46 protein-coding genes and 2 tRNA genes (1 of these 48 running past the window's edge) are annotated in these 57671 nt (G+C 35.4%); 24 read left to right on the plus strand and 24 right to left on the minus strand.

Translation table 11 applies throughout. From position 1 onward, the window contains the following. The first annotated feature begins 41 nt into the window (after window positions 1-41). Window positions 42-167 (plus strand): hypothetical protein, encoded by a 126-nt coding sequence (locus J2Y60_RS19690; RefSeq protein WP_309994731.1) that lies wholly within the window; start codon window positions 42-44, stop codon window positions 165-167. 28 nt (window positions 168-195) lie between these two features. Here the strand turns inward: J2Y60_RS19690 and J2Y60_RS19695 are convergent, their stop codons facing one another. The 4 genes from J2Y60_RS19695 to J2Y60_RS19710 all read right to left on the minus strand — a co-directional run bounded on the left by J2Y60_RS19695 (window position 196) and on the right by J2Y60_RS19710 (window position 3692). Continuing rightward, window positions 196-534, minus strand: a complete 339-nt coding sequence (locus J2Y60_RS19695; protein WP_309922879.1) for a hypothetical protein — start codon at window positions 532-534, stop codon at window positions 196-198. Window positions 535-536: 2 nt separating this feature from the next. Further along, the gene (locus tag J2Y60_RS19700; RefSeq protein WP_309922881.1) at window positions 537-1490 is read right to left on the minus strand and encodes a hypothetical protein; all 954 of its coding nucleotides are present in this window, start codon (window positions 1488-1490) and stop codon (window positions 537-539) included. Between the two features lie 329 nt (window positions 1491-1819). Further along, window positions 1820-3028 (minus strand): NADH-quinone oxidoreductase subunit D, encoded by a 1209-nt coding sequence (locus J2Y60_RS19705; RefSeq protein ID WP_309922883.1) that lies wholly within the window; start codon window positions 3026-3028, stop codon window positions 1820-1822. Window positions 3029-3137: 109 nt separating this feature from the next. Beyond that, window positions 3138-3692 (minus strand): DUF4833 domain-containing protein, encoded by a 555-nt coding sequence (locus J2Y60_RS19710; RefSeq protein WP_309922884.1) that lies wholly within the window; start codon window positions 3690-3692, stop codon window positions 3138-3140. A gap of 390 nt (window positions 3693-4082) precedes the next feature. On the opposite strand from J2Y60_RS19710, the gene J2Y60_RS19715 reads away from it, so the two are divergent. The 7 genes from J2Y60_RS19715 (at window position 4083) to J2Y60_RS19745 (ending at window position 13544) form a co-directional block, all read left to right on the plus strand. Then, window positions 4083-4763, plus strand: a complete 681-nt coding sequence (locus tag J2Y60_RS19715; RefSeq protein WP_309922886.1) for a response regulator transcription factor — start codon at window positions 4083-4085, stop codon at window positions 4761-4763. Then, on the plus strand, window positions 4760-6127 hold the full coding sequence (locus J2Y60_RS19720) for an ATP-binding protein (protein WP_309922888.1): 1368 nt from the start codon (window positions 4760-4762) through the stop codon (window positions 6125-6127). Before J2Y60_RS19715 ends, J2Y60_RS19720 begins: the two co-directional genes overlap by 4 nt. 181 nt (window positions 6128-6308) lie before the next feature. Then, window positions 6309-7568 (plus strand): TolC family protein, encoded by a 1260-nt coding sequence (locus J2Y60_RS19725; RefSeq protein ID WP_309922890.1) that lies wholly within the window; start codon window positions 6309-6311, stop codon window positions 7566-7568. Window positions 7569-7572: 4 nt separating this feature from the next. Continuing rightward, the gene (locus J2Y60_RS19730) at window positions 7573-8622 is read left to right on the plus strand and encodes an efflux RND transporter periplasmic adaptor subunit (RefSeq protein ID WP_309922892.1); all 1050 of its coding nucleotides are present in this window, start codon (window positions 7573-7575) and stop codon (window positions 8620-8622) included. A gap of 96 nt (window positions 8623-8718) precedes the next feature. After that, window positions 8719-10092: a magnesium transporter gene (gene mgtE / locus J2Y60_RS19735; RefSeq protein ID WP_309922894.1), complete on the plus strand. Its 1374-nt coding sequence runs from the start codon at window positions 8719-8721 to the stop codon at window positions 10090-10092. An 11-nt stretch (window positions 10093-10103) separates the two neighbouring features. Next, window positions 10104-10406 (plus strand): DUF190 domain-containing protein, encoded by a 303-nt coding sequence (locus J2Y60_RS19740; protein ID WP_309922896.1) that lies wholly within the window; start codon window positions 10104-10106, stop codon window positions 10404-10406. Beyond that, complete coding sequence (locus tag J2Y60_RS19745; RefSeq protein WP_309922898.1) at window positions 10407-13544, plus strand: CusA/CzcA family heavy metal efflux RND transporter; 3138 nt, start codon at window positions 10407-10409, stop codon at window positions 13542-13544. Between the two features lie 447 nt (window positions 13545-13991). Here J2Y60_RS19745 and J2Y60_RS19750 read toward each other — a convergent pair. Beyond that, a tRNA-Ile gene (locus J2Y60_RS19750) sits at window positions 13992-14065 on the minus strand. 139 nt (window positions 14066-14204) lie between these two features. Between J2Y60_RS19750 and J2Y60_RS19755 the strand changes: the two genes are divergently transcribed. From J2Y60_RS19755 to J2Y60_RS19780, 6 genes are all read left to right on the plus strand, one after another. Then, entirely contained in the window at window positions 14205-14618 is a 414-nt protein-coding gene (locus J2Y60_RS19755; RefSeq protein WP_309922901.1) for a hypothetical protein, read from the plus strand. Between the two features lie 373 nt (window positions 14619-14991). Next, window positions 14992-16224 (plus strand): HD domain-containing protein, encoded by a 1233-nt coding sequence (locus J2Y60_RS19760; protein WP_309922903.1) that lies wholly within the window; start codon window positions 14992-14994, stop codon window positions 16222-16224. A 53-nt stretch (window positions 16225-16277) separates the two neighbouring features. Then, on the plus strand, window positions 16278-17312 hold the full coding sequence (gene lpxD, locus J2Y60_RS19765) for a UDP-3-O-(3-hydroxymyristoyl)glucosamine N-acyltransferase (RefSeq protein WP_309923079.1): 1035 nt from the start codon (window positions 16278-16280) through the stop codon (window positions 17310-17312). Then, window positions 17305-18699 carry a bifunctional UDP-3-O-[3-hydroxymyristoyl] N-acetylglucosamine deacetylase/3-hydroxyacyl-ACP dehydratase gene (locus J2Y60_RS19770; protein WP_309922906.1) on the plus strand — a complete coding sequence of 465 codons (1395 nt, stop codon included), beginning with the start codon at window positions 17305-17307 and terminating at the stop codon, window positions 18697-18699. The genes lpxD and J2Y60_RS19770 overlap by 8 nt, the downstream gene beginning before the upstream one ends. A gap of 38 nt (window positions 18700-18737) precedes the next feature. Next, window positions 18738-19514, plus strand: coding sequence for an acyl-ACP--UDP-N-acetylglucosamine O-acyltransferase (gene lpxA, locus J2Y60_RS19775; protein WP_309922908.1), 777 nt, complete (start codon window positions 18738-18740; stop codon window positions 19512-19514). Between the two features lie 75 nt (window positions 19515-19589). Further along, on the plus strand, window positions 19590-20210 hold the full coding sequence (locus tag J2Y60_RS19780) for an ABC transporter ATP-binding protein (protein ID WP_309922910.1): 621 nt from the start codon (window positions 19590-19592) through the stop codon (window positions 20208-20210). Window positions 20211-20614: 404 nt separating this feature from the next. Here J2Y60_RS19780 and J2Y60_RS19785 read toward each other — a convergent pair whose 3' ends face one another. From J2Y60_RS19785 to J2Y60_RS19810, 6 genes are all read right to left on the minus strand, one after another. Continuing rightward, window positions 20615-21652: a PfkB family carbohydrate kinase gene (locus J2Y60_RS19785; RefSeq protein WP_309922912.1), complete on the minus strand. Its 1038-nt coding sequence runs from the start codon at window positions 21650-21652 to the stop codon at window positions 20615-20617. A 13-nt stretch (window positions 21653-21665) separates the two neighbouring features. Then, window positions 21666-22796 carry a hypothetical protein gene (locus tag J2Y60_RS19790; protein WP_309922914.1) on the minus strand — a complete coding sequence of 377 codons (1131 nt, stop codon included), beginning with the start codon at window positions 22794-22796 and terminating at the stop codon, window positions 21666-21668. Between the two features lie 8 nt (window positions 22797-22804). Further along, window positions 22805-24745, minus strand: a complete 1941-nt coding sequence (locus J2Y60_RS19795) for a hypothetical protein (protein WP_309922916.1) — start codon at window positions 24743-24745, stop codon at window positions 22805-22807. Next, window positions 24742-25878 carry a hypothetical protein gene (locus J2Y60_RS19800; RefSeq protein WP_309922918.1) on the minus strand — a complete coding sequence of 379 codons (1137 nt, stop codon included), beginning with the start codon at window positions 25876-25878 and terminating at the stop codon, window positions 24742-24744. The genes J2Y60_RS19795 and J2Y60_RS19800 overlap by 4 nt, the downstream gene beginning before the upstream one ends. Then, complete coding sequence (locus J2Y60_RS19805) at window positions 25875-27758, minus strand: HAD-IIB family hydrolase (RefSeq protein WP_309922920.1); 1884 nt, start codon at window positions 27756-27758, stop codon at window positions 25875-25877. Before J2Y60_RS19805 ends, J2Y60_RS19800 begins: the two co-directional genes overlap by 4 nt. A gap of 166 nt (window positions 27759-27924) precedes the next feature. Next, on the minus strand, window positions 27925-28182 hold the full coding sequence (locus J2Y60_RS19810; RefSeq protein WP_309922921.1) for a hypothetical protein: 258 nt from the start codon (window positions 28180-28182) through the stop codon (window positions 27925-27927). A 702-nt stretch (window positions 28183-28884) separates the two neighbouring features. On the opposite strand from J2Y60_RS19810, the gene J2Y60_RS19815 reads away from it, so the two are divergent. After that, window positions 28885-29274, plus strand: coding sequence for a hypothetical protein (locus J2Y60_RS19815; RefSeq protein ID WP_309922922.1), 390 nt, complete (start codon window positions 28885-28887; stop codon window positions 29272-29274). 291 nt (window positions 29275-29565) lie between these two features. On the opposite strand, the gene J2Y60_RS19820 is transcribed toward J2Y60_RS19815, so the two are convergent. From J2Y60_RS19820 to J2Y60_RS19850, 7 genes are all read right to left on the minus strand, one after another. Next, window positions 29566-29637, minus strand: a tRNA-Arg gene (locus J2Y60_RS19820). Between the two features lie 28 nt (window positions 29638-29665). Further along, entirely contained in the window at window positions 29666-30385 is a 720-nt protein-coding gene (locus J2Y60_RS19825; protein WP_309922923.1) for an RluA family pseudouridine synthase, read from the minus strand. A 53-nt stretch (window positions 30386-30438) separates the two neighbouring features. Further along, window positions 30439-31323 (minus strand): PPK2 family polyphosphate kinase, encoded by an 885-nt coding sequence (locus J2Y60_RS19830; protein ID WP_309922924.1) that lies wholly within the window; start codon window positions 31321-31323, stop codon window positions 30439-30441. Between the two features lie 121 nt (window positions 31324-31444). Beyond that, window positions 31445-34282, minus strand: a complete 2838-nt coding sequence (gene uvrA / locus J2Y60_RS19835) for an excinuclease ABC subunit UvrA (RefSeq protein WP_309922925.1) — start codon at window positions 34280-34282, stop codon at window positions 31445-31447. 128 nt (window positions 34283-34410) lie between these two features. Further along, window positions 34411-35037, minus strand: coding sequence for a hypothetical protein (locus tag J2Y60_RS19840; RefSeq protein ID WP_309922926.1), 627 nt, complete (start codon window positions 35035-35037; stop codon window positions 34411-34413). Between the two features lie 50 nt (window positions 35038-35087). After that, the gene (locus tag J2Y60_RS19845) at window positions 35088-36365 is read right to left on the minus strand and encodes a hemolysin family protein (protein WP_309922927.1); all 1278 of its coding nucleotides are present in this window, start codon (window positions 36363-36365) and stop codon (window positions 35088-35090) included. A 162-nt stretch (window positions 36366-36527) separates the two neighbouring features. Then, entirely contained in the window at window positions 36528-36866 is a 339-nt protein-coding gene (locus J2Y60_RS19850) for a helix-turn-helix domain-containing protein (RefSeq protein ID WP_309922928.1), read from the minus strand. A 145-nt stretch (window positions 36867-37011) separates the two neighbouring features. Between J2Y60_RS19850 and J2Y60_RS19855 the strand changes: the two genes are divergently transcribed. Next, entirely contained in the window at window positions 37012-37386 is a 375-nt protein-coding gene (locus J2Y60_RS19855; protein ID WP_309922929.1) for a DoxX family protein, read from the plus strand. 142 nt (window positions 37387-37528) lie between these two features. Here J2Y60_RS19855 and J2Y60_RS19860 read toward each other — a convergent pair whose 3' ends face one another. Together J2Y60_RS19860 and J2Y60_RS19865 are read right to left on the minus strand one after the other, a co-directional pair. Continuing rightward, window positions 37529-38215: a response regulator transcription factor gene (locus J2Y60_RS19860; RefSeq protein ID WP_309922930.1), complete on the minus strand. Its 687-nt coding sequence runs from the start codon at window positions 38213-38215 to the stop codon at window positions 37529-37531. Continuing rightward, entirely contained in the window at window positions 38181-39560 is a 1380-nt protein-coding gene (locus J2Y60_RS19865) for an ATP-binding protein (protein WP_309922931.1), read from the minus strand. Before J2Y60_RS19865 ends, J2Y60_RS19860 begins: the two co-directional genes overlap by 35 nt. A 129-nt stretch (window positions 39561-39689) precedes the next feature. On the opposite strand from J2Y60_RS19865, the gene J2Y60_RS19870 reads away from it, so the two are divergent. After that, window positions 39690-41324, plus strand: coding sequence for a hypothetical protein (locus tag J2Y60_RS19870; RefSeq protein ID WP_309922932.1), 1635 nt, complete (start codon window positions 39690-39692; stop codon window positions 41322-41324). Between the two features lie 60 nt (window positions 41325-41384). Here J2Y60_RS19870 and J2Y60_RS19875 read toward each other — a convergent pair whose 3' ends face one another. The 3 genes from J2Y60_RS19875 to J2Y60_RS19885 form a co-directional block, all read right to left on the minus strand. After that, complete coding sequence (locus J2Y60_RS19875) at window positions 41385-42710, minus strand: HAMP domain-containing sensor histidine kinase (RefSeq protein ID WP_309922933.1); 1326 nt, start codon at window positions 42708-42710, stop codon at window positions 41385-41387. A gap of 132 nt (window positions 42711-42842) precedes the next feature. Further along, window positions 42843-44210, minus strand: coding sequence for a sigma-54 dependent transcriptional regulator (locus J2Y60_RS19880; protein ID WP_309922934.1), 1368 nt, complete (start codon window positions 44208-44210; stop codon window positions 42843-42845). Between the two features lie 258 nt (window positions 44211-44468). Beyond that, window positions 44469-45668, minus strand: a complete 1200-nt coding sequence (locus tag J2Y60_RS19885) for an MFS transporter (RefSeq protein WP_309922935.1) — start codon at window positions 45666-45668, stop codon at window positions 44469-44471. A gap of 234 nt (window positions 45669-45902) precedes the next feature. On the opposite strand from J2Y60_RS19885, the gene J2Y60_RS19890 reads away from it, so the two are divergent. Continuing rightward, window positions 45903-46115, plus strand: a complete 213-nt coding sequence (locus J2Y60_RS19890) for a hypothetical protein (protein ID WP_309922936.1) — start codon at window positions 45903-45905, stop codon at window positions 46113-46115. Window positions 46116-46151: 36 nt separating this feature from the next. Here the strand turns inward: J2Y60_RS19890 and uvrA (J2Y60_RS19895) are convergent, their stop codons facing one another. Next, the gene (gene uvrA / locus J2Y60_RS19895; RefSeq protein WP_309922937.1) at window positions 46152-49040 is read right to left on the minus strand and encodes an excinuclease ABC subunit UvrA; all 2889 of its coding nucleotides are present in this window, start codon (window positions 49038-49040) and stop codon (window positions 46152-46154) included. 200 nt (window positions 49041-49240) lie between these two features. Between uvrA (J2Y60_RS19895) and J2Y60_RS19900 the strand changes: the two genes are divergently transcribed. The 6 genes from J2Y60_RS19900 to J2Y60_RS19925 all read left to right on the plus strand — a co-directional run. Next, window positions 49241-49807 (plus strand): hypothetical protein, encoded by a 567-nt coding sequence (locus J2Y60_RS19900; RefSeq protein WP_309922939.1) that lies wholly within the window; start codon window positions 49241-49243, stop codon window positions 49805-49807. A 61-nt stretch (window positions 49808-49868) separates the two neighbouring features. Beyond that, window positions 49869-50114: a hypothetical protein gene (locus tag J2Y60_RS19905; protein WP_309922941.1), complete on the plus strand. Its 246-nt coding sequence runs from the start codon at window positions 49869-49871 to the stop codon at window positions 50112-50114. Window positions 50115-50473: 359 nt separating this feature from the next. Beyond that, a complete protein-coding gene (locus J2Y60_RS19910; RefSeq protein ID WP_309922943.1) occupies window positions 50474-51676 on the plus strand; it encodes an anhydro-N-acetylmuramic acid kinase in 1203 nt (400 codons plus the stop codon). Window positions 51677-51890: 214 nt separating this feature from the next. After that, on the plus strand, window positions 51891-52598 hold the full coding sequence (locus tag J2Y60_RS19915) for a head GIN domain-containing protein (RefSeq protein ID WP_309922945.1): 708 nt from the start codon (window positions 51891-51893) through the stop codon (window positions 52596-52598). A gap of 175 nt (window positions 52599-52773) precedes the next feature. Continuing rightward, complete coding sequence (locus J2Y60_RS19920; RefSeq protein WP_309922947.1) at window positions 52774-55245, plus strand: bifunctional YncE family protein/alkaline phosphatase family protein; 2472 nt, start codon at window positions 52774-52776, stop codon at window positions 55243-55245. 395 nt (window positions 55246-55640) lie between these two features. After that, window positions 55641-57671 carry the 5' portion of a glycoside hydrolase family 3 N-terminal domain-containing protein gene (locus J2Y60_RS19925; protein WP_309922949.1) on the plus strand. 1011 nt of this gene lie beyond the right edge of the window, so the window shows 2031 of its 3042 coding nt (coding positions 1-2031); the start codon lies at window positions 55641-55643; the stop codon falls past the right edge of the window.

The following is a 57671-nucleotide window of genomic DNA, read 5'->3' on the forward strand; positions in this document are numbered from 1 at the left end:
AAATAAATCACCTTAGGTGAAATGAAAAATCCACCCAGAATATGAGTGGATTTTATTCTAAATCAATATCTAAAAATAATTTTCAAGGAAAGCCTAAGAAGATTAAACGATTAGTAGCGGTAGCCCTTGCGGTTACCGTTTTTTTGTTTTCAGACAAAATAGCGTAACCGCAAGAGATTTCCTAAAGTAGCAATACTATCCTAACTCATTTTCTTTCATTCCGACTAACATTTCTGTTAAACCTCTGAGTTTTGAATGACTAGCAGGAATACATAATTTAAAAACAATTAGTTTTTTGTAGAGAATTTCTCTGTATAAATCTGTATCATTTTCATACTCCCTCAGCGATGTTATATAAGTAAGACTAACTAACTCTTTGAATAAATCTATTCCTAAGTCCAATTCTTGCGCTGTTTCTACGCCATTAGGATATGATTCAATAAACATGTCTGCCGCAGCAAGCATTATTTTGTAATGATGGATATCATTAAGCTTTTTATAATTCTCTATGCTTTTTCTTATTTCAGAAACCATTATTAATTGTCTATTTGAGGTAAACATTTTGGATTTATTTGCTCTTTCGGAGTACTAGATTTTAACCAAAGGTCACTTTTAGTATTATTGATGATTAAAGACTGTATTTTCCCTCCAGGGGTATTATAAACTGTATTGGGAGTAGCATTAGCAAATTGTTTAGTTGGAGCTATGAAAGATTGAAAAATGACATTGTCGTCAACAAGGGATTTAATTGTAAACACATCGTATTCTGCACTAACACTACTTAAAGGTAATCCTAATTTTTGTTCTAATTGCGATGGATTTGCCTTTATCCAATTGTATTCTGATTCCGATAGATAGTACGGAGACGGAGAATTTATGTTACCTCCCTTATAAACAATTTTATAGAGAATTTCATTTTTGGCTACTGTTACTTTTACAGGATCAGAATTTTCAGCACCTGAATTTATTACACCCGGTAAATAGTTGTTAGCATCAGCAAGGGTATTATACATTGCTTTCATTTCACTATCCAATATAGGGTTAGTTTGTTTAAAATCATTATAATTACGTCCAATTGTTTGAAATGTTGTATTACTCCAATTCTTTGCTGGAAAACATTTATCAATCCAACTATTCCAAAAATCTGTTCGTTGTGCAACCCAATTGACAGTATCAGAACTTTCTTTGGCTCCCAGATAATTATTCTGTTTAGAGTACTTATCATTTCGTGCTTCTACACGAGCAATATCTTTATAATTTCTTTTTGCCTTCTTTGAAGATTTATTTGAATCATCATCATCAATTGTAGCATCAATAACAGATTTTGTAGTAGTAGCATGATTAATAATTGCTTCAGCTATTCCCAAAAAGTTAGTATTCCCAATCGTTTTTCCTGATTTTTCGAAAAGAGCTACATCTGCTTTACTAGGCATTGCTAATGCCAAAATGGTTGAGCAGAAAAAGAGAATTTTGGTAAGAGTCATTTTCATATTCTTAGTGTTTACGGTTTAAAAAATTGATTTATAGATTAGGCTGTGTGATACTAGCCTTAATTTTCAGTATAGATTTTTCTAGTGATTTGAGGCTCCCCAGCAAATAGAGGATACATCCTTCATATTATTTTAAACAATTCATTCAAATTTCACTCAATATTCAATTTTCTTTATAAAAACCCAAAATTCATCAATAAAACATTTTCTTTTTTTATTATACGGTATATTGCAAACAAAAAATCTCCTCTTCGTAGCTGTTTTACACAAACTACAAAGAGGAGATTAACGTCTTTAAACCTTACATCACATATTTTACTACTCCGTTTTTATCTATCCACTTCACCCATTACTAAATCCATTGAGCCAATGATAGCTACTAAGTCTGCAAGCATTGCTCCACGGCTGATTTCTGGAATGATAGATAAGTTATGCAACGAACAAGCCCTTGCTTTCAAGCGAACAGGAATATCCGAACGTCCGTCAGTACGAAAAAAGAAGCCTAATTCACCCTTTGGATTTTCGGCACGAGTATATAAATCCATCGCTTGCGGACGAATCTTTTTAGGTACTAAGGCTTGTGGATTAAACTCAGTAGTGCGTTTATGGTCATTAGTAAGTTGAATCAAACATTGCTCAATAATCTTGATAGACTCATCACATTCCAATACCCTTACATAGTTCCTATCCCAGCAGTCGCCCACAGTTCCCATTTCTCCTTTGCCTACAGGAATATCAAAATCAAGTTCTGGATATACCGAATAGCCATCTACTTTACGTAAATCTACTTTCAGCCCCGACCCTCTTAATACAGGCCCTGTACATCCATAATTGATGGCCAAAGCCATTGGTAATACACCTACATTGGCTGTTCGTTGGATAAAGATTTTGTTTTCGATAATCAACTCCCGTAGCTCAACCATTTTAGGTTTCAGGTAATTGACAAACTCTAAACAACGTTCTTCAAAGCCTACTGGTAAATCATAAAACAACCCTCCTACCCAAATATAATTATAGAGCATCCTTGCCCCTGTTATCCATTCTAACAATCGTTGAATATGCTCGCGGTCGCGCATTACCCATAAAAAAGCCGTGTATGCTCCGATATCTAATCCATAAGTACCCACAGCTACAAAGTGTGAGGCTAGTCGATTGAGTTCGGCTACCAATACACGAATATATTCGATGCGTTTAGGGAGTTTACCTTCTAACTCCAAGAGTTTCTCTACGCCCATTACATAGGCGTGTTCTGAATTCATGGCGGCCAGATAGTCCATTCTATCCACATAAGGAATGATTTGATTGAATGGCAACGACTCTGCGTGTTTTTCAAAACAACGATGCAAATACCCTAAATGTGGCACAACATCTACGACAAGCTCACCATCAGAAACCACTTCCATCCTCAAAACCCCGTGTGTAGATGGGTGCTGAGGACCAAGCGATAAAATCATCTCTTCCGACTTCAAATCCTTTAATTGGTGTTTGTTTGAATCAGAAAGGCGAAAATTTTCGGGCTTGTATTGATACTGTACCATATTAAGTGTTGTGTTGTGAGTTTAGAGTGAGGAGTTTTGAATTGTGAGTGGTGAGTGAATTTTACAATATCACTCCTCATTCATCACTCAAAATTCATCACTCAAAAAGTTATGGCTTAAATTTTTCGTATATTTCTTTGCCAGTGGCTACGTCTTTACCCCAAAGTTCGATATAAACCACAGAAGGCATCATGCCACTTTCATCTACTTTAACAAATACTTTTTTAAGAATTTGCATTTTACCATTAATCGGGAATAATGCTACAGGCTCTCCTTCTGGGGTAAGTTTCACAACAAACCTTCTTTTACGATAAGCCAAAAAGTGTCCGTCATAACTTTCCTTTTCAGTAGCTACTTCTTTGGTATGTAATCCATAAGCAAGCGTACGCTGAATAGATGTCAGCTCTTGTTTATGTCCGCCTTCGGCATATTTTATCCAATAAGTATGAACTGGATTTTTAGGATTCAATTTTTTATCCGCCATCAAGTTAGCATCATATACTACCGTGTTGGCATTAGAACTTCGTTGAATATAAAACAAACGAATATCTGAATCTGGAGGAGTCGGGAATACATCGTTTGAAGCAACCGTCTTATTTTTTTGTGCTAAACTATTGAATACAAATAGAATAGAAATGAGGATAATTGTTTTTGAAAATCGCATTGTTAATGTTATTGTTTTCCCCAATTTTCATGTTGAAAAAACCAGAGAACAAGCAGTTAAGATATCTTATTGATTGCTTCAAGCCAATTTAATATTCTTAAAAAGAACATTTGTAAATTGGGAGGCTCAAAGGTAACAAAGCTTCTCAAGATTTTTGTTCCATAAAAAGTAATTTGCTTAATTTTCTACGAAAGAATTTCAATTTTGTTGTTTGAAAAATGTATAAATGAGTAAACGGTAATTTATTAGTCATGAGATTGAAAAAAGATTTAAACGACAAAGGAAATTTGTATTTTTAGGAGATTAGGCTTCTAATACGATTCTCATTCAATAATTCATCTAAATTTGTATTATTCCCGACATAATAAATAATACAGTAAATAATAAAGCATGAACATTCTCATTATTGAAGATGATGAAAGAATAGCCTCTTTGGTAAAACGAGGATTGGAAGAAAACGATTATACCGTAACGATTGCGTATGATGGTATGATGGGTAAGAAACTGGCTTTACAAAACGACTATGATTTAATCATTACTGATATTATTCTCCCCAAACTTAATGGCCTTGAGCTTTGTAAAGATATTCGTGCTGCCAAACCCAACACATTAATTATTATGCTGACGGCTTTGGGAACTACTGATGATAAAGTAGAGGGCTTTGATGCTGGAGCAGACGATTATCTGGTAAAACCTTTTGACTTCCGAGAACTTCATGTCCGAATCAGGGCTTTGACCAAACGCCAAAGTAGTAAAACGGGTCATCAAGGTTTTATCTTAAAATATACTAATTTGGAATTGAATAATCAGACCAAAACCGTGAATCGTTCAGGAATAGACATTGCCCTTACGCCCAAAGAGTTTAAACTGCTGGAATATATGATGCGAAATGCGGAGAGGATTTTGAGCAGAACCGAAATTGCCGAAAAAGTTTGGGATACACATTTTGATACAGGTACTAATTTTATCGATGTATATATTAACTATTTACGCAAAAAGATTGACAAAGACTTTGAACCCAAGCTTATTCATACAAAATCTGGAATGGGCTTTATCTTTAAGGAAGAATGAAAATCAGAGAGAGGCTTAGTTTACTTTTTACGTTGCTCACAGCGGCAATAATATTGGTTTTTGCGGCTTTAGTATATTATGCTGCTTATCAAAACCGAGAAACTGAGTTTTATAATCGCCTCAAAAAAGAAGGCATTACAAAGGCTAATCTTTTCTTTACTGCTAAAGTAGACACAGCAACATTACAAAAAATCTATAAAAACAACCGCGAAACCATTAATGAAGTAGAAGTAGCGATTTATGATACTACTTTCCAACTACGCTACCATGATGCGTTGGATATTGACTTTGTCAAAGAAACAGAACAAATGATAGATGAAATTCGTAAGAAAAAAGAAGTACGTTTTTATCAAAAGGAATGGCAGGTAATCGGGCTACTTTTTCATGTAGACCAAAAGGATTACATTATTATGGCAGCTGCTTACGACCAGTTTGGTTATAAAAAGTTGCAGAATCTTCGAAATACCATCCTCATTATCTTTATCTGTTCTATCATCTTCATTTATGCCACAGGGCGTTTTTTCTCTAAAAAAGCGTTGTCGCCCGTTACCGAAATTGTCTATAAAGTAAAAAGTATTACAGCCTCTAATCTAGATTTACGGCTGAACAATAGTATAGGCAAAGATGAACTGGCTGAGCTCTCTAGCACTTTTAATGAAATGCTCGACCGCCTGGAAAAATCATTTGATGCCCAGAAACAATTTGTTTCTAATATTTCACACGAGCTCCGAACGCCTCTGGCCTCGATGATTACTGAATTAGAGCTTTCGACTCACAAAGAAAGAAGCATTGCTGATTATCAGATTGTTATAGAGAATGTCTTGACGGATGCTCAGAAATTAGCGAGACTTTCAACCAGTTTATTAGATTTTGCCAAAGCGAGTTATGACCCTTCGGAGATTTCATTTAAAGAAATTCGCTTAGACGAAATTTTATTGGATGCACGCCAACAAGTACAGCGAAAAAATCCTTGCTATCTGATTGACATTTTGTATGAAAATGAAGTAGAAAATGACGACGAGATTTCTATCAATGGCAACGAATACTTATTGAAAGTAGCTTTTGCAAACCTTTTTGAAAATGCTTGTAAGTTTTCAGCAAATAAAAAAAGTATCGTGTCTATTTCGGTGCAAAATGAAAAAGTGGTGCTACACTTTTCAGACGAAGGTATCGGTATTGATGAAAAAGAACTCTCTCAAATTTTTACGCCTTTCTATAGAGGAAGTAATAAGAAATATAGTGAAGGGCATGGCATAGGACTATCGCTTACTCAAAAGATTGTAAAGCTGCATGATGGTGAGATTGCTGTTAGCTCTGAAGTAGGCAAAGGCACAAAATTCACACTTGAATTTCCGCATCTTTAATATCGGTAGGGGCGTATTGCATACGTCCTTTTCTTGAAAATGTGAAATACTTGGATAACTACAAATACCATTAGTCCCTACCTTAATTTTCTAATGATTTTCTAATAATTTTCTAAAAGACCTCTAACTAACATTGTCCATTAAATAACCCAATTTTACCGCACAATCAAAGATTAATAAGATGATGCGGCTTCGAGAAATTCCCATAATTATTTGTCTTCTTGTACTAGTAGGCTTTTCATCCATAGCACAAGAAATTTATACTTTACAAAAAGCCTTGCAAACAGCAAAAGCAAACAATCCTGTTCTGAACACTCAACAGCTCAATGTTGGTATTGCAGAATCAGACATTATTACGTCAAAGCTTCGTCCTAATCCAAACTTGAACAATCAGACGCTGGTTTTAACTCGCCCGTCTTTGTATCCTGCCAATACAGATTTGGTAAGTCCACAAAACCGACAAGTGTGGTGGCAATTGACTAAAGTAATTCAGTTACCTGCACAACGACAAGCCAAAATAGACTTTGCTGAGAAAAAAACTATTCTTTCTCAGAAAGCTTTTGCAGAAACTGAACGCAATGTTTTGCAAGATGTAGCGATGAAATGGCTAGATGTTTGGGTTGCCCGCAAACAATTAGAAATTCTGAGAATTGCTAAAAACAATACTGATAGTTTGGTAAGCATCAATAAAATCAGGCTTGGGAAAGAAGTGATTACATCAACTGATCTTGCTAGAACCGAATTGCTGGCTAATCAATATGCCTTGCAACTCAAATCAAACGAGCAAGTGTATCAAAATGAATTATCCAATTTAAAATTTTTATTAGGTACTCAGGGTGATATTGATATTGATGTAAATGATAATTTCCTATTTACTTTCTCGCCTCGTTTAGATTCGCTCTTACAACAAGCCCTTGGCAATAGAAGTGACATTCAGGCGTATCAGGCAAGCATTCAGGTGGCTGAAAGCAATATTAAGTTACAAAAATCACTGGCAACTCCCCAACCAACATTGGGGGCTATTTATAACCCACAAAATACTGCCCCTTACGTTGGTTTTTATGGCTCTATAGATATTCCCTTTTTTGCTAGGAATCAGGGCGAAATCAAAAAGTCGTATTTACAAAAACAACAAGCTGAAAAAGGTTTGCAGGCAACACAAAGCCAGATTCAAACTGAGCTTTCTACAGCTTATAATGCTTATCAAGTACAAAAACAGAATATTGAGCAATTTAAAGATTTGCTAACAAAGTCTGAGAATATTCTGAGTAGCGTAAAATATTCTTATTTACACGGAGGAACAACCATTGTAGATTATCTGGAAGCCCAACGCAGTTGGTTAGATACTCAGCAACAATATTACGATACATTACAACAATATCGCCAAAGCTATATTCAATTGCTGTATGCTTCTGGTTTAATTAATCAAATGGCTCAATAAAACGATGAAAAATACCTTAAAAATAACACTGTTTTCTGTTTGGTTCCTTGCTGCTTGCGGAGGAAAAGAAAATCAAGGCGTTAAGAAAGTGGATGTATTGCCAAAAGTGCAGGAGAATGGCAGCAAAATTATTTTCCCAACTACGCCAAGCATGCGTTTTTTTGCTACTGAAACCTTAGGGAGTTCTTCGCTAAATGATGAAGTGACAGCACCTGCTAAAGTCTCGGCGACGGTTGTTTCTTCACAAGAGGGAGCTTCGCAGAATATTATCTTATTTGAAAATTCTGATTTAGCAACCAACTATACGTCGTTGTTACAACATTTACAAAATATCAGACAAAAAGCTACCATTATTCAGCAAAAGAAAACCGTTATCGCACGCAAGAATGTGGAAGTAAAAAGGTTTGAAGATTTGTTAAAAAACGGTGCAGGTACGGGAAAAGATGTAGCCAATGCTCAGGTAGATTTATTAAGTGCAGAAACAGAATTAGCAATAGTTCAAAATGATTTGGCCAACGAAAAAACAGCCATTATTGAACATGAAACTAAGCTAAAAACTGGAGGATTTAATCCAGAGGCTTTGAGAAATGCGCCAACAGGTAAAGCATTTATCATTTGTGATATTCCTGAAAACCAAATAAGTAAAATTAAAGAAGGTGGAAATTGCACGTTGCAATTCACGGCTTTTCCTAACGAAAAATTTACAGGTAAAATAGAAGAAGTAGCTGATGTAATTGACGAATCGACAAGAATGGTGAAACTAAGAGTTAGCTTAAACAATCCTAACCAGAAGTTGAAAGCAGGGATGTTTGCTACCGTTTCATTTGGCGTAAGCGAAGGTGCTCATATTAATGTTAATAAAAATGCGTTGGTAACAGTTCAAGGGAAAACCTATGTTTTCGTCAAAAATGACGCTAATACTTTTGACAGAAGAGAAGTAAGCGTTGGGAATCAAATAGGTGATAGAGTTATCATTTTTAGTGGACTGACCAATGGTGAAAGCATCGCTATCAAAGGGGTTATGCAGTTGAAAGGTTTGAGTTTTGGATATTGAGTTTTTCGAGACTTTAAGACGTAAGACACAAGACTGGATGATTTTATGGCTTGAAGACGAAAACCAATTACTAGTCACCAATTACTAATTACTCAAATGAAAGATGTAAGAGCAAAAATTTTAAAAGGCGATTTCAGCACTTTGTTGGGCTTGGATAGCGACAAAAATTTTGTGCATCCCAACGATGTCGCAATCCTTATTGGCTCTTTACCCCTAGAGGTTGCCACACAGTCTTTGATTTCTCTGCCCAAAGCCTCGCAAGCTAAAGTATTTGCCTACCTTAATTTCGACTGGCAGTTACAAATCATCAAAGGGATTTCTAAAGAAAAAGCCTCTGTCATTCTTAATAATTTACCTTCGGATGACCGCTTTGAGTTTTTCTCAAAATTGGTGGGAATAGAACAATCTCATTTCCTTGAATACCTATCAGAGAAAAATCGGGCTGAAACACATGATTTTTTTGGATACCCTACCAACAGTATTGCTCGCTTAATCAACACAGAATTTTCTACGATTGCAAGGCACATGACTGTTGGTGAAGCCATTGACCACCTCAGAGAACATCCGAATGATACAGAAGCGGCCAATGTGATATATGTGATAGATGAAGAAGGCAAGCTAGTAGATGATATTCCTATTCGCAAATTGGTGTTAAATGAATCCTACAAATCTATTGAAAGCATTCTTGATGGTTTTTGTGTAAGCCTGAATATTGAAGACACGAAAGAAATAGCCATTGATAAATTTAAAGAATATGACCGCGATGTATTGCCAGTAGTGGGTGATAAAAATGTTTTGATTGGTGTATTAACAGCCGATGATGTACTGGATTTTGCTGAACAAAGAGACACCGAAGATATTCAAAAATTCGGGGGGTTAGAATCATTAGATTTTCCATATGTAAAAACGCCAATACTGACGCTTATCAAAAAAAGGGCTGGTTGGTTGATTGTACTTTTCCTAAGCGAAATGCTAACGGCTTCGGCAATGGGTTATTTCGACGATGAGATTTCAAAAGCAGTGGTGCTTGCTCTTTTTATCCCTTTGATTATTTCAAGCGGTGGTAACAGTGGCTCGCAAGCCGCAACGCTCATTATTCGGGCAATGGCCTTAAAAGAGATTTCTTTCAGTGACTGGTGGTTTGTGATGAAAAGAGAATTTTCATCGGGTATTGTCCTAGGAATTATCCTTGGTGCCATTGGCTTTATCAGAATTGTCATTTGGCAACACCTTCACTGGTTTAATTATTCAGAACATTATTTATTAGTAGCCACCACAATATTTTTCTCGCTGATTGGCATTGTAATGTGGGGAACATTAAGTGGTTCAATGATACCGATTGCTTTGAAGAAATTAGGCTTTGACCCTGCCACCTCCTCTGCCCCTTTTGTGGCTACTTTGGTAGATGTAACAGGACTTATCATTTATTTCAGCATCGCAGCTTTCCTATTAAAAGGAACGTTGCTTTAATTAAAAACACTATGCTACAAGCTCAGATTTATATTGATGAGGACGAACTCTTTGGAACAAAATCACTACATGAGTTCATCATCCAATTCTTGATTGCCCAAAAAATACAAGGTTTAACCGTTTTTAAAGGCATTTCAGGCTTTGGCTCCAACAAGCACTTCAATCGTCCAAACGATTTATTTAGTTTCGACGAAACCCCCATCATGATTACTTTCATCGATGAAACAGAAAAAGTAAGAGCGGTTTTAACGGCTCTTAGAGTAGAAGTAAAAAGCGGATTTATTATTACCAACCCAGTTGAACAGTGGAAATAGATGATTAAGAACTTGTTAGTATTCAGCCTTCGCAATCGCTGGATTGTTATTGCGATAAGTACAGTATTGATGGCTGTTGGCTATTGGTGCTTTACACAATTAAAAATAGAAGCCTATCCAGATATTGCCGATACGTGTGTAATTGTAGTAGCACAATACGACGGTAGAGCTGCCGAAGAAGTAGAGCAACAAGTAACTGTACCGATAGAACGAGCCTTACAGAATACACCCAATGTATTAGACCGTAGGAGTCGTACTATCTTTGGGTTATCTGTTGTGCAATTGACTTTCAAAGATGGTACAGATGATTATTTCGCTCGTCAGCAAGTAATAGAGCGATTAAGCAGCGCTGCTTTACCTGCTGGTGTGAGTCCAGAGCTAGCACCGATGAGTACTGCTGTGGGCGAAATTTACCGTTATGTAGTAGAAGCTCCAGCCAATTTTAGCCAGACACAATTAAGAGATTTACAAGACTGGGTAATAAAACCTGCATTATTGCAAGTACCAGGTATTGCAGACGTTGTAACTTTTGGTGGTCCCTTGAAACAATACCATATTATTACGTCGCCTGAAAAGTTAAGAAAGTATAACCTGACTTTACAAAATGTTACAGATGCGGTAAATGTAAATAACCAAAACACAGGAGGAAACATCTTGGCCCGTGGCGGACAAGGTTTTGCCGTAAGAGGGTTAGGAGCTATTAAAAATGAACAGGATATTCAAAATATCGTGTTGAAATCGGATAATGGGATGCCTGTATTTATTCGAGATGTGGCCACTGTGGAGATTACTCCGCCACCTGCCAGTGGTGTTTTAGGTTATACCGTTACCAAAGATAAACTTGACGTAAATAGTGGCGTAGAAGGCATTATTTTGTTAAGACGCTACGAAAACCCAAGCGAAGTACTGAAACTATTGAAAGAAAAAATGGCGGATTTGCAAGCAAGCGAATTGCCAGAAGGTGTGCATTTACGCCCACTTTATGACCGAAGTTTCTTGATTGACCATTCATTAGAGACCGTAGCACATACTCTTTTTGAGGGAATCTCTATCGTCGTAATTCTATTGATATTTTTCTTAGGAAGTATCCGTAGTGCTTTTGTAGTGGCATTGACCATTCCTTTCTCTTTATTGTTTGCGTTTATATTAATGCGTTTGACGGGTATTCCTGCTAATTTACTTTCATTGGGGGCTATCGACTTTGGTATTATTGTAGATGGTGCCTGTTTGATGGCAGAACATTTAATCAGGAAATACCGAACAGCCACGGTAGAAGAAAAGAAACAGGGAATCATCAGAATTACCTTGCTTTCAGCCCAAGAGGTAGGTCGTGAAATTTTCTTTTCAGTTACCATCATCATTTTGGCTTATATGCCTATTTTATTGATGACACGGGTAGAAGGCAAGTTATTTTCACCAATGGCCTTAACCTTGGCGTTTGCAGTAATAGGTTCGATGTTGGCGGCACTTACGTTTATTCCAGTGTTAATTTCTTTCAGCTATAAAAAAGCGTTGGCAGATTTTGAAAAACCAATGAAAGAACACAAGAATTATGTATTGGATTTTCTGTCTAAACACTATGGTAATGTATTAGTAAAATTGCTGAAACATTATAAAAGAACAGTAATTATAGGTTTTACCATTGTGGCAACTTTTATCTTATGTGGATTGAAACTGGGCACAGAATTCTTACCAAGTTTGGATGAAGGTTCTATCTTCTTAAGAGGGAATTTTCCCGCAGGCATTACCATACAGGAGAACGCAAGTTATGCTCCAAAAATCAGGAGTATCATTGCTAAGTATCCACAAATTGCTTTTGTAATTACGCAAACAGGTAGAAACGACGACGGAACAGACCCATTTCCTGCTAACAGAAATGAGATTTTAGTCGGATTGAAGGATTATAGCCTCTGGAGTAAGACCATTTCTAAAAAAGAATTGGTTGATAAAATAAAAAATGATCTTCAACAACAATTACCTTCTGTATCTTTTTCTTCTGGTCAACCTATCATTGATCAGGTGATGGAAATCGTGACGGGTAGTGCCGCAGACCTCGCTATTTCCGTTGTAGGGGATGATTTGAAGATGATGCGACAAAAAGCAGACAGTATTGCGGTCATTGTAAAGCAAACCACTGGAGCTGATAATGTTAACATAGAGCAAGAAGGTCCGCAAGATCAACTAGCAATTAATATAAATCGTGAGTCCGCCGCACGTTTTGGCATAAATGTTGCTGATATACAAAATATGATTGAAGCGGCGATTGGAGGGAAAGCAATCTCAACTTTATATGATGGTACCAAACGTTATGATATTGTTGTTCGCTTTTTACCACAGTTCCGAAATTCAATCGATGCTATCAAAGATATTTTAGTACCCTCAGCAAATGGTTCGTTAATTCCCATGAGTCAATTAGCAGATATTCACTTTGTAGAAGGGCAAACGAATATTTATCGTTACGGAAGCAAGAGGATGGTAACTGTTCGTACAAATATCAAAGGCAGAGACCAAGGTAGTTTTGTGAAAGAGTTACAAGATAAGATTGATGCCAAAGTACACGTACCAAAGGGTTACCAAATAATTTATGGTGGTCAGTACGAAAACCTTGAACGCGCAGGCAAGCAATTAGCTTTCACGATTCCGTTAACAATATTATTGGTTTTTCTTTTCTTGTTTATGTTATTCAAGAATTTGCCTAATACCTTAGTAACAATGAGTTGTATTTTGTTCGCACTGGGTGGTGGTATCGTTGCCTTATTAATAAGAGGATACTACTTTAACGTTTCGGCAGGGGTTGGTTTCGTAAGTATTTTTGGGATTTCAGTAATGGCTGGGGTTTTATTAGTATCAGCCATTAATCGAGCGAAAGGGTATAATGATGCCGAGTTACAACAAAATGTATTGGTATCATCAAAAGAGCAATTAAGGGCCTTATTATCCATTTTAGTAGTTGCTATTATTGGTCTTGTACCGGCCGCTATTTCATCAGGAATTGGTTCAGATGTCCAACGCCCTTTGGCAACGGTTATTATCGGTGGTTTGAGCAGTACTTTAATTTTTGCACCACTGATTTTACCATCTCTTTATTTGTGGTCAGAAAAAAACAGAAAAATAAAAGTTATTGAAGAAACTGAATAATAATTATTTGAAGATATTAAAATGCCCTAATCTGCTTTGTTAATTCATACGGGAGCGTTTACAAAAACGCTCTCATTTTAAAAAAAATGCGTAACCTGCTTTTAACAAGAGTACCTAACCATTTATACACATTGTATAACCACTTTTTAAAAATCACCTAACTGCTTAAAAAAAACAATGGGTTGCCCCTTTTAAAGAGTACCTAACCATTTTTATAAAATAATACCTAACCACTTTTAATAAGAGTACCTAACCATTTATCACACAATGCCTAACCATTTTTATAAAATTGCCTAACTGCTTTTAAAAAACAATACCTAATCATTTTTCAAAGAATACCTAACCCACCATTTATAAGTAGTACCGTTTAGGCGTATTATTGTATGAAAGTATAATAGACGCCTAAACAAAAAAACTCATAATCAATTGATTATGAGTTTTTTATTGTGGGCCCACTTGGAATCGAACCAAGCACCTACTGATTATGAGTCAGTTGCTCTAACCGAATGAGCTATAGGCCCTACAAAGCTTTTAATTTCTTTGTGGTGCAAAATTAGAGGTTTAAAAGCATTTTTACAAAATATCTTTTTAAAAAAACATTTAAACCTTTTCAAGTACTACTCATCTAAGGGTTGTTTTTAAATATTAACTATCTCAGCAATGAAAAGGAAATTAATCTTTGCAGCGTGCTTAGTAGCCGCTACTTTTATGGTAAATGTTCAGACTTCTGTAGCTCAAAGTGCTGAAACACAAAATGGTGCTCCACAAGATATGACTCCTGAACAGAGAGTGGACAATCAATTAAAAAGATGGACTAAGGCTTTGAGTTTGACTCCTGAGCAAGTAACTCAGGTTAAGCCTTTGTTGATGGAAAGAGTGACAAAAAGAGAGTCTTTGAGAAATGCAACTGATAGACGTGCTGCTATGCAAGAGTTACGCGACCTTACTAAGGCACAGGATGAAAAACTGAAAACGATTTTTACTGCTGAACAGCTTACGAAATATACTGAGCTACAAAATGAAATGAGAGAGCGTGGTGGAAATGGTGGTGGTCGTAGAGATGGCAATAATTAAGTTTTTTAACGACTAAATAATTAAAAAAAATAGCGATGCAGGTTTTGTATCGCTATTTTTGTTATTGGGCTTCTTTGAGGGACTTTAGGACTTTAGGACTTTAGGACTTTAGGACTTTAGGACTTTAGGACTTTAGGACTTTAGGACTTTAGGACTTTAGGACTTTAGGACTTTTGGACTTTTGGACTTTTGGACTTTAGGACTTTTGGACTTTTGGACTTTTGGATATATGACACAGGATTTTAAGATGAAATGATATTTTGGATGACAAGTAGAAAGATATTTATATCTTGGAATTAAGAAATACAATTAAATATCTACTCGTCAATTATTCACTAACTCTCCACTCTTTAAATCACAACTAAAACAATACATGAATAAACGTAAAATAGTTAATGATCCTGTCTATGGATTTATTAATATTCCGACTGAATTAATTTTTGATTTGATTGAGCATCCTTACTATCAACGCTTAAGAAGAATCAAACAGTTAGGTATGGCCGAATATGTTTATCCTGGTGCTTTGCATACACGTTTTCATCATGCATTAGGCGCCATGTATTTAATGAACGAGGCCTTATCTACCCTAAAAAGTAAAGGACATGAAATTTCGGATGCAGAATGCGAATCTGCACAAATTGCTATTTTACTGCATGATGTGGGTCATGGGCCATTTTCTCATGTGCTCGAGTCTGTCATTTTGAATCATGTATCCCATGAGCATATTTCATTTCTGTTGATGGAAGAGCTCAATAAGCAACTAGGTGGTGCTTTGACGCTAGCAATAAAGATGTTTACGGGCAAGTATGAAAGAAAATTCTTTACACAATTAATTTCAAGTCAGCTAGATGTTGACCGAATGGATTATTTAAACCGAGATAGTTTTTTTACGGGTGTTCGCGAAGGTTTTATTGGGGCCGATAGAATTTTGAAAATGTTGGATATTGTCGACAACCAATTGGTGGTTGAACAAAAAGGCATTTATTCTATTGAAAACTTTTTAACGGCTCGTCGGTTGATGTATTGGCAAGTATATTTGCACAAAACCTCTATTTGTGCCGAAACAATGTTGATACAAATTATTACAAGAGCAAGAGAATTAATTAGGGCAGGTGAAAACGTTTTTGCTACACCCGCCTTCATGGTTTTTTTACAAAAAGATGTTAGTCTTCAAGACTTTATTTCTGACAAATCTTACTTAGAAGCCTTTGCCGAAATGGATGATTATGACATTTGGGCTTGTGTAAAAATATGGGCAAAACACCCTGACAAATTGTTATCTAATATCAGTAAAATGTTATTGGATAGGAATTTATACAAAATTCACATTTCAGACTCACCCATTGAACCATCTTTTCTTGAAAAAATTCAAATTGATTTACTAAGTCATGCTAGTGTTCAGGTAAGCGATTTACCCTATTTAATGATAGAAGGAAGTACTTCTAATGCAGCCTATGTATCTGGCAAACAGAACATTAATATCCTAACAAAAGACAAAAGAGTATTGGATATTGCAGAGGCCTCTGATTTACCCACAATAAAGGCATTAAGTAACATCGTCAAAAAATATTATATATGTTGGGCAAAGAATGTATATTTGCGGTAAAATATGTTAGGCGAAGCCGTCCAAAAACAAACCCCAACGACCACACCCCAAGAATGGAATTTACCGTTGAACAAATTGCTCTGATGCTAAATGGAGAAATAAAAGGAGATAAAAACCTTAAAGTCAACCAGTTAGCTAAAATTGAAGATGGAACAGAAGGCAGTATATCCTTCTTAGCGAATCTTAAATACGAGCATTTTTTATATACCACCCAAGCAACTGCTGTAATTGTTGATAAAACATTTGAGCCTAAAAAGGAGTATTCTCCTTGTTTAATCTTGGTTGAAAATGCATATTCGGCTTTTACTACACTTCTTCAAGAATACCAAAAAATCTTAGCAAATCAGAAGAAAGGCATTGAACAACCCTCATTTATCAGTAATTCTGCTACAATCGGTGAAGGTGAATATATTGGTGCTTTTAGTTATATTGCTAGTAATTGTAAAATTGGGAAAAACGTAAAAATATATCCTCATGTAACAATATTGGAGGCCAGTATTATTGGTGACGATTGTACCATTTATTCAGGTGTAAAAATCTATCCTAATACTCATATAGGCAACCATTGTACTATCCATGCCAATGCAGTAATTGGTGCGGATGGTTTCGGCTTTGCACCACAGGCTGATGGCACTTATCAAACGATTCCACAACTAGGCAATGTTTTAATAGAAGACTATGTGAGTATTGGAGCAAATGCCACGATTGACCGTGCTACGATAGGCTCTACCATTATCAGAGAAGGCGTAAAGATTGATAATTTAGTTCAAATTGGACATAATGTAGAAATCGGCAAAAATACAGTAATTGCTGCGCAGACAGGTGTTGCGGGTTCGGCAAAAATAGGTGCAAATTGTATGATTGGCGGACAAGTAGGCATTAATGGCCATATTAATATACCAAACAAAACGATTGCACTGGGGCAATCGGGTATTTCTAAAGCTCCTAATAAAGAAGGAACGATTTTAAGCGGTACGCCAGCTACTGAAAACATAGACTACTTGAAAACACAGGCTCTTATTCGTAAACTTCCTGCTACAGAGAAACGATTGAGAGAAATAGAAAATAAGTTAAAAAGCAATGAATAATAAACAGCATACCATCAAAAAATCTGTTACGATGTCGGGGGTTGGCTTACACACTGGTGTTGTAGCTAATATGACGTTTTTGCCAGCTCCGCCTAATCATGGATACAAGTTTCAAAGAGTAGATTTACCCAATCAGCCCATTGCAGATGCTGACGTAGATCACGTAGTAGATGTTTCAAGAGGAACAACCATAGAACACAACGGAGCCCGAATTAATACAGTAGAACACGTATTAGCAGCGATGGTAGGCTGTCAGGTTGATAATGTTTTGATACAATTGGATGGACCTGAACCACCTATTATGGATGGAAGTTCTATCAAATTTGTAGAAGCGATTTTAAATGCAGGTTTAGAACAGCAAGATGCTCATCGTAAATTTTTTGAAATTCCTTCTGAAATCAGGTATAAAGATGCTGAAAGAGGCGTTGAATTAGCGGCTTTGCCTTTGAACGATTATCGTTTGACGGCAATGGTAGATTATAACTCTAAGTTCTTGACAAGTCAGCATGCCAATTTAACGGCCATCAGCCAGTTCAATGAAAGCTTTGCTAAATGCCGTACCTTTTGTTTTGTACATGAGCTAGAAGCCCTATACAAAGCAGACTTAATCAAAGGTGGAGATTTATCAAACGCTATCGTAATTGCCGACCGCGATTATTCTGAAGAAGAGCTTAATCACCTTGCAATGGTGTTAGGTAAACCAAAAGTAAGCGTTTCTAAAGAAAAAGGCATTCTTAATAATTTAGAGCTATATTATAATAACGAGATGGCACGCCATAAGTTATTAGATATGGTGGGGGATTTAGCCTTAGTGGGTCGCCCTATTAAAGCTCAAATCTTAGCTGCACGCCCAGGCCATGCAGCCAATGTAGAATTAGCGAAGAAAATCAAAAAGTTGATGTTGGAAACTGAGAAAAACAAAGTGCCTCAGTACGACCCAAAGCAACCTCCTATTTTCACTTTCGAGAGAATCTACCAATTGCTTCCTCACCGTTATCCATTCCAAATGGTTGATAAAATCATTTATTTGGACGACCAGAGTGTAGTAGGTATCAAGAACGTAACCATGAATGAAAATTATTTTATGGGTCACTTTCCTAACAACCCAGTGATGCCAGGTGTTATGCAAGTAGAAGCAATGGCACAAACGGGTGGTATATTGGTGCTTAGTTCGGTACCAGATCCAGAAAACTACTGGCCATACCTAGTAGGAATTGAAAATTGCCGTTTCAGAAAAAGTGTAGTACCAGGCGATACAGTGGTTTTTAAATGTGATTTATTAGCCCCTATTAGAAGAGGTATTGCAAAAATGCACGGGGTAGCGTATGTAGGCGGACAAGTAGTTTGTGAAGCCGACATGACAGCTAGCTTAGTAAGAAAGAGTTAATTATTACGAATAATTATTCGTTGTTATCAATAAAAAATATGACACAACCCTTAGCGTACATACACCCCGACGCCAAACTTGCTCAAAATGTAGTCGTAGAACCTTTTACGGTGATTCATCAAAACGTGGAAATTGGTGAAGGTAGCTGGATTGGTTCAAACGTAACAATTTTTCCTGGGGCAAGAATTGGTAAAAATTGTCGTATTTTTCCGGGTGCCGTAATATCTGCTATTCCACAAGACTTAAAATTTCAAGGAGAAGAAACACTTGCCATCGTAGGTGATAACACTACAATTCGTGAATGTGTAACGTTAAACAGAGGTACTGTTGATAAATATAAAACGCAAGTTGGTAAAAATTGCTTAATTATGGCCTATTGCCATATCGCTCACGATTGTATCATCGGCGACAACGTAATTATTGCTAACAACGTACAAATGGCTGGACACGTAGAGGTAGGCGATTTTGCTCGTTTTGGTGGTACTGCCGCAGTACATCAGTTTGTAAAAATCGGAAAACACGTAATGATTTCGGGTGGAGCCTTAGTAAGAAAAGATATTCCACCTTATACAAAATCTGCTCGCGAGCCACTTGGTTATGTAGGTATTAATTCAGTAGGATTAAGAAGAAGTGGTTTTTCAGAAGAACAAATCTCGCAAATTCAAGAAGCATACAGGTATATCTATTTGAAAAATCTGAATACATCTGATGCCCTTACTCAAATTGAAATTAACCTTCCTGCGTCTTCTGAACGTGATGAAATTGTAAACTTCATCCGTAATTCAGAAAGAGGTATCATGAAAGGTCTTTCATAATAGTTATAAAAGGTTGATAATTGCTTTCTTAAAAGAATCTATTATCAACCTTTTTATTTAATCGAAGCATAACCCTTGAATATCAACGCTCAAAATCTCGGTAAAAAGTTTAGAAATGAATGGATTTTCAGAAAATTAACGCTGGAATTTCAGACGGGTAATTCATATACTTTTACAGGAGCAAATGGTAGCGGAAAATCTACTTTATTACAAGTACTTTCAGGCTTTATGCCTCATACTGAAGGCAATGTTGTTTTTCAAGAAGGAGATAAAGTACTTGAAATCGACCATTTTTATAAGCATATCAGCATTACAGCTCCATATTTAGAATTGATAGAAGATTTCACCCTTAGCGAACTACTAGCTTTTCATACTAAATTTAAGTCTTTACGAGACTCCTTTACTATCAATCAATTCATTGATTTTATTGAATTGCCCCAAGCCAAGAACAAAGAAGTAAAATATTTTTCGTCGGGCATGAAACAAAGAGTGAAATTAGGGCTTTCCTTCCTATCTGACTGCGAGATATTGATGCTTGACGAGCCAACATCCAATCTTGATAATAACGCAGTGAATTGGTACCTAAAAAACGTACAGGAGTATTCAAAAAATCGCTTGTTATTTATCTGTTCCAATCAGCCCTCCGAATATGAATTCTGTGATAAGGTTTTTAATATTCATGATTTTAAGGGGTAGAATTGGGAGTATTTTACACAAAACTCCTTCATACAGACTGTATAAAGGGATTTTAGTAGCCTCTAAAGGACAAATGTTGAACTTTTTTGTCGAGGATTTAAAGCGTTTACTGAATATCCCGATGAACCACAATACTATTTGACATAGGCATGAACTGTAAATTGAGAGTGAATTTGTTCAATCTTCAGTTTGAGCATTTTTTAATACGATAAAGTATTTCTTTGTAAAAACACCCTCACTTTTCAATAATGATTTAAGTACTCTTTTTGAGGTAAGATATAAAAAATGACAAAAATATAAAACCAAACTTCATTTTTTTAATAAGTTAGGAAGACATCTATTAAAACATCTTCCTGCTAAATATTATTAACGTTAGCACCTTCAGAAAGCAGTTGTAGGAATGTTTAATGTAGTAATAGAGAAGAGATGCTGTCAAAATTTTTAGAACTATTTTCAATGCAGATTTCTTTTGAAATAAAAGGTTTACTAAAACTATTTAAAATCAATTCTTCTGACATGTAATCTAATTCATTTTTATTGACATTGTACATTAATCCACGAGCACCTTTATATAAACAACTTAAAGCTCCTAAAGCTTGTCCATATATTAAAAAATCTTCAAACTTATTTGGGTCTATTTGATTTACTGTTGTTATATTATTTTCAATAAGTGATTTTATTATACCAGCAGTTGTCCAATCTCCAGCCCCAGCTGAATCTACAATTTTGACAAGATCAAATGTGGATACATGTTTCCATTCACCATCTCCTAATTGTGTATTAATTCTATAGTTAATACCTTCTTTTCCTAATGTTTCAATTTCAATTGGAATTTTTCCCTTTTCAAAAATTGATTTATAATGAGGTATTCTATCATTTGAAAATTTTATTATATCAACAAATTCAACAATCTCATTCAAAAGTGAAGTATTATCTATCTTTAATGATGATGGTTCAAAAATGATGATGGCTCCATTATTTTTATATAATTTGGCAAGTTCAATTGAACTTCTGCTAATTCTATCTAAATAAAAAAAGTCGCAAAATGATTTTCGATTATAAAGATCTTCAATTGATTTGACTAATACCGGTTTAAAGGATGGTAGATATTTTCCAGTTTCAGGATCCCTAAATTCAAATCTATGAATTGGAGTTCCGTCTTTTGATTTGCTTATACGCTGAATTATAATAGGTGTACTGCCATCATCTCCTTTAAAAATCAAGTCTGTTTTTACGCCCCAAATTTTAATATCATTAATAAGCTCTTCAGTTGCTCTATTATTTGCCAATCTTGCTATAGGATATGTACTAAATCCTAAGTATGACAAAATACTTAAGACATTTCCGCATGATCCACCAGCATACAATATTGGTTTAACTTCGGAATTCTTCTCTAATACCACATCTAGGGCAACAAGCCCTATCCCAATTATACTTTTCATTTCAATTGTATTATTATTTATATGGATCACCAGCAATCCACATATGAAAAAGTTCATTACTTTTTAATATTTCCTCTTTATCTTCTTCGCCTACAAATTTATGACTTATAGAATCAACATGCTTTATTCCAATTCTTAAATCTTTTCGTGTATCTTCAGAAAGTTTAGTTTCATAAACTGCTAAAAATGCACCTATCGTTAAAAGTTTACTTGACAACACTGAAACTATCACTTTAGTACCTCCAAATATTTTCAATGATTGACTGTGCCTCTCAATTGTATTTCTAATCAATCTATAAACTTGAAAAGGATTTTGCTCATCTGCATAGATAATATTTTTTATATCAAAATCACTATCATTAAGTAACTTGTCTTGATAGTGATTTATTAGTTCATCACCTCGTCTAAGATTTTTGGATGGGAACGGTAAAATTGCACATGTTGAAACTGGATTAACTGAACTTCTAATTTTTTCATATTGCTCCAATTGTTTTTCTCCAAGTATAGCAATCCACACCTCTTTAAATTTTTGATTTATTGCTAACTCATGAATACTTAATCCATGAATAAACTCAGCTGATTGTTCAACTCCTTCATCTTCAATTCTTGAGTCTAATATATAATTTTCTGTTACTACCACATGAAGATTAATAGTTGAAATTGTATAACCATCTATGATTTTTAAAATTTTATGCAATAGTGGAATAAATACACCTCTTGGCATTGCGCTAATATCCACAATAATGTCGGTATAACCACTTATTTTACTTATACCATCAACTATTCCATGTGCAGTTATAGAAGCAATACTTTTTTGTTCAGCTCTCGTTATAATAGGTACAATCTCACGGTTGGACTTATTAACCGATCCTAAGAATTTTTCTAATTCTTCTTCATGATACTGCACTTCATTGGTTGTAATATTAGCTTCCTTTTCTTCTTGACTCTGAAAATATCTAACACTTAATACATCTCTTTTACCAGATCCTTCAATACCATAAATACTCTTTATCCCATTTAGCGTTCGAGGATCAAAACCTAAACCGTGTATGTATAATAAATCTCTTGAATTCTTTAAATAATCTTGCCAAAAGTTTACGCAATCTTTAGATTTTTTATTTAGAACATAATTCTTCCATCTCATATCCATATTTAAAGGTCTAAGGTGTTATTATTTATATAAGCATTTCCTTTATTTAAAAAATTTCTGAAATCATTTAATTTTCGGACTTTAAATTTTCCATTATTTAGTGGCAATCCATATTTAGCACAATAAATTCTGTTTAAATATAATATCATTACTTCCTTTCCTTGTACTTTGTAGTTTAATCGAAAATCTAAAAGATTATAAGAAATACAAACTGCTATTGTTTTAGCCAATTGATGCAATGTATGTTTTGTGTCTTTGATTGCTTTATCTTTAAGAACATCACGCTCTTGCATTGTTATAGCAATACCATTAATACCGGGTGAATTCCAAGCATTTGGTGTATATGTATGCTCTCTACAGAAGAGGCCTATATTATCAAGAAAAATTTTAATCTGTGTTGAGGATGGCACACGAATATCCATCTCTTTCCATTTCTCGTCAGTCAATTTTTTAATAAGCTGATCTTGTTTTTTTGGCGTGATTGAAACTGAAAGGTTTTTACTTTGAGATATTTTTTTTAACTGATTAGTACTAATCGCTTCGAAAAGCTTTCCTGAAATATTTAAAAATTGCTCAATATTAGATGACGATAACCTACTAATCTTATCTATCCCATAATAATATGGTAGTTTGAATTCTTCATGCAAGAAAAGTCTAGCGGCATTTTCAATATCAGAACCATCTTGATGATCTAAAGAGTTTTCATCTAGGAAATCTTCAAATTGTAATACTTGTTGGGAATTCCCATGATCACGATAAATTAAAATTTCCAATCTTTTCCATTCAACTAAAGTTTCAATTTCATTTCCTACAAAATTTTCTTTTGTTTCAATCCATTTAGAATATTTCTTTTTATTGAAATTAGAGTTTAATCTTTCTTTAATAACTTGTGTATGTTTTTTTGCAACTTCAACATAATCTTTATCTATTGTTTCTGATAAATAAGAAGATAAATTGGTGGATTCACCTTCAGCTATAGTTGACAAACGTTTTTCTGCAACTGATCCTGCAAATTTTTGAAACTTATTACCTTTACTCCAAAATTGTTCTAAATTAACTAATACAAAATCCCTATTTACAATATTCCCTTCCGAAATTATTTCTTCCATGCTAAGCGCTTGTAATCTTTCGGCAATCCACACATTAACAGAAGGTCTTCGATCTATAATATTTTTCATCAAGCTCCCCCTTTGATTTTGACTCAAATTATGAACATCATCTAACATTACTAGAATTTTTTCAGTAACAGGATGCCCATTATAAATCATGTTTTTTTGGTAAAATAAATGTAAGGCATATAGTTCGATTCTTTTATCAACCTCATGATTATCAGTAAGAGTGATATTATCTATATCACTACATATTTTTTCTTCATTTTCGCAACACCAATCATAAATTTCTTTACCATTGTTTATATTTCTTAGTGGGTTATATCCTGTCATAGCAGGATTCTGATTTATGATTAATTTGTCTAAATCTTCTGGAAAATCTAAATCTTTAATTTTACAAAATGAGTATAATACTGATAGAATAATTCTAGTATTTAATAAGGAAAAAAATAAATGACTTTTTGCTGCATCATTTATTTTTAAATATTCGAGTGTTGAATATTCATTTGTAAATGGAATATGTGTTGCAATTAATAAGGGATTGTCTTTGTCATCATATATTCCCAACATCTTTAATTTTTTATAAATTTCAATAAGATGTTGCTCGTCTTTTTGCTTGTTTTTAATTCTTAGTAATATATCAGGTGTAAATAATCTTAATAAGGTAGTTTTACCTCCTCCCGGTGAACTCCTAATAATATTTACAATATCCCATAACGGTTTTTTTTCATCAAATATATCAAGAACATCTGGACTAAATAACTGAATAAATTTATCGTCAGCTCCTATAGTTTCAGATGGTCTTGAGAAAAAAGGGTTTATATCTATTCTCATAATACTCGGTGTCTTGGGATTCTCGGAAACAATCCTTTAAAAATTTCTGAATATTCATAAGTCCAAAGAATGGGAACTGAATTATTTGGAGTATTATGTTCAAGAATCAATGGTAAAGCACAATCACTAAATCCTAATTTAATATTTTTTTGTGTATGTTTATCTTCAATAAGATCTTTATCATAATATTCATCATTCATACAAATATTAAAAATTTCTTCTTCATTTTTAATTTTATACTGCTCATCTAATTCGTGCATAATGATTAATTCTGGCCTATGTTTATATACCTCATAGAGTTTATCAAAGTTTCCTTCGATAGTATCTTTTGCTTGTGTGGAACAAATGTATAGGATTATATAAATTTTTAGATTTGCTTTATCAAATGCAGACTCTATTTTTGAATCCCCATTTCCACTAAATAAATCTTGATATAAACCTGCAATTTTGCCTTTTAATTCTCCTGATTCTGATGATAACTTAAGATATGATGTTCCACTAGCAGAAAAATCATCAATTAAAAATAAAGACTTAAATTTTGAATCTTCGGAACTCTCATCAAGATTTAATTGAAATTTAGTATTCAAATCCTCCACTAATTGCTCCTTCATTTTTAATATTCTCTGTTCTGATAATTCATAGGTCAAATAAATTTGTTCATGACTTAAAATTCCAGTATTTGCTCTACGAAAAATATCAAGTCTTGCACCATCACTTAAACCACAAAAAAGAGACTGCCGTCTCAAAATTTCATACTCTTTAGAATCTTCAATAAATTTTAATTTAAATTTGGGTACCTGCAATTTTTCAGCAGTGATTTCCATTAAAATATATTGTAATTTATCCACAAAGCATGATTCCGCAATTAAATTAATTTCAGATGATGAAACATAAACAATACGATTCTTAATAAAGTCTAATGCATTTTTTTTGTCATCTGAACCAAATTGTTCTAACCAAATAGCCAATGTTTCAATAAATCTCAAACCTGCTGAATACTGCTGATAGTTATCGTATTTATATCTAGCTAAAGCCTGAAAATATTTAATATAAGATTGAGTATCATCTTCATCTATTCCTTCAATACTACTTATTACTTTGTCAAGGAGAGCTTTTACAACATCATCTTTCATATTTTAATTTTAAAATAGTCATTAAATATTTTAATTTTTCCAAGGTAGTAAAGCGTTGAATCTGTGCTTCTTACTGTTGAACTTGCAAAATTCCAGCATGAATTTTTATCTGCTGACACCTCATCAACGCTGAGTGAAAAAGGATGACTTAACAATTCGAAGTCGTTCCCGGGAAATTTTCCTTTATCCCCAAAACATAAAATTTGACAATTATTATTTTCATAATTATTTTGAATAAATTTCAAAACATTTAATTTTGAAACATCAGGTCTAACTATTAAATCCAGTGAATGATCAGACTGTACACATAATATTCCTATTCTATTTTGTATATGGACGAACTTTATGATCTCAGCAATATACTCTTCGGAAAAATCATTCTTTAATTCAACAGTCAACTGTTTATTTTTTAGCTTCAAGTCAATTTCACCGTAAAAATTTTCATTTAACTTATTGTATAAGAATTCAAGAATCTCGTTCGCATTAATTACTTTTTCAGGGATTTTATCATCATTTAAAAAACCTATCTCACCTCCATTATAATATCCAATTATAACTTTACTCCAGTATTTTTCATCTACAACTCTCCGCAAATCACTTTTTATGGATTTTCCTCTGCCAGTGGCAATACCTATTATAATATTTTTTTCAAGCAATTGATTTAAGATTTCTCCCATTTCCTTATTAAGTCCATTATATCTATTGATTGAATGACATAAGGTGCCATCATAATCAAATACTATGGAATTAAACTTTTGATTATTTAATTTTTCTCTATAATTGTTATAGCTTTCAATCCAATTTATTTGTTGAATATCATTTAATTCAAAAAAAGACTGACTCCCAAGTTTTCTCTGAATGGCTATTCTTGCAGAATTATTATCTTTTTTCTTTAATAAGTTAAAATAGTTTAAGTGATATAGTTTACTACCATAGTCAGGAACTCCAGGTCTTCCTGGGTCGATATTTTGAATAACTCCCATTGAATCTGTTAAATAAAAAGATTTTATCAATAATTCAATTGACCCGAATGATGTGGTGCTACTTGTTTCTAATCTTAAAACAGGTATATTTGATGGAAGTAATGCCAAAGTTTTTTCAGCTAAATCCTTATCATCTGGTGTTATTAGTGCAACAATGGCTGTTATGTTTTTCCTTTTATCTATCCAATTATGTCTGCCATGCCCAAAATTTCTATAATCTGATAAAAGAACATCCCCCAAAGCTGCCTCAGAAAATTTTGATTCAATATCAATTGCAACTGGTAAACTCCAATCACCATAGAGTACTTTAAAAGTAAAGTCTTTATTAACATTGGAAATAAAATCATTGATTTCAGAATGAAAAGAATCTTTAATAATTACTGGCTTATTACCTATACTGTTTCCATAAGCTCTATGTAATAAAATAAAAAATGCAACTAAAGAGTTTGTTGCCAAAAAGCCATCCTTTCCAATAGGGTTTTCGAATTCTAAAATTGGATCAAGTCCCAGTTTAAAGCTTAATTTATTTAAAGGTGTATTAGTTGATAAAGTTACTCCTAATAACTTTTTAGGGTTTTCAATATTCGCATTTTTAAATGATGTTAAAATATCAATATTCCTTCCACTGGCACTTAAGAAAAGAAGTGAACATTTATTAATTATATTTTTAGAATAAAATAATTCTAATGGTGTAACTGCTTTTCCTATTTGTCCAATACTTTGATGCAATTTTGAAGCAAAATAACACGCACTTAAAGAGCCTCCAGACCCAATGACTAAAATTGGATTCTTTTTTAATTTGTCTAACTGTTCTTCAAGATTTGAAATATCTAAATTACTGGCCCATTCATAGACTTGATTAATTGACTGCAATTCTTTTTTAAAGGGTTTGCCCATTGAGTTCTAATAAAAAGATTAATTAATGAATTATTAAGTTACTAGTTAAATAATTACTTAATTTTAAAAGTCTGTAAATTTAACTTTTTAACGACCTTCTTTTGGAAATAATTTAAAATATAAATATTTTTTTTACTGCCCTAGTACAGTTAGGAAAAGTCATAAATCATTTATTACAACACTTCTTTTGAATTGTAATATCTTTCCTATGATTGTTATTAGTGGAAACTGTCACTATAATATTTATAAGTCCTGCAACTAAAACTGCAATTATTGGTAGCCAAGTTTTCCAACGATCAGCCCTCTCTTTTTGCCTATCATGAAGTTCGATAGCAATTTCAATTAATTTTTTAATTAAATCTAAAGATAACTCCCTAACTCCATTTTGATTAGGTTCAGTTACATGTCTCGCTATTAAAGACACTCCATGCTCTTTAGTTTGATCAGCTCTAAAAAACTCGGGATGTTCAATTGCAACTTGTGTCCAAGTTAATGATGATTTAGGTATCCCTTGTAATTCTTCTTGAAGTCCAACTTCCCCTCTGTGACCTCTTTTGTCAAGTCCAAGAACTTGTATTTATGCGAGAATATCCGATAAACGATTTTCTTTTAGATACGGCATTTTATTATTCATAATTAGCTATGAAGCTGTTTAAACTTTTGAAAAGTATTCCCAAATAAGTGAGAATTTTGTGGTGCTAAATCATAAAACATCACTTAATTAGAATACTCAGTAAAAATACAATTGATACGTGGATTATCCCACATTTAACTGTTGGAAGTAGAGGATTTGACCCTACAGTGCCTATTCATGATATAATTGAAGCAATTCTTCAACGTTTAAAAACAGGTTGTCAATGGCGAGAATTACCCACAAAACAATTTTTTAGTAGTACTATTCTAATCGGACCGCCAAAGCGGTTGGAATACCGTATTTTACCATTACAATAAATGGGCAAAATCGAGTTGTTGGACCAAAATTTGGATTAATATTTTAAAAGAAAATCGTAAATATTTAGACTTATCAAGTGTTGAGTTCGATGGTAGTCATACTCCCGCTAAAAATGGAGGAGATGCCGTAGGCTAACAAGGTCGCAAAGCTTGCAAAACAACCAATTCTTTATTTATGTCTGATAATCAAGGAATTATACTCGAAATGTCTACCCCACAAGAAGGGAATCATCATGACGTTTTTGAAATACAGTTCCTGTTTGATGAAATTTGTACTATATTAAAAGAGGCTACCATCAGTTTAGATGGATTATTTTTAAACGCAGACTCAGGATTTGATTCAGATTCATTCCGAGAAACGTGTAAAAAAGAAAATATAATTCCAAATATTAAACAGAACTCTCGTAATTCAGTTGGGCGACAATCAGCAAATCAAAAATCTGAATTAGCCCCAATTGGTACAGCTATTTTTGATGAGCTATTATATCAAGACAGAACTGTAATTGAACATGCAAATGCTTGGATTGATAGTTTTAAAGCATTACTTAACTGTTCGTCCCGGTAAGATTTGAATTTTCAGTAAGAAATTGGATGTCTCTGCATTCTATAGCATTCTCGGTCATTTTCTTACGTAAAATCAATAAAAAAAAGAAAGTTTAAACAGCTTCGTTATTAATTTCCACTTGTAAATGCCTATATTCAGATAGATATTCCTCAAAAACTGAAAATAGATGGCAAGAGTTGTTGAATGAATCATCAAAATAAACATAATTGCATATCTGTTCTTTCAGATAAACAATAAATTATCAAAAAAATAGGAGAAGCGATAATTTTAATCACTTCTCCTATTTCGTTGTAGCCCCGGAAGGAATCGAACCTTCATCTTAGGTACCGGAAACCTACATTCTATCCATTGAACTACGGAGCCAAGTGTCTTGATTCAGACGGGCGCAAAATTACGAAAACTTCTCTAACTGCTTTACCAAAACCTCAAAATCTTTCGGATAAGGGGCTTCTATCTTGATAATCTCTTCATTTAATAATTTGAATGTTAACGAGCGAGAATGCAGTGCTACTCTTTTCATTAAAGGAAGTTCGTCTGTATCTTTTTTCAGGTTAAATTTTCTTTTTAAATCAGATAAGTAAATGTACTCTCCGCCATAAGTTGGGTCACAAACGATGGGAGCTTTCAAACATACCAAGTGAATCCTGATTTGGTGCATTCTGCCTGTTACGGGCATACATTCTACTAAAGTATGGTTACGATATACTTTAATCGTATTGAAAATTGTCTCCGCTTCTTTTCCTTTCTGACGGTCTATCATTACTTGGGTGCCATCTCTTTTCTGTGCGATGGGTAAATACACCGAAATCATTTCAAAATCATGAGCGCCATTTACGACAGCATGGTAGCGTTTTTCTACCTGACGGTGTTCAAACTGCATGGCCAAGTGGCGATAGGCGGCTGGATTTTTAGCAATAGCCAATACACCAGAAGTCTCTTTGTCTAAACGGTGAGCCAACTGTGCATCATCTGAGTATTCTTTGGCCATTCGCAAAATACTCTGCGAGTTATCTGCTTGTCGTTCGTCTAGTGAAGCAATATATGGAGGTTTGTTGATAACAATATAATCGTCGTTCTCAAATATAATTAAGTCCTTGAAATTCAGTCGCATGGTAATCTTTTTGTCTTTAAGCCTGCAATTTACCAAAATTGTTTCACATTAGCTTATCCATTTTGTTGCTCGATTACCTTAATGAGTTGTTGTAACGTAGCTTGTCGGGCTTCATCCGCCTCAGGATATTGCATATCTAGTACTTTGATATGGTGTAAAATAATGCTACTGATAATCAATCGCATATTCTTTTTATCGTCTGCTGGCACCACATACCAAGGAGCATGCTTAGCAGCGGTTTGGTTCACCATTTCTTCATAAGCATCTTGATACTTATTCCAAAAATCACGCTCTTTTACATCTCCCTCCTCAAATTTCCAGTTTTTTGTTGGGTCTTGAATACGCTCAATCAAGCGTTCTGCCTGTACTTTTTTAGATACATTCAGGTAAAATTTTAGTACAACAGTACCATTTCTACTCAAGTATTTTTCATAGTTTCGGATGTCTTCATAGCGAGACTCCCACAGCTTATCTAAATCCTTAGTAAATTCAGTCGGTATTTTTTGGCTATTTAATAAGATTTCTGGATGTACCTTCACGACCAATAGTTCCTCATAATACGAACGATTATGAAAAACCATTTTTCCTCTTTCGGGCATTTTCATCATATTCCGCCACATGAAATCATGGTCTAATTCCTCCTGAGTTGGTCTTTTAAAGCTATGTACCGTAATACCCGCAGGATTTATGCCCGATAGTACCGCTTTAATCGTTCCATCCTTTCCTGCTGCATCAGAAGCCTGTAGAATCATCAACATGGCATAACGGTTATCAGCATACATCAAACTTTGGCGTTTATCAATCACCTCTTTAATCTCTGCCATCATCAACTCATAGTCTTGTTCAGATTCGTAAAAATCCTTGACTTTGGTAGCTGATTTTTTTATTTTAAACTTCTTTTCACCGTTATATTCAAACTCTTTGATGTCTATTTTCATGATTGTTTTTGGGTAAAATTGGTGTTTACTGACATGATTTCCAAGCGGGCTTTCTCCGTGGGCTGTGAGGACACAGCCCACGGAGAAGGTTATAAAATAACTATACCATTAAACGATTCACTCAAGCCAATTCCTCTTTCAAAAACCTAGCCGTATGACTTCCTTTTACTTTGGCTACTTGCTCAGGTGTGCCTTCGGCTATGATTTGACCTCCTTTTTGTCCACCTTCTGGCCCTACGTCTATAATATGGTCTGATACCTTGATAACGTCTAAATTATGTTCAATAATCAACACTGTATTGCCTTTATCTGCCAGACGATCTAGTACTTCCATCAAGGCTTTAATGTCTTGAAAATGTAAACCTGTTGTCGGTTCATCCAAGATGTACATGGTTTTACCTGTATCTCTTTTAGAAAGTTCCTCTGCTAATTTTACTCGTTGTGCCTCTCCCCCCGAAAGTGTAGTTGCTTGCTGACCAATGGTGATATAGCCTAAGCCTACTTCTTTCAACATCTGTACTTTACGAGAGATTTTTGGCTGATTTTCAAAGTATTCTACCGCTTGCTCTACTGTCATGTCTAACACATCTGCAATTGATTTTCCTTTGAAACGTACCTCTAGCGTTTCACGATTAAATCGTTTTCCTTTACAAGTTTCGCAGGCAACATGTACATCGGGCAAAAACTCCATTTCAATCTTTTTCATACCCGCTCCTTCGCAATCTTCACAACGTCCGCCTTTTACATTAAAGCTGAATCGCCCTGCTTTATAGCCCCTAATCTTTGATTCTGGCAATTCTGCAAAAAGCGTACGAATATCGGTAAACATTCCTGTATAAGTCGCAGGATTCGAACGTGGCGTTCTACCAATCGGCGACTGGTCTACTTCTATCACTTTATCCAAATGCTCTAAGCCTTCTACCGATTTATGAGGCATAGGCTCACGTTTAGCATTGAAAAAATGGCGATTCAGAATAGGATACATGGTATCATGAATCAAAGAAGATTTACCAGAACCACTTACTCCTGTTACAGAAATCATCTTGCCAAGGGGCAATTTCAAGGTGACATTTTTTAAATTATTCCCTGTTGCTCCTTTAATTACCAAGAAATTACCATTGCCTTTCCTGCGTTGTTTAGGCACTTCAATACCTATTTCTCCACTCAGAAATTTAGCCGTTGTTGAATTATTCTTTAAAAATTCTTCTGGTGTTCCTTGTCCAACAATTGAACCTCCATGACGACCAGCCCCTGGACCAATATCTACCACATAGTCGGATGCCAACATCATATCTTTATCATGTTCAACGACCAAAATAGAATTACCCAAATCACGTAAATCTTTTAAGGCTTGAATCAACTTTACGTTATCACGTTGGTGCAAACCAATGCTTGGTTCATCCATGATATACAATACATTGGTCAATTGCGTACCAATCTGTGTAGCCAAACGAATACGCTGTGCTTCACCACCTGACAACGTTCTTAGCGAACGGTTAAGCGTTAAATATTCCAAGCCTATGCCCGTTAAGAAGCCTATTCGTTTTCTGATTTCTTTCAGAATTTCTTTGGCAATAACGTTTTGACGCTCATTCATGCGTGCTTCTAAGCCCACAAACCATTCTGCGAGTTCGGCAATATCTAACTCGGCTAATTGGGCGATATTTTTATGGTCTATTTTAAAATGCAGAGATTCTTTTTTTAAGCGTAAGCCTTTGCAATCTGGACACGTATTCACGACCATGAAATCTTTTAACCATTCTTGGATTTTCTCCGAGCCTGTCTCCTGTTGACGTTTCAAGAAAACAATAATACCTTCGTACTTGGTATTCCAATCTGTTCCTTCATATTTTTTTGAGGGTACAGGTACGGGCTCATCGGTGCCATACAACATAATCTTGATAGCCTCCTCAGGAAATTTTTCTAGGGGCGTAGCCAAGCTTACCTTAAAGGGTTTAAGCAATACTTCCAATTGCTTAAAAATCCACATATCACGATATTCCCCTAAAGGTGCAATAGCTCCTTTATTGATACTTAGTGTTTTGTCTGGCAAAATAGAATCTTCGGTGATTTCTTCTACTTTTCCTAAACCTTGGCAAGTAGGGCACCAACCATAAGGCGAGTTAAAAGAAAAGTTATTAGGCGAAGGTTCGTCGTAAGAAACCCCAGAAATAGGATCCATCAAATACTTTGAGAAATTGCGAACTTCGCCTTTTTCATCATGCGTCATCATCAAACCTTTCCCTTGATTCAACGCCGTTTGAACGGATTGTGATAAACGAAAACGTTCTTCTGTTTTTACCACAATTCTATCTACTACAATTTCAATATCGTGAATCTTAAAGCGGTCGAGTTGCATTTTGGGCTGAATATCCATCACCACGCCATCGACTCTTACTTTGGTATAGCCCAATTTGGCAATCTGTACAAAGAGTTCACGGTAATGCCCTTTTCTCCCTTTCACAACAGGAGCAAGAAGAATCAATTTTTGGCTTTGGTAATCATGTAAGATTACTTCAATGATTTGGTCGATAGACTGCTTAATCATCCTTTCGCCCGTTACATAACTAAAAGCCTCCGCAGCACGAGCATACAATAAACGCATAAAATCGTAAATCTCGGTAACAGTACCGACTGTAGAGCGTGGGTTTTTAGAAGTCGTTTTCTGCTCAATAGAAATAACAGGAGAAAGCCCATTGATTTTATCTACATCGGGGCGTTCCATGTTACCTAAAAAGCTACGAGCATATGCCGAAAAGCTTTCCATATAACGACGCTGCCCTTCTGCATAAATAGTATCAAATGCCAAAGAAGACTTTCCAGAGCCAGAAATGCCAGTGAAGACTACTAGTTTATTACGAGGAATAGTTAAATCTATATTTTTAAGGTTATGTTCTCTTGCACCGAGAATCTCAATTTGTTCGTAACCTGTAATATCTGAATGTTTGTTGTTGGGCATAATGTTTTAAAATCGTGATATGAATTTAACACGCAAAGCAATAGTAAAGTTACCAAAAAAGCCCATGTTTTTGACATGGGCTCGATTTTGTTGTTTTGCTTTTATCAAGTCAGTATAAAATGTGCGTATTATCTTTCTATCGCATCAATCGTTTTAATAATCCTATATTTTATTCCTTGTAGTTTTACATCTGAATTTTTACTCGACATTCTATCAAGAATACTGTATACATTATCTTTTTCTAAATAATTGAACCCTCTTAATCCTACCTTTTTTCCTTTAGGAATAAACTTCTTTACATCTTCGTCTTCGAATAATATATAGTTTTTAAGGATATGTATGTCTTTGGGTAATGCTTTTATATTTGTCTCGAAATCTTCTGTAAATGATGCAATGGGAGATGGCTTTTTCCCTTTTTCAAAGATAGGAAAAGCATAAAAACCTACGATATAGTTCTTTTTATCTTCCCAGTTTTTCGCTTTTATAAATACAATTTTCACCAATTTTGCATTTTCTTTGTCAGGTGTTTTTGTCCATAATTGTGGCAGTAGCCCTGCATAGTAGTCATTTTCATCTGTCGGATATACTTCATGAGCAAAGTTCAATGAGGTATAGGTGATGCCATGTTCTTTAGTGAATCCAAAATTTGAATTTTTCAAATCCTCTTCGGTAGACTCCGCCTGCCATTGATTAGAATTCCAATCAACCGTTGCCAAAATACCAAAGTACTTTTCTGCAATAATTTTATTTGTCATAATTTTTTTTAATTATTTGTAAGTAGCTGTAGATACTGTTTTCTAAGCAATTAGCTTTCAATATTTGTTTTCACCAAAACCTTATCCAACTTAGCACCATCCATATCAATGATTTCAAAAATCAGATTTTGCCAAACGATAGTATCACCTTGCTGAGGAATTTGTCCTAACTCATTCAATAAAAGTCCTGCTAACGTATTAAATGGATATTCGCCAATGTATTCACTCAATTCAAAATATTGAAGGAAATCAGCCAAAGGGTATTGTCCATCTACTAGCCAAGTACCATCCGCTCGATGGTCTAGGCGATATCCTTCATGGTCAAAGTCAGAAACGTTTCCTACTAACGATTCAAGCAAATCATTGAGGGTCACGATACCCTGTGTTTGTCCATACTCATCAATCACAATCCCGTAATGAACCCTGCTATCCTTGAATCGTTGCATAGCCTGATAGGCCGAAGCTGTTTCCATGATAAACTGGGGTGCTTGCAAATAGGCTTGTAAATTAAAATCAGGTTTGCTTAAAGGTAAAAATAAGTCTTTGAGCCTAACGATGCCTATGATATGGTCTTTGTCTTTATCATAAACAGGGTATAGCGAATGTAACTCTTCGCTCACCACTTCCATAATCCGTTCTGCTGAATAAGACAGTTTTATAAATACTAAGTCATTACGGTGGGTCATCAAAGAAGACACATTTCTATCCCCCAAACTAAATACTCTGCCTACAATATCCTGTTCCATTTCATGTACTTCGCCACTGTCTGCTCCCTCCTGTACAATTGCTTTAATTTCCTCCTCAGTTACTTTACTATCTGTAGATGGTTTGATATTGAGTATTTTAATCAATAAATCTGAAGAAAAAGTAAGCAACCACACAAATGGTGAAGTAATTAAAGAAAGGATGTTCATGGGGCGTGCTACCGCCTTAGCAATAAATTCAGGGTTAGTAAGACCAATACGTTTAGGTACTAATTCACCAAAAACCAATGAAAAATACGTAATCAATAATACAACAATGGCAACGGCAATCGTATGTTGATAAGGTGCTAATAAAGCAAATTGAGCTACAAATGCTTGAATATCGTTAGTTACTTTTTCTCCACTGAAAATACCCGTTAAAATACCAATCAATGTAATACCTATTTGAACGGTCGAGAAAAATCTGTTTGGGTCGTTAGCAATATCTAAAGCAACTTTGGCATTACTGTCTCCTTTCTTAGCAGAAGCCTCAAGCCTCGCTTTTCGAGAAGAAACCAATGCTATTTCAGACATCGAGAAAATACCATTAATTAAAATTAAAACAAAAATGATAAGGAGTTCCATAATTTGGGAATGAGAGTAGGCTAAATGCTTACTTTTAAGACTATCTATTGTCTGTTATATCTTCTAAAGTTAAAGATTAATAGACAAATTTATACCTAATATCATGAATATTGGTTGTTATTTGCCATGAAGGGTTAAGTGAATACATGCTTTATCCCTACATTATTTCCCCATGATTACTTTTCGATGAGCTAAACCCCAATGATATAATTCGTCCATGAGCTTCTGAATAGACATTCCATGGGCTGTAATTGAGTATTCTACAGTCGGTGGAAAAGTATCAAAAACCTCTCTTTTTATCAATTTATTCGCTTCTAACGTTTTCAATTCTTTAGAAAGCATTTTATCCGTAATGCCATACACTTCTTTTGATATTTGTGTAAAACGCTTGTTCCCTGTTGATAGCGATAGCATTATTAGCAATTTCCATCTACCTTCTAATGCTTCTAAAGCATCTTTGATGGCAAGTACATTCTGAGGGCACCCTTCCCGTGTTAGCATTTTATTTTTTCGTTGTCTCTTTTATCGTATTGCGTTACTATCCGTTTGGATAGTGCTATCCAAACGGATAGTACTATACCAAGGATAGTAAATGTAGCTAATTTTGGTCGATTATTAACAGATAAAATAACATGAATAAAGCAACATGAATAAAACAACACGCATTATTTCCATTATACTAATGGCGATTCCTTCTATAGTACTTATCATGGGCGGAGTAATGAAAATTATTGGAGCAGAACCCGAGTCTGTGATGCAATTTTTAACCAAAATGGGATTTGGTAATTATATCACCGCCCTTGGCGTAACTGAATTAATCATTGTTGGACTATTTATCTATCCTAAAACCAACAAAATAGGGTTCTTATTAGCAAGCTGTTACTTTGCGGGAGCTTTGTGTTTAGAAATAGCTGGGGGGCAATTAATAGCTTCTTCCTTTTTTCTGGCTATTCTTTGGGTTGGAATGTTTTTAAGGGATAAAGAAGTATTTCTTACATCATCTGCTAGTGATAGTAAGTAGGATTGGTGTGATATAACTTCAAAAAAGCATAAATGTCATGGCTTTATTGGTTCAGAACTGAATCAATAAAGCTTTCAACATATAATTTTGAAAGAATGAGCTACTTTTCTATGAGTGTCGTTCGTATGCTTAAGTTAAATATTTACTGTAACACATGAAGAATAAAACCAGACCCTCGCACGCTTTCTAGTCGTAATTGAGAATCCTGCTCTAATATTTTGCGTAAACGACCTATGTACACATCAAGGCTACGACCATTAAAATAGTCAGCATTGCCCCACAGTTGTTCTAATACGTCTTTTCGGCTTACAATACGCCCCAGATTTTTAGCAAGTAATTCTAGCACCCCAGCTTCTCTTTTTGTGAGCATCGCCGAAGTTGAACCGTATGACAATCTGAGTTGAGATGGCTCAAAGCTAAAACCTCCTATTATAAGAATGTCATCATATGGTACAGCTCCATTGCTTCGCCTGAGTATGTTTTGTAACCGCAATACCAGTTCGTCAGCATCGAAAGGTTTTACCATATAGTCGTCCGCACCTAAACTCAGTCCTTTAAGCACATCTTCTTTTTGTCTGCGGGCCGTCAAAAACAAAAATGGTAAGTTAGGATACCGAACTTTTATTAAATTGGCTAAAGAAAATCCATCCCCTTTAGGCAACATAACGTCAAGTACTACTATATCGAAGTTTCGTTCTTTTAATAACCCCAATGCTCCTTCACTATCATTAGCTAAAGATACATCTAGTCCCTGTACCTGAAGATATGCAGTGAGCAAACGACCCAAATCTGCATCATCCTCTACCAGTAGTAAGCTCGTTTTTGTCATAAGGTAAAGTTATGGTAAATGTACTTCCACCAAAAGTATTTCGTTGATATGTGATATCTCCCCCAAGTTGTTTAGCCTGCATACGGCACAGATATAAACCTAGCCCTAAGCCACGGATATGTTCTCCATTTGGTCGTGGCACACGAAAAAATTTTCTAAACAAATAATGCTGATATGCTGGTGGTATTCCCTCTCCGTAGTCTTCAACACTAAGCTTTAGTATACGTCCTGTTGTTTGAGCATAGATATGTAAAGGTGTCCCTGTTGCAGTATATTTTAAAGCGTTGTCTATTAGATTAGCTAATATTACCATTAGTATATCAGGGTCAGTATTGATAAGTATATCGTCATTTACTTCACATCTTAACTCCCGCCCCGAATCATCTACCAATATTTCGATTTCCTTTAAGAATGACGAAAGCCTAATTTCTCTCAACTGTACCATACCTAATGGCTGGTCTATGGCACTTGTCAGAACACTATCCATTATCCGCCTAATCTTTTCATGCTGTCCATCCAACTGGTTAAGTAGTTCATTGTACCAATCTTCATTCAGTTTTGCTTCAGGTGTTCTAAGAGATTTTACTGCTACAGAGGCGGCACTCAGAGGGGTTTTCAACTCATGAGTCATATTATTGGCAAAATCAGTGGTAATATCAGCAATCTTTTTCTGCTGGAGCAATGCCATAAAGACTAAGAAAAAGATAACTGTTACTGCTAGAATAAGTAACACACTACCTACCAATGTTAGCGCCATGCGGTTGAACATTACTTCTTGCCAGTGTGGAGCAAATATCACCTGTTTTGTCCAAACAGCTAATCGATAATTTTTAATTTGATTATTAATCTGTAAAGGGAAACCTGACTGTTGCAATCCGTCTCCAATAAAAAAGGTAATATCTGGGGTTTCTGTAAGATTAAGAGGTTTTGCTGTAGCACTTAAAAGAGTATCCGACTTTTGTCCATTATACAGCACAATCTGGTTGTATTGTAGTCCATAAGTCATCTCTGAAAGCAGGTTGTCATGTGCAAGACTGTTAGCAATATCACGTCTATAATTATCAGCTATAAAATTAATGTGTTGTTGAAAAGTATCTAACCGAGGCTTCTGGTTCTTTTCCAAATCTCCTTGAACATGGTTGAGGAGTGCCGACATCACCTGATGGTTCAGTGAATCAGATAATGATTGGGTTTTATCTGCTAGCCGTTGCTTTACTTGCTGTAAATAAGCAGTTTGTTCTAAACGATAGGTATTGCGTACCAAACGATATTGGATTAGACATAAGCCTCCCAACACTAAAACACATCCACAAATCAGTAAAGCTAGTTTTTGAGAAAATTGCATAGACAAATGTACATTTAAACCCAAAAGTAGAAAAGCCCACAACTGTTTTTAACCTTCCGTTAACCTTCATTTGGCATTATTTAACCGTTTTTTCGATAACAATTTCCGCTCTTTGCAATAAAAAACAATATGTATAAAATAACCTTACTGATGATACTGCTAATGCACTTCATCGCTGCTTCGGCACAGACAAACCCATATGACCAAGCCATGGCTGCCTATCAGCAAAAAGATTATAGCAAGGCTTCTACTATTTTTGCACCTTATTATCAAGAAAGAGGCGAAGCGCTGAGTAGTAGCCAATTATATGACGGTGCTTGTATCCTTGCTCTTGGTGGTAAATCTGAACAGGCTCTATCTGCTCTTCGCATATTAATTGTTAAACGCTTCTACAACAATTATGACCATATCAGCACCGACTCTGATCTGACTAACCTTCACGGACTATCGGAGTGGAAAGAATTACTGGCAACCGTAGTTGAAAATAAACGAACGGAACTAGCCCGTACTATAAAAAAAGTGAAGGCTACCTTTAACCGTGTTCATACCATCCTTCAAAAAGATAACGGCAAGTTTTGGGGAGCACCTATCTGGAATGACAGTCTGCTAGCGCTCGACCCACAACGCCGACTCTACAGTCTACTGCCATTGAAAGACGGTACTGTTACAGATTCTCTTTGGTTAGTCAATACGGGTGAACGAGAATTGAATCAGAGTAATGCACCACAGGATTATAAGGGCAGAAAATACGCCGTAATCCTTACTAGTTATCTAAGCGATAGTTGTGCTACTGTAATCCACGAACTATTTCATCTACTGCAACAAAAACATATTGAACTGAATGGCAACCCTATTAAATATCTTGATGAATATCAGGCAAGGCAATACCTCCGACTTGAATACCAAGCCTTAGCAGATGGTCTGCAACTGGCTCAACACAATGCACCTAAAACTAAAGTAACGGAAGCTTTAAATGATGCCATAATGTTTCGTAAACTACGACAAAGACTCCATCCCGAGTTCACTCAAAATGAGCTAGAAATAGAAAGTTGTGAGGGCCTCGCAAATTATACTGGATTTAAGTTTTCTGATTATTCCGATAAATATCAATTAGCTATCCGCGAAATTCGGGGACGTGAACAGGCACCTACTTATACTCGTACTTTTCCTTATGCTACTGGTCCTGCTTATGGATTACTTTTTGATTTCTTAAGTATGAATTGGCGTAACGGACTAAATAAGGTTTACAATTTCGCTGACATCTTTGAACACCACTATCTGAATACTGATATTCTGATAGATAGTGTAACATTTAGTATCGCATCAACACGCCGTAATTACGCTACAATTCATGAACAGGAACTGGTACGAAAGACCACTTTTGACCATAAAATTGCTTGGTTCAAAAAAATCTTTTCGGATAAGCAAGTGCTAACAGTAAAACTAGCAGAGGATATTTATAACCGTTCTTTCGATATGAATGGGACACTAGTACTTGAAGGTAAAGGTATGATTTACACCACCATTACTGGCACAGATATAACTGGAAAGAACTTCGGGAGTTTTAAAACCACGACAATAGGTACTGATGAACAACCAGCAGGAATATTAGCCAGCTTTGATAGCCGACTTTTCACGTTTCCGTTACCTATCAAGATTGAAGGCAATAAAATTGTTGGCCCTAATTATGAAATTGTACTCAATCCAGAATGGACCATTAAACAGACTGACAGCATAGGAAATATGGAGATTGTTAAGAAGTAAGTGGATAACGAAATAATGTGGTTTCTGTACTTGACTTTGATGTAAGTTAATTATTCTTTATTAAAACGACAACCTAAAAGCTGTTCCTTGTCCTTCTACAGAATTGACAGTGATACTTCCTTTATGCAATGCCATGATTTGTTTTGATAAACTTAAACCAATACCCGAACCATTGGTTTTGGAAGTAAAAAACGGTACGAAGATTTTATCCATCAACTCAGCTGACATTCCTATTCCATTATCCTTTACTTCAATCACTACTTTGTCTTGTTGGTTGAGGTAAGCTCCTATTTCGATTTTGGGATTAGCTGATTCTTTTACGGCATCTATGGCATTAATCATCAAATTGATAATTACTTGTTCTATCAAAGCCAAGTCGCCTTCTATTTGTAAATCAAAATCTTTTAAAATTACATCAAATTCTATGTTTTTCTGTTCTATTTGGTTTTCAAGCAGAATTTCTACACTTTCAAATAAGTCTCTGATATAAAAAACGGAGAAAGATGTAATAGAAACCTTGGCTAGTTGTCGGTAAGTATCAGCAAATTTCAATAAGTTAGCACTTCGTTTTTTGATGGTCGATACCCCCAAAGTAATGTCTTCTAACAACTGTGTGTTGCTAGCATTTTGCCCATTTTTCAATCTTCCTTCCATCGTTTCAGCCAAAGAGGCAATCGGGGCTACAGAATTCATGATTTCGTGGGTCATTACTCTCAATAATTTCTGATAGGCCTGTGCTTCGGTATCTTCTATGGCTTCGTTAACATTCTGAAAAGCAATCAAATGTGTTAACTTTCCGTCATTTAGAAAGGTGGTTTTGGCTAACAATACTTGCTTCTGGTCTATTTTCACTAATTGATTTTCGCCACTGTTTAAAGAACTAATGGCTTGAAAAACATAAAGATTTCGCTTTTCTAAGGAAGAAATGTTTCTTAAATAAGGAATACTTAACATCCTTTTGAATGCCTCGTTCATCCACCCTACTTCACCATTTTGGTCGTAAGATAAGATACCCGTGTCCACTAATTCTAAGATTTTTTGGAGGTATTGATATTGTTCTTCGCGTTCAGACGACAGTTGTTTAAACGTTCCGTTTATCTGGTTGAATGCTCTACGGAGTTGTCGTACAGAAACAGGAGCATTTTTTTCTGCAAATTGCAAAGAAAAATCTCGGTACTGAACCGCTTCTATAAATTGAGTAAGTTCTGTATTGGTTTTATTGATGAATTGCACAAAACTCAGGATTTGAAAAAACAGTACTAAACCGATGAAAAACAAGAGGGTAAATTTTTCATTAACAATACAAAATGCCGCTAAAGTAATACTTGCCAACAGCAAAAGTACCCTTAGCGTCAGACTGACTTCATAGCGATTGAGTTTGAACATAAGTAATTTAAATAAGTAGCTGTGAGTATTGAGCTATAAGCATTGAGCTGTGAGCTATGAGATTTTATTACTTATTGCTCATGTTAAAATAGGTATCCGAAAGCTCAAAGCTGACAGCTCACCGCTCAAAGCTCATATATCATATTTCCCTAAACGACGATATAAAGCTGTGCGGGTTAACCCTAGTTCACGAGCAGCTTTGGTAATATTTCCGTCATGCCTTTCAATAGCCTTCAAGATAGTTGATTTTTCCATTTCATCTATCCGTAAGGTATTGCTTTCGTTAACAATACTGATTGGATTTTCTATAGAAGAACTCAAATCTAAATCACGTGCCGTTAATACTTGTTCATCCGACATGATTACTGCTCTTTCAATAGCATGTTGTAATTCACGGATGTTCCCCGGAAAAGCATATTTACGCAACTTCTCTTTTGCTTTATCATCTATTTCACGGAGGTTTTTATGATATTGCTGTGCGTAGGTTTTGGTAAAATATTCGGCTAATATTACTACATCATCTCCACGATTACGAAGCGGAGGTAGCGTAATTTCGATGGTATTCAGTCGATAAATTAAATCTTTACGGTATTGGTTTTGTGCTGACATTTCTTTGATAGGAGCATTAGTTGCAGAAATCAATCGAATATCAATGGGTACTGGTGTATTCGTCCCCAAACGGGTTACTTCACGATTTTGTAAGACCGTCAGTAATTTAGCTTGTTGTGGTAAAGAGATATTCCCGATTTCATCTAAAAATAATGTGCCTTTATTGGCAGATTCAAAACGACCTGCTCTGTCTTCTCTAGCATCAGTAAAAGCTCCTTTTTTATGTCCAAACAGTTCAGATTCAAACAAACTTTCAGTCAAAGAGCCTAAATCGGCATGTACAAAAGGTTTGCCTGCCCTTAATGATTTTTGATGAATCAATTTAGCTACTTCGCCTTTTCCTGTTCCGTTCTCCCCTAAAATCAGGATATTGGCATCAGTTGGAGCAATCTTTTCAATTTTATAGAAAATATCCTGCATCGCCTCGCTTTTGCCAAGTAACGAGTTGGTGCTTATCGGAGCAGTAGTTTTTTTGTTTTTATTTGAAATAGGGTTTTCTAAGGCAGACTTTTCAAGGGCTTCCTCAATGGTAACCAATAGTTTTTCGTTCCTCCAAGGTTTTAATACAAAGTCTGTCGCTCCTTCTTTTACTGAACGCACGGCCAAATCAATATCACCATAGGCTGTAATCATTATTACGGCTACAGATTTATTAATTTCTCTTATTTTTCTAAGCCAGAAAATACCTTCGTTTCCAGTATTCAGCGAGCTTTTATAATTCATATCCAACAAAATCAAATCGAACTGGGTTTGTGCCAATAAAGATTGAATCCGTTCTGGATTTTTCTCGGTAACGATTTCTTTTACTTCTGGTCGAAGCAACATTTTAACAGCAATCAGTACGTCTGGGTCATCGTCGATGGCTAATATTTTGGCGTTTTTTAAAGACATATTAAATTTATTTAGCGGTATTTTTAGCTGTTGGCTGTCTGCTTTCGGCTATCTGCTGTCAGACTTGAGCTTTGAGCTATGAGATTTCAGCTATTAGTTTTTCTATTGTTACTGTAGTCAACTTTATCTTTCCAACGACTGCAAACAAAAGCCGACAACTGAAAGCTGAAAACCGACGTCCGATAGCTGAAAGCTGATAGCGCAAAGCTAACAGCTTACTCAAAGATACAATATTGCCCCTAAAGGTTGCATCAGATTTTATTTCAATCGTCTCAAATAAATAAAACCTAATGTCGACAGCATGCAAAAACTACCCATTACATACCATAAAGTGGTAAATCCAAAATGTTCGGCCAATTGAGCTCCAATGGTTGGCGATGATATTTGTGCAAAAGAATAACACATAGAATACATCGCGATATATTGTCCGCGATTAGATTCATCTGAACGTTCTATCGAAAAACTCTGCATAAATGGCATTGCAAACATTTCTCCAACGGTATTCAAAATAATAGAAACCCAGAGGATACCTACATAAGAGTAAATATTGAATACCCAAAATGAAAAAGCTGTCAATAATGTACCTATCGCAATGAGGTTTGTTTTCAAAAACTTACCATCTAATTGATGTACCAATATCATTTCTATAAATGCAATCATCAAGCCATTACAAACCATCAATAATCCGATTTGAGATTCTGGTAAATGATATACCTTTCTAAAATAGAGAGGTTCTAAGCTAAACAATTGAAAAAACGAAATGGCATAGAGCGTAACACAAAGGGCAAAAAACCAATAAACACTATCACGATAAGGTGAGCGTACTACAGGTTTTTCTATCGTCATTTCACTCGTTTTATGGCTTACTTTTACAGGTGTTTCCAACAACAATTTCAATAGCATAGCTGCTACGATACAAGTAATGCCATCAGCCCAAAAAAGTAAATCATAATCAATTTCAGCAAGAATCCCTCCTATTCCTCCGCCAATAGACCACCCCAAATTAATAGCCAATCGATTCAAAGAAAAAGAACGAGTACGATTTTGAACTTCACTGTAATATGCTAATGCTGCCGCATTAGCAGGTCGAAAACTATCGCCCAATGTAGTAAAAATAAATACGCCTACACAAATAGCATAAAAACTAGTAAGGTGCATGAGCACCAGTAACATAACACCAGCAAATAATAAACTAAAAAACTGGATGTAATAAAAACCTATTTTATCCGTAAGTCTACCACCCAAGAAAGTACCACATAAGGCCCCCACCCCATACACTGCCATTATAATTCCAGCATCTGCTACACTATAATGAAGCTTCTGAGTTAAATATAATGATAGAAAAGGCAACACCATCGTGCCACTTCTGTTCACAAACATTACTCCCGACAACAGCCATACAGATTTTGGTAAACCTAAATAAGCATTTCGATAGAGTTGGATAGATTTCGTAAACATTATAGGTAACGGTGTTTTTAAGATAAATCAAAGTGGTATTTTGATATTAAAAACATATAAAATAGGACGATTTTAATGGTTTTTTGGGGTTAAAAAAGAAAAAAAGGTTTGTTTGGCAAAAAAAAATGGTGAAAAATCATTTTTCTTTCAAACAAAAATATTAACTTATGTTCATAATTAACGACTCTAACTTCTCTTGAATACGTAATTTACTTTAGCCAGCCTTAAAATTCGATGAACAAGAAACCACTTTTACTAAAGGTCGATTCAATTGAAGCCTTAGTGACAAATATCGCCGAAGAGTTATTAAAAGGACAGAACACGTATAAATCTGAAACCGACGCACTGAAACGAAAGATTAAAATTGGGATGTTAAGAACAATTACCTATCAAGAACTAATACGACATCGACAACAATTATCATCTAACCACCAACGTAGTTACTAATTTTTTAATCTTACCGCCATAAGATTAAAAACATTATTACGAAAGCTTTTGCTTTAAAAAATCAGCGGTGTAATTTCCTTCTAATTCCACCATGAGTTCGGGGGTTCCTTCAAAGGTAACAAACCCACCTTTTTCACCTCCTTCTGGGCCTAAATCAATGATATAATCAGATGATTTTATCACTTCCATGTTATGCTCAATAATAATGACAGAATCGCCTTGTTCTACCAATGCGTTAATGGCCTTTAGTAATTTTTTAATATCATGGAAGTGCAACCCTGTTGTAGGCTCATCAAAAATAAAAAGTGTTTTTCCTTTATTTGGATTGCCTTTGCCCAAGAAGCTCGCTAGCTTTACTCTTTGAGCCTCTCCGCCTGATAATGAATTAGACGATTGCCCCAATTTCACATAGCCTAATCCTACTTCCTGTAAAGGCAATAGTTTGTCGGCTAATTTTGGTTGATCTTTTCTAAACAATTCAATGGCTTCATCAACGGGCATATCCAACAAATCGGCAATGTCCTTATCATTGAATTTGACGTCTAAAATTTCTTGTTTAAAACGCTTGCCTCCGCACGACTCACACTTCAGTTTTACATCCGCCATAAACTGCATTTCTATCGTTACAAAGCCCTCTCCTTGGCAGGTTTCACAACGTCCCCCTTCTACATTGAACGAAAAATGAGCTGGCTTATAGCCTCTGGCTTTGGCAATGGGTTGCTCAGAATACAATAAGCGTATCTGGTCATAAGCCTTCACGTAGGTCACAGGGTTAGAGCGAGACGATTTCCCAATGGGATTTTGGTCAACCATTTCTACAGCTTCAATCTTGCCTATACTACCACTAATTTCTGCATATTTCCCAGCTTCGTCTGTATAAGTACCTAAATGACGCCCAAGGGCTGGATATAATATTTTTCGGATGAGCGTAGATTTTCCTGACCCACTCACTCCCGTTACAGCAATTAATATTCCCAAAGGAAACTTTACGTTTACGTCCTTTAGGTTATTTTCATAAGCTCCTTTTACTTCAATAAAACTCGTAGATTTTCTACGGAATTTAGGTACTTCAATTGTATCTCTACCTGTTAAGAAATTGATTGTATGCGAAAATCCAGCATCTGGATTCGCCTTGGCATCAATATCATTGATAGTTTCCCAGTTGCCTTGAAAAACCAATTTTCCACCATTACTCCCCGCATCAGGACCAATATCTATAATCTGGTCGGCCGCACGCATTACTTCTTCTTCATGTTCAACCACAATAACGGTATTACCCATATCTCGTAAGGATTCCAACACAGATACTAATCTCTGTGTATCTCGTGGATGTAATCCAATAGAAGGTTCATCCAAGATATACATTGAGCCTACCAAAGCACTTCCTAAAGAGGTTGCTAATTTAATGCGTTGAAATTCTCCCCCAGAAAGTGTTGAAGATAATCGATTGAGGGTTAAATAGCCCAATCCTACTTTCTCCATGTATTCTAGGCGAGTTTCAATTTCTATCAAAATTCTTTTTGAAACACCATATTGATAATCGGGCAAATCAAGATTTTTGAAAAAATCGCTTACATCACTCAAAGGCATCAGTACCAAATCAATAATTGATTTACCTGAAATTTTCACATAACCCGCATCTTTTCGTAAGCGAGAGCCTTTGCAGTCTGGACAAGTAGTTCGCCCACGGTAACGCGACAACATTACCCTGTACTGAATTTTGTGCGTTTCTTTTTCCAACATCGCAAAGAAATCATTCAGTCCGTAGAAATATTCATTGCCTGTCCAGAGCACTTCTTTTTGCTCGTCTGTTAAATCTTTATAAGGGCGATGAATAGGGAAATCAAACTTGGTTGCGTTTTTCAATAATGGTACGAGCCATTCGCTCATTTTTTCTGTTCGCCAAGGGGCTATTGCTCCTTCATAAACAGAAACACCTTTGTCTGGAATAATCAAGTCTGGGTCCAGTCCCAAGATTCTTCCAAAGCCCTCACAACGCTTACAAGCACCATAAGGATTGTTAAAACTGAGGAGGTTTAAAGATGGTTCTTCAAACACTATCCCATCTGCCTCAAAACGGTCAGAAAACGTTTTAGTTTCTTCCCCAATAATTTCGACAAAACAAGTACCATTTCCCTCAAAAAAAGCGGTTTGGACAGAATCTGACAAACGGAATTGGGTTTCCTCGTCGGGTTGCCCATCAGCTTCTTTTTTAATCACTACACGGTCAATCAGAATTTTATAATTATTGCTAAATAAATCTATGGCAGGCAGGTTTTTGAGTGCCGTTTTATCTTCCAAAAGTTCTTCTAGGAATTTGGTTTCGCCATCAATCACAATACGGGTATAGCCTTTTTGAAGTAAAATTTTCATTTCTTCGGCCAATTTCCTTCCCTCTTTTAAATACAATGGCGAAAGTACCATTACTCTTTGTCCTTCTTCTTTGGTAAACAAATAATTGACAACATCCGTAACAGTATCTTTCTTTACTGGATTACCAGAAATAGGAGAATAAGTAATCCCTATTCTCGCAAAAAGTAGCTTTAGGTAGTCATATATTTCGGTGGTAGTACCTACGGTAGAACGTGGGTTTTTACTCGACACTTTTTGTTCAATGGCGATAGCAGGAGAAATACCCTTGATGTAATCAACATCAGGTTTTTCCATTCGTCCCAAGAACTGACGCGTATAGGCACTCAAACTTTCTACATACATCCGTTGTCCTTCTGCAAAGAGGGTATCAAAAGCCAAAGACGATTTCCCCGAACCCGACAAGCCCGTAATCACTACAAGTTTATTGCGAGGAATGGCAACATCTATATTTTTTAGGTTGTTTACTCTTGCCCCTTTGATAATGATGTTACGTTTGGGGTCAAGGTCTTCAAAAGCGATATGATTCTGGTCGATGATTTCGGTATTGTTCATGAAACAAAGATAAGGAATTCTGGTTTGCTAAAATTTGCATTGAGGTCATCAAGTAATCAGAAAAGACAAAAAAATGAACCTCCTTATAATCAGACACGTTTTCTAAAAAGATTGTTTCTTGCTTTACAAGAAAATAGCTAATCTTTGCGTTAAATTAGCGGATTCTATCAATGATTCTAAGAAACTAATAAATAATAACCATGCAAAAATTACTTTTTATTATTCTAATCTCTATAACTGCTTATACCTCTTCTTTTTCACAAGCTCCTGTTGTTATCAAACAAGATAGTTCTGTTCGGGATTTAGACGAAGAACAAGATGTAAGAGATTTACCTTTCACACAAAGGCTTAAATTTGGAGGAGGCCTCAATGGCTTGCAGTTTGGAAACCCAACGGTAATTGGGATTTCACCAATGGTTGGTTATCAAGCTACCAATGATTTTATTGTTGGTTTCGCACTCGACTACCAATATTACAAACAAACATATTATCAGTCTCTCAATCAATATGGTCCAAGAATTTTTGGGCAGTATCGCTTACATTTCTTAGATAATATTGCTTCTAATATGTTTGCTCAGGCTGAAGTTCAAAAATATTATTATAAACAAGCAGGCTATTCTTATGAATACCCTATTCAAACTTTAGCAGGTATTGGCTTTGGTTTTGGGGGTTTCCAAATTACGGCTTTGTATAATTTGACTTACGACAAATTTAATTCCCCTTATGGAAGTCCATTAGTACTTAGAGTCGGTGGTTTCTTCTTTTAATGAATTAGACAATACAACATATAATATCAGGCGGGTTTTGAATCCGCCTATTTTTTTGACAATGGGAAATAAGAAATCGGTTTTTGACAAACTTCGTCCTCTTCTATTATCAACGGTTGTAGCTATCTTATCTGTATTTATTGTGGTTGAGGCTGTCTTAATCGCCTTTTTAATTTATATTTGGTATGCAGACCCTGCCAATAATTCTTCAAATCATATTGAAGAAGGCATCATCGTTTTAATTATTTTAACCCTTCTAACTTATGTGATGAAGGTTAGATTTAGTAAATTGGTTGAGAAGAAATAATAGGATTTTTTTACCCGCTGATTTCAGAGATTTTAAACCGCTGATTTACGGAGATTGTAGAAACTTATCTGATATTTACTAATAACGAATCTGCATCATCAGCGTATTTTTTCAGCGTGAATCTGCGGGCAAAAGTAGTAGTATGTATACGTTTAATCAACGAGTATTTTTTTTACCCGCTGATTTCAGAGATTTAAACTCGTAGATTTACGCAGATTATTAGAGCTTATGTGATATTTAATAATCTGCATCATCAGCGTATTTTTTCAGCGTGAATCTGCGGGCAAAAAATATATTATCGAGGGATTTAAGCCCTCTGTAATAGTAAAATAGCTAATATTCATTCAAAATAAAAATCCATGAATAAAAACGTACAAAAACTTTATCAACTAGCAGGAAAATCTTCTCGTAAAATTATTGGTCTTATGTCTGGCACATCAATGGATGGCCTTGATGTAGCCCTTTGTGAAATAACTGGTAGTGGCGAAGATACTTCCGTAAAACTATTAAACTTTGAAACCGCAGATTATTCTGATGCCGTTAAAACTGAAATCAGGAAAGTATTTGCGAAGAAAACAATTGATTTCCAGCACCTTGCTTTACTGAATGAATGGATTGGTTTACTTCATGCCGAAATGATATTGGATTGCTTAAAAAAGTGGAATATTACGAGCGAAGACGTCGACCTAGTAGCCTCACATGGACAAACCGTTATGCACGCTCCTAAAATTTTGCATCAACAGGAAATGTTCACCAACGCTACTTTACAAATTGGTGATGGCGACCATATTGCGGTGAAAACTAATATTATTACGCTTTCAGACTTCAGACAAAAACATATTGCCGCAGGAGGCGAAGGTGCTCCGTTAGCCGTTTATGGCGATTATTATATTTTTGGTAAGAAAGGCGAAAACCGTATTATGCTTAATATGGGTGGTATTGCCAATTTTACATTCTTGCCTGCCAGCATGAACCCAGAAGAAGTGTTTGTTACCGATACAGGTACTGGCAATACATTGATTGATGCCTTCACGAGGTTTTATTTCCCAGAAATGGCTTATGACAAAGATGCCAACATTGCTAAACAAGGCATCGTAAATACTAGATTGCTTGAAGTATTAAAGGCTGATGATTTCTTTTTTAGCCCTTTCCCAAAAACCACTGGCCCAGAATTATTTAGTATTGATTACGTCAAAAACGCTCAGGTAATCAGTAGGACTGAAAATATTTCTGTAAATGACTTATTGGCTACGCTTACCCGTTTTAGTGCTGAAACTATCTCTGAAGCCATTCATTGGGCAGTCGGCTCACAATCTTTAGCAGATTTCAATATCTATCTCTCTGGCGGAGGAATGCACAACCCGTTGCTAGTACAATGGCTGAAAGAATTGATTCCTGCTAATTTCTTTAAAACGGATGATTTAGGTATTTCAGGCGATGCAAAAGAAGCTGTACTCTTCGCTATTTTAGCCAATGAGACCGTAGCAGGTGGCGAATCTGACTTTGGTACTAGAAAAGGAATTCCATCAGTATCTATGGGTAAAATTTCTTTTCCTAACTAGTGCAACCTTTAATAGGTGCTTTGCATCTTATGAGAGAATTGAGCATAGTTGATTACTTCATTTCGAAATCAGGTAATCACGTTGAACGATTATAGTAAATGGTGTTTCTCTATCAAAGCAATATTAGAGCAGGATATTAATCATGTATTTACAACCGCGATGACGAACTACTCACTAATTCACAATTCACTCATTCACAATTAATTAATATATTATGAAAAATTCAACTAAATCTCTTTTAATATTACTTATCTCCATTACCTCTATTATTGAGGTTTCGGCACAAACGACTAAAGAAAACCGCTCAATTACGGGCTTCAAAACGATTCGTGTTACCAGTGGTATTGATTTATATATCAAACAAGGTAGCGCTGAATCTGTAACGGTTAGTGCAGATAAAGACAAACAAGATAATATCATTACTGAAATCAAAGATGGTGGCTTGAATATCTATGTTGAAAACTCTAAATGGAGTTGGTTCAACTGGAATTCAAAACCAGTAAAAGTCTATGTTACTATCAAAGATATTACGGGCATTTCTGCGACAGGTGGCTCTGATGTTTATTCAGAAAACAAATTAGATTTAATTAAATTGAATGTAAGTGCAACGGGCGGGTCGGATATTAAACTAGAAGTAGATGCTGACGAACTTACATGTCAAACAACAGGAGGATCAGATGTTTTTTTAACAGGTACTGCCACTGTATTTAAAGCTACTTCAACAGGTGGAAGTGATTTAAAAGCTACTGGTTTAAAAACAAGTTATTGCAGTGTTTCTTCTACAGGCGGTTCAGATGCTTATGTATGGGCTGAAAAAGAAATCAGTATTTCTGCTACAGGTGGTAGCGACGTATATCATAAAGGAAATGCAAGAGTTGTAAAGTCAAGTTCAACAGGGGGTTCAGATATTCATAAACAATAAATTGCTATTTGCTTAGTATTCAAAGGTCAGTTCAGATTTGGGCTGACTTTTTTTGTTTATAAGATGATAACAAATATTTATAACTTTTATAAAAGCCTTTTGTTAAATTTAGGGTTACAAATAGCAATTGTATTCTTGTTTATCAAATATCTTTCTGAACAAACCATTCCAACACATGAAATCTTTACTTTATTCAATGGCTATAATTTTGTTCTGCGTTGCTTGTAATCCCAAACAAACGCAACATCAAAATGGTAAAGATCCTCTTCTTGAAAGTCTAATTGCAAAAAGAGTTACCTTGCCAAATGGGTGGTCATTAACCCCTGTTGGCAATAGCATACAACTTAATGATTTACCATTAAACCTAGTGGTTTCTCCCTCACAAAAATTATTGGCAGTTACCAACAATGGGCAAAGCACACAAAGCATTACATTGATTGATGTAGCTACTGAAAAAATATTAGATGATGTTATCATTAAAAAATCTTGGGTAGGGTTAGCCTTTAGTGATGATGAAAAATATTTGTATGCGTCAGGAGGTAACGATAATATCGTAGTGATTTACAAAATAGAAAATCAAAAGTTAATCCAAGATGGTGAAATTAAATTAGGGGAAGCCTATCCAAAAGCTAAAATTTCGCCCGCAGGAATTTGTATAGATACTAAGAATAATCGGCTATATGTAGTTGCCAAAGATTCAAAATCATTATTTATCTGTGATTTAGCTACTAAAAAGGTAATTAAAGAAGAAAAACTAAGTGCCGAGCCTTATACCTGCATGATGGCTTCCAAAAGTAATGAGTTATACATTACGCTTTGGGGTGGCGCTAAAGTGATTGCTTATAACACTGTTCAAAGCAAAATTGTAGCAGAAATTCCTACCAATAGCCACCCGAATGATATGGTGTTTACAAAAGACGAAAAGTACTTATTCGTACCCAATGGAAACGATAATACCGTTTCTGTCATTGAAACGGCTACACACACGTTGATTGAACATATTTCAGCTTCTCTGTACCCAAATGCTCCTATTGGTTCAACGCCTAATGCTGTGGCGCTTTCGCCAGACGAGAAGACATTGTATATCGCAAATGCCGATAATAACTGCCTTGCTGTTTTTGATATTACTCAAAAAGGCAAAAGCTTATCAAAAGGCTTTATTCCAACAGGCTGGTATCCAACTGCTGTAAAAACCATTGGTGATAAAATTTATGTAACCAATGGAAAAGGCTTTAGTTCAAAACCAAATCCTAAAGGTCCAAATCCAATGGCCAAAAAGAAACCGCAAGAAGTAGGCGCTAACCCTGAAGCCAATAAGGAAGTAGTGGAATACATTGCAGGTATTTTGAAAGGTACGATGTCTATCATTGATGTACCTACTGAGCAAACATTAGCTAGCTATTCGCAAGTTGTTTTTCAGAATACGCCTTATAGCAAACAAGTTGAAGCGATGGCTATGGGCGAAAGCGATAATCCTATTCCGATGAAAGTGGGTGAAAAATCTCCTATCAAATATGTCTTTTACATCATCAAAGAGAATCGTACTTATGACCAAGTATTAGGGGATGTAAAAGAAGGAAATGGCGATTTGTCTCTTTGTATCTTTCCAGAAAACTTAACGCCCAATCAACATAAAATTGTGAAAGACTATGTGCTTTTAGATAATTTTTATGTTGATGCTGAAGTTTCTGCCGACGGGCATAATTGGTCTACTGCTGCTTATGCAAACGACTATGTTGAAAAGAACTGGGTAACAAGTTATGGTGGAAGGGGTGGTTCGTATGACTATGAAGGGCAAAGAGAAATTGCTTACCCTAAAAATGGATTCATCTGGGATTATTGTAAAAGAGCCAAGATTCCTTTTAGAACGTATGGAGAATTTGCCGATGAACCAGAAGGCAATTATGAAGGTGTAAAGGGGAATGTTTGTAAAATTTATAAGGGTTGGGACATGAACTTTAAAGATTCAGACCGTGAAAAACAATGGGAAATAGATTTTGATTCTCTATTAGCTATTAATGCAGTTCCTCGTTTCAGTAGCATTCGTATGGGAAATGATCATACCTCTGGTTCTAAAAAAGGAGCATTTAGTGTTGAAGCCTGCATAGCTGACAACGATTTGGCTGTTGGCAACTTTATTGAACACTTATCAAAATCCAAAATCTGGAAAGAATCAGTCGTATTTATCTTAGAAGATGATGCTCAAAATGGTTCTGACCATGTGGATGCCCACCGCTCTACGGCTTATATCGTAAGCCCCTATACTAAAAGGAAGTTTGTAGACCACACCATGTATTCTACTGCGGGCATGCTTAGAACAATGGAATTGATTCTAGGATTACCTCCAATGAGCCAATACGATGCCGCTGCAACACCCTTATTTAGATGTTTTACTAAAAATATCGATTTAACTGCCTTCAAAGCTTTACCTGCTAATGTGGATATTAACCAAAGAAATGTGGCTATCAATACAGGAAAACGCAAAACTAATTTTGATTTTAGTCATGAAGATGCCGCACCCGATTTAGCTTTCAACGAAGATATTTGGAAAGTAATGCGTGGAGAAAACAGCAAAATGCCTCCTCCTAAAAGAAGTGCTTTTGTAAAAATTCCTGCTAAAGTTGAAAAGGAAGATGATGACGATTAGCCTTGAGTTAATCTTCCAATAAAGGCAATAATAGATTTTGTCTTATTACTTGTTAGGTTTTAGGAATACTACCTAAGACCTAACAAGATTGAAAAAGTTGGCAAAAAGTAAAACCATTTACACACATAATTATCAGAATATCCATTCTTTGTAATACATGATAATTTATCGAAACAAAACCGATAAAAATCCGCATAATACCTATACATTCTTCGTTATCTAAATACTTCTAAGCATTAGTATTTTAATACATCCCCATCTTCCTCCAGCTAACCTGTATTATCATTTAGGTTTACTTTTTTATACTTTCAAATTTTCTCTTCCTATTTAATTAGCGTTAATTTTATTGTAAGTTTGTATCTTTTTTATTTGAATCCCAACCATTAATTGATAAAATGTATAAGCAGTTTTCTTGGTTTTCGATTACACTTATTCTCCTTTGGTTCGTACTAAAACTACCACTTATCGGAGCATTAAATAATAGTTTTTTGTATTCCCTAACAGCAAAAAAGGAAGCAAGTATAACAAAGCAATTTGTTAAGAAAAACCGTGTATTAAATCCGACCAAATTCATTAACAATAGTCAATTACTAGAAAATCAATGGGTTGATAGCGTATTTGCTACGATGGAGAACGACCAAAAAATTGGTCAGTTTTTTATGGTAGCTGTAAACCCAACTCACGGGGAAGCTCATTTCAAAAAGCTTGAAAGCCTTATACAAAATAATTATATCGGAGGGTTAATTTTCTTTCAGGGCGACCCAACGGCTTATACTAATCTAAACAATAGATTTCAGTCAACGACCAAAATACCTTTGTTAATCGGCATAGATGGTGAATGGGGCTTGGCTATGCGTGTCAATGCTACGATGGCTTTTCCTAAACAAATTACGTTGGGAGCTATCCAAGACAATTCACTGATTTATAACATGGGTACAGAGATTGCTCGCCAGTGTAAACGCCTCGGGATTCATTTGAATTTTGCACCCGTAGTAGATATTAATTCTAATCCACAAAACCCTATTATTGGCTTTCGTTCTTTTGGCGAAATCCCTGAAAATGTAGCGGCTAAAAGTAGTGCCTATATGAAAGGCATGCAAAACAACCAGCTTTTAGCTTGTGCTAAACATTTTCCGGGTCATGGCGATACCCATACCGACTCCCACTTTACACTCCCACAAGTGTCGTATGGTTTCGAACGTATGCACAATATTGAATTGGTTCCTTTCAAACAATTGATTGATGATTCTATCAAGAGCATGATAGTAGGTCATTTACAAATACCTTTTTATGATTGGCGACCAGCAACACTTTCACAGAGTATCATTACCAATCTATTAAAAAAAGAAATGGGCTTCAAGGGCCTAGTAATTACCGATGCCTTGAATATGAAAGGTGTTCGTAATGGACAAGGAATATCGTCTGCTGAAATAGATTTGCAGGCTTTTGTAGCAGGGAACGACATCTTGTTATATTCTGAAAATATTCCAGAAGGCATCAATAAAATCAAAGATGCCATACAGTCGGGATTGATTAAACAAACAGAAATAGATAATCGTGTAAAGAAAATATTACATGCCAAATATTGGGTAGGGTTAAATCAATTCAAGTACATAGAATCCAACAATTTATATCAAGACTTACATACTCCTCAGGCACAACAAATCAAACAAGAGTTATTTGACAATGCCATTACTGTAGTAAAAGATACTAGAAAGCTTTTGCCCCTTGCACCAGATAATAATAAGTTGGTTTCTGTCAGCTTAGATATTGCCACTAACAACCGTTTTCAACAAGCTTTAAGTGCTGTTGTGCCAATGGCACAGTATGCTAGCGTAGCCAAAAATGATGAAGGTTTATTCAATGAGGTACTCAAAAATGTAGATTCTACCCATACCGTCATTCTAAGTGTTCATAATATCAATAAAAAATCTGCCAGTAGATTAGATTTGAATTATGGCGTACAAGATTTTATTAAAAGATTGGAGAAAAAGACCCCAAATATTGTAGTGTGTGTGTTTGGGAATCCTTATAGTTTAAAATTCTTTCCAGAGGTCTCTAATTTGGTATGTGGATACGAAGACGACGAAGCCGCTTATTCAGCAATGGCCAAAGTATTATTCGGACAGATACCCGCTACGGGCAAATTGCCAGTTTCCGTAGAAAATCTATACATCGCAGGGGATGGTATTATGCTAAGAAAACAAGGTCAACTAGAAAAAGCATCTCCCGAAAGTGTGGGAATGAGTTCGGATGTACTGAAAGGCATTGACCCAATTATTGTTTCATCCATTAATCAAAAAGTTTTTCCTGGTTGTCAGGTATTAGTTGCCAGAAAAGGTAAAATAATTTTGAATAAAAACTATGGGCAACTTGGATATGAACCCAATAGTCCAGCAGTGACGAACCAAACGGTGTATGATTTG

The organism is Arcicella sp. BE140 (genome assembly GCF_031456255.1).
Taxonomy (GTDB): Bacteria; Bacteroidota; Bacteroidia; order Cytophagales; family Spirosomataceae; genus Arcicella; species Arcicella aquatica.

What these genes read in the sequence shown, in the direction of transcription:
- J2Y60_RS19690 (WP_309994731.1), top strand. Translation starts at nt 42, where the DNA reads ATGAGTGGATTTTATTCTAAATCAATATCTAAAAATAATTTTCAAGGA.
- J2Y60_RS19695 (WP_309922879.1), bottom strand. Translation starts at nt 534, where the DNA reads ATGGTTTCTGAAATAAGAAAAAGCATAGAGAATTATAAAAAGCTTAAT.
- J2Y60_RS19700 (WP_309922881.1), bottom strand. Translation starts at nt 1,490, where the DNA reads ATGAAAATGACTCTTACCAAAATTCTCTTTTTCTGCTCAACCATTTTG.
- J2Y60_RS19705 (WP_309922883.1), bottom strand. Translation starts at nt 3,028, where the DNA reads ATGGTACAGTATCAATACAAGCCCGAAAATTTTCGCCTTTCTGATTCA.
- J2Y60_RS19710 (WP_309922884.1), bottom strand. Translation starts at nt 3,692, where the DNA reads ATGCGATTTTCAAAAACAATTATCCTCATTTCTATTCTATTTGTATTC.
- J2Y60_RS19715 (WP_309922886.1), top strand. Translation starts at nt 4,083, where the DNA reads ATGAACATTCTCATTATTGAAGATGATGAAAGAATAGCCTCTTTGGTA.
- J2Y60_RS19720 (WP_309922888.1), top strand. Translation starts at nt 4,760, where the DNA reads ATGAAAATCAGAGAGAGGCTTAGTTTACTTTTTACGTTGCTCACAGCG.
- J2Y60_RS19725 (WP_309922890.1), top strand. Translation starts at nt 6,309, where the DNA reads ATGATGCGGCTTCGAGAAATTCCCATAATTATTTGTCTTCTTGTACTA.
- J2Y60_RS19730 (WP_309922892.1), top strand. Translation starts at nt 7,573, where the DNA reads ATGAAAAATACCTTAAAAATAACACTGTTTTCTGTTTGGTTCCTTGCT.
- mgtE (WP_309922894.1), top strand. Translation starts at nt 8,719, where the DNA reads ATGAAAGATGTAAGAGCAAAAATTTTAAAAGGCGATTTCAGCACTTTG.
- J2Y60_RS19740 (WP_309922896.1), top strand. Translation starts at nt 10,104, where the DNA reads ATGCTACAAGCTCAGATTTATATTGATGAGGACGAACTCTTTGGAACA.
- J2Y60_RS19745 (WP_309922898.1), top strand. Translation starts at nt 10,407, where the DNA reads ATGATTAAGAACTTGTTAGTATTCAGCCTTCGCAATCGCTGGATTGTT.
- J2Y60_RS19755 (WP_309922901.1), top strand. Translation starts at nt 14,205, where the DNA reads ATGAAAAGGAAATTAATCTTTGCAGCGTGCTTAGTAGCCGCTACTTTT.
- J2Y60_RS19760 (WP_309922903.1), top strand. Translation starts at nt 14,992, where the DNA reads ATGAATAAACGTAAAATAGTTAATGATCCTGTCTATGGATTTATTAAT.
- lpxD (WP_309923079.1), top strand. Translation starts at nt 16,278, where the DNA reads ATGGAATTTACCGTTGAACAAATTGCTCTGATGCTAAATGGAGAAATA.
- J2Y60_RS19770 (WP_309922906.1), top strand. Translation starts at nt 17,305, where the DNA reads ATGAATAATAAACAGCATACCATCAAAAAATCTGTTACGATGTCGGGG.
- lpxA (WP_309922908.1), top strand. Translation starts at nt 18,738, where the DNA reads ATGACACAACCCTTAGCGTACATACACCCCGACGCCAAACTTGCTCAA.
- J2Y60_RS19785 (WP_309922912.1), bottom strand. Translation starts at nt 21,652, where the DNA reads ATGAAAAGTATAATTGGGATAGGGCTTGTTGCCCTAGATGTGGTATTA.
- J2Y60_RS19790 (WP_309922914.1), bottom strand. Translation starts at nt 22,796, where the DNA reads ATGAGATGGAAGAATTATGTTCTAAATAAAAAATCTAAAGATTGCGTA.
- J2Y60_RS19795 (WP_309922916.1), bottom strand. Translation starts at nt 24,745, where the DNA reads ATGAGAATAGATATAAACCCTTTTTTCTCAAGACCATCTGAAACTATA.
- J2Y60_RS19800 (WP_309922918.1), bottom strand. Translation starts at nt 25,878, where the DNA reads ATGAAAGATGATGTTGTAAAAGCTCTCCTTGACAAAGTAATAAGTAGT.
- J2Y60_RS19805 (WP_309922920.1), bottom strand. Translation starts at nt 27,758, where the DNA reads ATGGGCAAACCCTTTAAAAAAGAATTGCAGTCAATTAATCAAGTCTAT.
- J2Y60_RS19815 (WP_309922922.1), top strand. Translation starts at nt 28,885, where the DNA reads ATGTCTGATAATCAAGGAATTATACTCGAAATGTCTACCCCACAAGAA.
- J2Y60_RS19825 (WP_309922923.1), bottom strand. Translation starts at nt 30,385, where the DNA reads ATGCGACTGAATTTCAAGGACTTAATTATATTTGAGAACGACGATTAT.
- J2Y60_RS19830 (WP_309922924.1), bottom strand. Translation starts at nt 31,323, where the DNA reads ATGAAAATAGACATCAAAGAGTTTGAATATAACGGTGAAAAGAAGTTT.
- uvrA (WP_309922925.1), bottom strand. Translation starts at nt 34,282, where the DNA reads ATGCCCAACAACAAACATTCAGATATTACAGGTTACGAACAAATTGAG.
- J2Y60_RS19840 (WP_309922926.1), bottom strand. Translation starts at nt 35,037, where the DNA reads ATGACAAATAAAATTATTGCAGAAAAGTACTTTGGTATTTTGGCAACG.
- J2Y60_RS19845 (WP_309922927.1), bottom strand. Translation starts at nt 36,365, where the DNA reads ATGGAACTCCTTATCATTTTTGTTTTAATTTTAATTAATGGTATTTTC.
- J2Y60_RS19850 (WP_309922928.1), bottom strand. Translation starts at nt 36,866, where the DNA reads ATGCTAACACGGGAAGGGTGCCCTCAGAATGTACTTGCCATCAAAGAT.
- J2Y60_RS19855 (WP_309922929.1), top strand. Translation starts at nt 37,012, where the DNA reads ATGAATAAAACAACACGCATTATTTCCATTATACTAATGGCGATTCCT.
- J2Y60_RS19860 (WP_309922930.1), bottom strand. Translation starts at nt 38,215, where the DNA reads ATGACAAAAACGAGCTTACTACTGGTAGAGGATGATGCAGATTTGGGT.
- J2Y60_RS19865 (WP_309922931.1), bottom strand. Translation starts at nt 39,560, where the DNA reads ATGCAATTTTCTCAAAAACTAGCTTTACTGATTTGTGGATGTGTTTTA.
- J2Y60_RS19870 (WP_309922932.1), top strand. Translation starts at nt 39,690, where the DNA reads ATGTATAAAATAACCTTACTGATGATACTGCTAATGCACTTCATCGCT.
- J2Y60_RS19875 (WP_309922933.1), bottom strand. Translation starts at nt 42,710, where the DNA reads ATGTTCAAACTCAATCGCTATGAAGTCAGTCTGACGCTAAGGGTACTT.
- J2Y60_RS19880 (WP_309922934.1), bottom strand. Translation starts at nt 44,210, where the DNA reads ATGTCTTTAAAAAACGCCAAAATATTAGCCATCGACGATGACCCAGAC.
- J2Y60_RS19885 (WP_309922935.1), bottom strand. Translation starts at nt 45,668, where the DNA reads ATGTTTACGAAATCTATCCAACTCTATCGAAATGCTTATTTAGGTTTA.
- J2Y60_RS19890 (WP_309922936.1), top strand. Translation starts at nt 45,903, where the DNA reads ATGAACAAGAAACCACTTTTACTAAAGGTCGATTCAATTGAAGCCTTA.
- uvrA (WP_309922937.1), bottom strand. Translation starts at nt 49,040, where the DNA reads ATGAACAATACCGAAATCATCGACCAGAATCATATCGCTTTTGAAGAC.
- J2Y60_RS19900 (WP_309922939.1), top strand. Translation starts at nt 49,241, where the DNA reads ATGCAAAAATTACTTTTTATTATTCTAATCTCTATAACTGCTTATACC.
- J2Y60_RS19905 (WP_309922941.1), top strand. Translation starts at nt 49,869, where the DNA reads ATGGGAAATAAGAAATCGGTTTTTGACAAACTTCGTCCTCTTCTATTA.
- J2Y60_RS19910 (WP_309922943.1), top strand. Translation starts at nt 50,474, where the DNA reads ATGAATAAAAACGTACAAAAACTTTATCAACTAGCAGGAAAATCTTCT.
- J2Y60_RS19915 (WP_309922945.1), top strand. Translation starts at nt 51,891, where the DNA reads ATGAAAAATTCAACTAAATCTCTTTTAATATTACTTATCTCCATTACC.
- J2Y60_RS19920 (WP_309922947.1), top strand. Translation starts at nt 52,774, where the DNA reads ATGAAATCTTTACTTTATTCAATGGCTATAATTTTGTTCTGCGTTGCT.